Below are 57671 nucleotides of genomic sequence, written 5' to 3'. Positions count from 1 at the left end.
TTCATCTTTATCCTGCATTGAACGGTGATCTGAGCCGGGTGAAACAAATGCGTGAAACTTTCAAGTCCCAAAAATTAAGACTTGCAGGGCTAAAACAATATGTCGACGGTGTCGTTACTGGATATACAGCTTATATGCTTGATCCCTACGTTGATAAACCGGAAACAAAGGGACATACCGCCTTTCCGCCGGAAACGATTAAATCTTGGGTTGCGGAAGCAGACAAGGAGGGTTTTCAAATTCGCTTTCATGCGATTGGCGATGGAGCGGTTCGGTTAGGATTAGATGCATTTGAGGAGGCGCAAATAATAAACGGAAAATGGGATTCCCGCCATGCATTAGAGCACGTCGAAGTCATTAATCCAAATGATATTCCACGTTTTAAAGAACTTGGAGTAATTGCATCCACACAACCTTCGCATCTTGCTTTGATGCCAAGAACGAGTCATACCTCTCGTGTGAAGGAGGAAAAATTCCCTTATCTCTATACTTGTAAATCATTGCAGGATGCTGGTGCAACCCTGGCTTTTGGAACGGACTTTCCGATCGCACCATTAAGCCCTATCCTACAAATTTTCCATGCTGTAACAAGGGTCGATTTCACAGGGAGAGATATTTGGAATGGGCAAGAAGGGATTCGGATTGCCGAGGCACTCCGTGCATACACAATGGGGGCGGCCTACAGTGTACATAGAGAGACGGAGCTAGGAACATTGGAACCAGGGAAACTTGCTGATATCGTTGTCCTCGACCAAGACCTTTTTACTGTTCCACTTAAGAGGATACCTGAAACAAAAGTAAAAATGACCATCATGGACGGTGAAATTATCTACACTAATCTAATTAAAATTTATTCATAAAAATAATCAATTTTCAAATTTAGAAAGCTAGTGAAAAAGGGACTGAAATAAATAAAGAGGGTGGTTAATCATGGAGGAAAGTGTTAAACTGCAACGCTCACTTACTTTACTGCCGGTTGTACTTTTTGGGTTTTCGTTTATGGCACTCGGCACAGTATTTAGTACCTATGGGATCGCAGCCCAGATGTCGCACGGCATGGTTGCGGGGTCTTATGTAATTTCCTTATGTGTCATGCTTTTTACAGCTTATAGTTATGGACAAATGGCAAAAGAATTTCCTTATTCAGGATCAGCCTACACATTTTGTCAGAAATCTATCAATTCATATATCGGATTCTTGGTTGGTTGGTCGATATTATTAGACTACTTATTTATCCCAATGGTCAACTATTTACTTTTTGGTATATTTTTCTCAGCTGCATTTCCGGAAATCCCTAGTCATTTTTGGATTCTAGCAATGTTAATACTTGTTACGGGTGTAAATGTTATAGGCCTAAAATTGGCCAATGCTATAAATGTCATTGCCACAGTCGTAGTTATTTGTTTTATTATCATTTTTTGCGTTTTATCAGTTAAGTCAATTCTAAAAGGTGAAGGGACGGGATTACTTTTTACAAGCGCCCCTTTTTATAATCCTAATGAACATTTTTCTTTTTTAATAGCTGGTGCCTCACTACTTTGTTTTTCGTTCCTGGGTTTTGATTCAGTTACGACATTTTCCGAAGAAATCGTCAATCCAACAAAGAATATACCTAGGGCTGTGTTTATCATTACTCTAGTTGGAGGTCTGATATTTATTATCGTCTCTTATCTAGCTCAAAACGTTTGGCCTGCCTACCAATCCTTTAAAGATCCAGATTCCGCTTCTTCCGAGATTATCAAATTAGTAGGAGGAAGCTTCCTTACTGGGGCTTTCCTTGTACTTTTTGGTGTTGGTGTTTTTGTTTCAGCTATGACTTCGCAGGCAAGTGCAGCCCGGGTTTTATATGCAATGGGTCGTGATGGTCAATTACCGAGAAGATTTTTTGGTCATTTGAATGTAAAATTGAAAACACCTGTTAATAACATTTTAATGATTAGTCTATTTTCACTATTTGCATTGGTCTTAAGCCTAAACTTGGTAGCTTCTTTTATTAACTTCGGCGCCTTTCTTGCTTTCACATGTGTGAATATCTCTGTAATTGCGCATTACTTTTTCCGTAGAAAAAAGCAATCCTTCCAGGGCACGTTATTATACCTTGTTATGCCATTAGTCGGTGCTGTCCTAGATATTTGGCTGCTAGTAAACCTTGATATCCATTCGAAAATTCTAGGGAGTATATGGCTGGCTGCCGGAGTAGTCTACTTAATTTTCCTAACTAAAGGCTTTAAAAACAGACCGCCAGAAATGAAAGTGACCGCTTAGGAGAACTATTTGTGACTATGCCCTAATCTCCAACTAATGGGTGGATCCCGATTTTTAAAGTTAATGGATATGAAAAAATAATAAACAAAAAGCCGTTTTTGCTTAGGAGAAAACGGCTTTTTGTTTCCATAAAAATGCTGACAATATAAATTAACTTCTTCCATTAGAACCAATCGAAATATTTCATTTTCCCCAATCGCATTAATATATTAATCTAACGTTTGCGGTTATTATGGGTAAACCCTCTTCCAAGCACCTCGTACACATCATTAACACTCACAAATGCATATGGATCCATTCCCTCCACCAATAATTTTAGTCGCCCTATTTCATTTCTGTTAACCACACAATAAAGCACTTCCTTACTCTCTCCTGTGTATCCTCCTTTACCGTTAAGTAATGTAACACCCCTTTCCATTTCCATTGTGATTTTCTTCGCAATTTCTATGTTTGTATTCGATATAATCATTACGGCCTTGGCTTTATACGCTGCCTCCTGGACATAATCAATGACTTTTGCTCCGATAAAAACAGCCACAAGGGTATACATAGCACGGGTCAAATCCAGATAAATAAGCGATATGGCAACGACAATTAAATCAGAAAAAAACAGCGTACGTCCAATACTCCATCCCATGTGTTTTTTCAAGAGATAGGCGATGATGTCAATTCCATCTGTGGCTCCGCCAAAACGAAATACAATTCCTAATCCAATACCGACCGAAACGCCAGCATAAAGAGAAGCGAGCAATGAATCATGTAATGGCAAAGAGAAATTTTCAAAAACACTAAGAAAAATAGATAACGATACAGTTCCCACTACCGTATAAATAAAGGCAGTTCTCCCCAGAGTCTTCCAGCCAAGAAACATAAGCGGAATGTTTATCAATAAATTGACTAACCCCGGATCCCAATTAAAAATAAATTTCAGTAATATGGTTATTCCTGTAATACCGCCTTCTGTTAAACCGTTACTTATGTTAAAACAATCAACGCCAAAACCCATAATGGCAGAACCTATGATAATAGCTATGATAGGTTTTATTTCAAGTTTCATTTAACTCAACCCCTCAATGACTAAAGCTTCATATTGATTTGATTAAAACAATAATGCATGTTTTATGCCAAATGGTATTACTGGTTTTTAGGGTTATTTAACTAACAGTGGTATTTAATTTTGCATAAACTATCTATATTTGAATAGTTAGTTAACAATGGTTTAAATACAAAAGAGGATCCTACAGTAACGGAATCCTCTTTTGTATATCTATGTTACATTTCAATTAAAGACTTTGAATGACCATAAACCACTGTACCATCAACAACTGTTAGCCGTACTTTCGTATCAGGTATTTCCTCCAACGGTATTTCAAAAATGTTTCTTTCCAAGACGACAATATCAGCAAGTTTCCCTACTTCCAATGTCCCTAATTCATGTTCTCGGAATGTGCCGTAAGCAGGTCCGGCGGTATAGGCTTTTAAAGCTTCGGCAAGCGTAATCCGTTCATGTGGATGCCACACTGTTGTTCCACTGCTATCGATTCTCGTTACTGCACGATAGATTTGTAGAAGCGGATTCAGGATGTCTACTGGGAAATCGGTTCCAAATGCCAAGTTTGCACCGGTTTCCTTTAATGTATGGATTGGGAATACATACTTTTCCCGTTCCATACCAATTCGGTCGGTATAAACACCCCGTTCCGACATTGCAAAGTGATCCGGCTGCATTGAAGCAGTAACACCCAGCTCCTTAAAACGAGGGATATCATTCGGATGTATTACCTCTACATGCTCGATGGAATGACGTGAATCCCGTTTGCCGTTGACTTTTTGCGCTTCCTGATAAGCATCTAAAGCTAGACGGATGGCTCCATCACCAATCGCATGAAAACGAATACTGAAGCCTTCCTTATCTGCATCCGCCACCCATTTTTTAATCGTCTCAGCAGGGAAAGTCGTCTCACCACGTGAATCCGGTTGATCTGCATAAGGTTCTAATAAATAGGCCGTACGGGCAGTAATAACGCCATCAATAAATTGTTTCAGTCCGGACACACGGAGTTTATCCGATTGATACGTATCTCTCAATTGTTTGGCGCGCTCTATATCGCCATTTAATACTGGCCATAAATGAATGCGTGTTGTTAAGTCCCCTTTATCTTCAAATTCTTTGAAAAGGCCATAATCATTAATAATATTCATTGACTCCGATGCAAATAAGTCATGGACAGCCGTTACTCCTAAACTAGCTGCATGAGTAAGGAAATTTGTTAATAGAGCATTCTTTTCTTCTCTCGTAAAATCATAGGCATGGCGGATGACCGCATCCGTTGCTCCTTCATAGAGGAGGCCATTTGGTTCTCCATCGTCGTCCTTCCCAATCCTGCCGAAAGAAGGGGATTCCGTATGTCGATTAATATTTGCGATCTCTAATGCCTTTGTGTTCACCCAAGCATAATGCATTTCGGCATGAAACATAAGCGCTGGACGATCAGGGAGAATCCGATCCAATGAATGACGGGTCGGTAATTTTTGCGTATCCCAATAACCTGCATCCCATGTAAATCCGATTACCCATGGATTTTCCGGATTAGCATCAGCGAATTCTCGAATCATTTCCAGTGCTTCCTCTTCCGAACGGGCCGCGAACAGATCGACACCATTAAGGGCAACGGCCCCCTGCATAAGATGAAGATGGAAATCATGGAATCCTGGCATGATTAGTTGGTCGTTATATTGATGGATTTTCGTATTCTCACCCGTGAAGTGTTTCATTTCTTCCTCGGAACCGACCGCAATTATTTTTTTGCCTTTAATGGCAATAGATGCGGGTTCAGGCTGGTCGGTAAGACCCGTAAAAACGGCATTACTTGAAATAATCATATCAGCTACTTGTTGAATCATAATCAATCGATCCTTTCATTAATATAGATAAATGCCTCTTTAATGAGCTTCTTCTAAGCCAAGCTCGGGAGGCAGTTGCCTAAACATTTTTGTTAAGTTTAATAGATAGATAAATCCGATGATAAGCCATGTTCCACCTAATAATAGGGAATGTTTGTCCAGCTTTGTAATCAACAGTCCAATAAGCGCCGTCCCAATAAGCGGGATTATCAAATATTGAATCGTCCCTTTAAAAGACCTTTGTTTCTTCCGTATAAAATAGTGAGCAATCACCGATAGATTCACAAAGAAAAAGGCGAACAGCGCTCCAAAATTAATAAGCGATATAGCAGTCGTTAAATTTAAAAAAAGTGCACTTAACGCAATCACACCAATGATCAAAATATTGAATACCGGGGTGCGGTATTTTGGAGAAAGATAGCCAAAGATTTTTTTCGGCAATACATCCTCCCTTCCCATTGCATACAGAATACGAGAGGCGCTCGTACCGGAAGCAACTGCTGAAGCAAAGGCGGCTGTGAGCCCGATTGCATTAAAGACACTCGTAAAAATGTTCCCGCCGACGTACATCGCAATGTCGATATAGGCGGATTCAGGATTTTTAAAAGACTGAAACGCTGGATAAATGAGTTGCAAAACATACGTACCTGAGATAAACATGAACCCGCCAATAAGCGTGATGATATAAATCGCTCTCGGCAATGTTTTCCTAGGTTCCTTAGTCTCTTCTGACAACGTAGTAACGGCATCAAAGCCTAAAAAAGAAAAACATAAAATAGGAATAATAGATAGTAGCGTTGGTACTTTAATGTGAGAATCATAGAAGGGAACGGTTGAAAATAGTGTCCCTGCTCCTCTTCCTGCAAAAATCCCTTTAATTGACAAAACCAGAAACAGTACAAACGAAAAAACTTGTAAGAGAAGCAAGATGGTATTAAAATTCGCTGCTAATTTAATACCTAGGATGTTGACAATCGTAATAATCACAATAAATGAAATGATCCAAACAAACATTGGAACGGATGGGAACATTGCATGCAGTGCGATTGCATTGAGAAGGGAACTGATCATCGGGCTAAACACATAATCAAGGATGATGGTCCAACCAACGAGAAACCCTAAATGAGGGCTTATCGATTTTTGCGCAAACGTATAAGCTGCCCCTGCATTTGGAAACGCTTTCACTAATTCCGCATAGCTATAAGCTGTAAATAACATGACAATTAGCGCCATCGCATATGCGGTGGGGAGCATCCCATTAGTACTTGTTACAGCTACCCCATATGTTGAAAACATAGTCGTTGGAGCCATAAAGGTTAAACCAAAGAACACAACAAATTTTAATGATAGAGAACGCTTTAGAGTTGGCGAGCTTGTTTGGTTCATAGATCAATCCTCCTTATTTGCCTATTAATTGTCCTTACTTCTTAGTGAAATAAACTACTATTTTAAAATCCCCCCAACAAATAAAGACCTTTTGCCTCTATGATGGAAATCATCACCCCATTCAGAATTGTATGAAAATATCATAAAGTCTTGTCTAACCCCAGAGTCAACTAGTCCAATAAAAAAAACAGCCTTGAAATGAAAAAATCAATTCGAAGGCTGTTTTCAATTTATCTTTTTTGAATAGGAATTTGGATTTCATAATAGGCCTCATCATATTGATCCGTCAAAGAGATATCAACTTGCATAATTTGAACAGCATCACCGATTGGAATGTAGCCATGGCTATCGCAATAATGAAGCAACTTTTTGAGTTGGGGCAACATTTTCTCCCGTTCAATTCCACCATAGTAGGAACATATATATTGCCCTTTCTCTAATTTTTGTGTTGGCTGTTTAGGCTCCTCGTCCTGTACAAGTATAAATAATTGAGATTGATAGGCACTTAGGTTATCGGGAAACTCAGAGTTTAGGCGGATTTCATCAAAGTACTCTTTTTTAATAAAATCACCAAATTTATTGCTTGCCAACACTGGTATATCTCCACCAACCATATTTTCAAGTTCTAAGAGTCCAAAATAAAGATTTTCCTTATCCTCCCAGCCTATTGGCCTGTCCAGCTGAATGTATTCTCTTTCTTCAAATTGTTTTATCACAATATCCGAATTCTGATAACTATTTGTGAAATGTTCAATATTATTTAACCGGGTCATCAAGATTTTATGGATATTTTGTAATTCTTTTATTTTTTCCTGTATATTGTTCATTGATTTTTGAAGAAATTGAACGGACTTTTTTACATTACGATCCGTCAAAAATTGCTTGATTTCCTCTAAAGAAAAACCAATTTTCCTTAATTCCTTTATTGTTCCGAGAACCTCATACTGATAAATGGAATAATACCGATAGCCAGTATTAGAATCAGTGTAATACGGCTTTAGCAATCCAATTTTATCGTAGTGACGTAATGTATCCACCGTTACATTTCGCAGCTTCGCCATTTCTCCAATACTTAGCTTATTTTCCATGACCTTTTCTCCTTCAACTCAACTAACGGTAGTTAATTAATAACTATAAGTTTATTATACTATTTGAAAAATTCGGTATACAATCTAAGTTTTTATCAAGCAGGGATAAAAATTTTTGGGGATCGGGCACATTACTTAAAATCGCTTATTTATACTTACAAACACACAATGATTAATGTATAATTACTTAAGGAGACTTAAAAGGGAGGCGCGGTTCGTTGTTCCAAGAGGAAAGATTATTGTCAATCATGGATTTTCTAAAAGAAAATAACAGGATTTCGGTTGATCAAATTTGTTCATTGTTCGATGTTTCTAGGGATACAGCTAGAAGGGATCTTGTCAGGCTTGAGGAAGAAAAAGCGATTGTTCGTACTCGTGGCGGTGCGATTCTTCCATCTGTCCATGATGAAGTCAAAAACTATTCAAAACGTCTTCAAATCGTTTCAGAAGAAAAAAAGAAAATCGGAAAAATGGCTGCCTCATTAATTTATCCTAACGACAAAGTAATCTTAGATGCCTCCACAACCGTTCAAGCTTGTGCAGAACAGATTGAAAACATCGATTGTACCATCATCACCAATTCAATCAATCAGGCAGAAGTATTATCATCCAAGCCACAAGTAAATATTCAGCTTTTAGGAGGCACACTGCAAAAAGAACATCGATTTCTTTATGGCTCATCTGTAGTAGAAAAACTTTCTGAATACCATGTTGATAAAGTTTATATCGGAGTTGTTGGTATCTCGGAAAACGGATTAACGATCGCCCATGAGGAGGACGGTGTCGTAAAAAGAAAAATGATTCAGCAAGCAAAACAGGTCATTGTGCTAGCAGACCATACGAAGCTAGGCATTACAGATTTTTTTCGATTCGCTGACTTACAAGATATTGATCTATTGATTACCGATAAAAACCCTGCGAAAGAGTTTAGGGAATTATTAAGTAAAAACAATGTAGAAATCTTAACAGCGGATTTTGAAGAAGGAGATGTTTAAAGTGGTAAAACTAATTGCCGTGGATTTGGATGGCACTTTACTAAATGAAGAAAACCGTATAAGCCAAAGGAATCTGGAAGCAATTAAATTTGCCCAATCCAATGGTGTTGAAGTAGTCATCGCCACAGGGCGTGCTCATTTTGATGTTCAAGAGATTTTTAAAGATACTGGGTTGAAAACTTGGATCATTGCTGCAAATGGGGCCACCATTCATCAACCGAATGGAGAATTGCTCCACTCCAAGGCAATCAATCTTGAGGATGCCCTTACCATTTTGAGCTGGCTGGAGAATGAGAACTTCTATTATGAGGTATTCACTAATCATTCAATTTTTACCCCGCAGAATGGACGGGAACTTTTAGCCATTGAAATGGATAGATTGAAAAGTGCGAACCCTGATGTAAGCATCGAAAAGCTGAAATATGCGGCTAAGAAACAGTACAGTCAAACGGGCTTCTCTTTTATTAAATCGTACCAAGACCTGATTGGTATGAAAGAGGATATTTATAACATTCTTGCATTTTCCTTTCATGAAGAGAAGCTGAAAAAAGGAAGCAGCCAATTTGAGTATTTAGAGGATATAACGATTGTAAGCTCTGCAAAACACAATTTTGAATTTGAACATAAGAATGCTTCCAAAGGAATTGCCTTAGAAATTCTAGCTAACAAGTTAGGAATCCCTTTAACTGATACTGCCGCTGTAGGGGACAGCTTTAACGATTTATCCATGATGCGGGCAGCTGGAAAAAGTATTGCTATGGGGAATGCCCTTGAAGAAATAAAGGATTTATGTGACGAAGTTACCCTTCCAAATGTCGAAGATGGGGTTGCGCATTTGATCTATTCATTAATCCCAGTTACCGCAGACTAAATAACCAGTTACTTAGACTCTCATTGGCGTAACGCATTTGCGGCGTGACAATGATGGTTTGAGCATATATTTTTTGAGTGCCCCGAAAAGGGTTAGCCGTTTTTGGAGGCTCTAAACTGTAAAACAATGCAATTCGCAACTGAATTGCATTGTTTTTTTGAGGTGTAAATTTATATGAATTGTTGCTTTTTAGGCTATAATCCCAATTTCAAACAAATATCGAGTAATTACAAATAATCAGGCTTATATGCATACATTGCTTTAAGCCTGATTCAAGAAAAGTTACGATTTTTGCAAATTCTTCAATTGTGCCATACCGTTCCTTTATTTCATATACTCATCCAACAGCTTGTTAATTGACTGATTAATCTCCCCAATATTCACGTTTCCTACTTTCGCATTATTCAATTCATATTTTATTTTTAATTGAATGATGCGACTGACGCTGTCATTGATTCTTTGTTCGGAAATTTCCCCTTTTTGAACAGCAGTCTTTAAGGAAGAAATGGTTTCGACTATTTTGTTATAATCGTGGGCTACTAAAATAATGTCGCTGCCAGCCTTGACTGATTCAACCGCAGCCCTGCCAATGGTGAAATGATTTGTGACTGCCTGCATCGTCATATCATCTGTAATTACAACGCCTTTGAAATTAAGTTGTTTCCTTAGAATCTCAGTCATAATCTTTTTAGACATGGAAGCCGGAAATTGGTCATCCAGTTTTGGTAATAGGATGTGGGCCACCATTACAACATCGGCCCCGTTATTGATGGCACGTACGAACGGGATTAACTCAAGTTTTTTTAGTTGCGTTAGAGTTTTATTGACAATGGGAAGTTCAAGATGTGAATCAATATCTGTATCTCCATGTCCGGGAAAATGCTTAATCGTTGGAATAATATGCTGCGACTGAATGCCTTTCATGGTTTGAATCCCAAGTTTACTTACAATTTCCGGGTTGGTTCCGAATGACCTATCCCCTATTACTGGGTTGTTAGGATTACTGTTGATATCCAGAACAGGAGCAAAATCAAGATTGAATCCAAATCCTTTTAATTCTCTGCCTAAAATGGTACCAATTTTATATGAAAACTGAGTATTATTGATTGCTCCAATTACCTTATTTGTTGGAAAGTTAATAAGTCCTCCTGGCAGCCTAGAAACGCTACCGCCTTCCTGGTCAACACTTAACAAAAGTGGCATAGGATTAGGAACATTATCAGACTTAATTTGATTTAACAGCTGAACCGTTTGTTGAGAGTTTACTAAATTATTAGAGTAAAAAATCAATCCGCCAACTTTGTATTGGGATATTAAATTTTTGGTATGGGCATCAACTGTCGTTCCAGATATACCCCCGATGATCATCTGCCCAATTTTTTCATCCAAACTCATACCAGATATGATTTCTGAGACACTATTTTGATGAGAAGACTGATTTGGATCATCCGATTGATTTTGATTATCAGTCTGTCTTGGATGATCAGATGACTTCGGATCGTCAGATTGACTTGGTTTAACCGATTGTTTTTTAATTTGGGTATAAACAGAAATATGATCCACTTTTGGATTCGGCTCCTGATCTGCTAGTTTTGGTAAAATCCACTTTAAATCGTATACGGGGGTAACATGATAAACTAGAATAATTTGGTCATGGGTACTATCTTTATAGTACCGAACCTCATCTGGTTCACCGCCTGCTTTCTTAATCTCATTTAAAGAAATGGTTTGTAATTCCGAATCATAAGACCTGATATCATTAACTATTTCACCATGGTAACCAACTACAACATGCTGCTTTTCATACCCTTCGTAGATACCAATTGCCGTTTCCGTTGTTTGGGTAGGTTCACCCCATTTATTATTGACTTCCTTTATTTCAGTCTTACCGGAAATGAACGGGGAGTTTGCTACTTTTCCTTCCTTAGACAATGAAAAGGTTTCTTTTACTAATGCATCTAATCTTGAGGTATTGTCTTGAACCGATTCGGAGGGTTTCTGACTAGGTGGAGGTGATGTTATCGTTGGATTTTTGACTGTCTGCTTCGCACTTCTATCTCCTCCGAAAACAAAAATTACAACAGCTAGAATAAGAGCTAGAGAAATAACCGACAAAATCAGCAGTTTCCACAGGAAATTTCTTGGTTTCGTCATAAAATATTCCTCTCTTCCTTAATATAGACAAGAGAAAGAGTATTTCTTATGCTTAAATTCAACTGCTGAACCTTGCTCCATCTTGCCCGGATTGTTGACTATCTTCCCATTTATATGCACCTATTTTAGAATCATGTTTACCATGGAGTAAACTGCTGCCGTTTCCCCCTTTTATAGATCCCCTCTTAAATTTTAGATTGGCTTTATTTTTTCAATAACAAATACATAAAATAAGGCGCACCAATTAAAGCCACCATGATCCCGGCCGGAATTCCGTCGGGGTCAAGGATATTTCGTCCGATGGTATCAGCTAGGAGTAAGAGCCAGCCGCCTAACAGAATAGCAATCGGGATAAATAATTGGTTCCTCGGACCGACTATAGCTTTAGCAATATGAGGTGCCATCAAACCAATAAAAGCGATTCCTCCGGTAACCGATACCGCAGCGGCAGCTAAAGCAACTGCGATACTCAGAAAAACAATCCGCTCTTTTTCAAGCGTGATCCCCACGCCAATCGCAACCGGTTCACTGAGACCCAAGATATTCAAGCGATTGGATTTATACAAGGTTAATGGAATGAGAATCACAAGCCAAGGCAGGATTGCCCAGATAAACGGCCAATCAGTCCCCCAAATATTCCCCGCTAACCACCTCGCAATAAAATCCACTTTCGTCCGTTCCGCAGAGGAAATCAAAATAATCATCAAACCTGAAAGAGCCATTGAAAATCCGACACCGACAAGCACCAACCGGACTGGCTGTAGACCTGTACCCCGTTTATAAGAAAAGATATAGATCAAAGCTGCTGTCAGAAAAGCTCCAATAAAAGCGACTAGCGGAAGAACATACACAAATGAACCAACATCAATTTGAAAAAACAGAAAGAATACGGCAATCGCAACACCAGCGCCCTGGTTAATCCCGATGATTCCCGGTTCTGCTAAATCATTGCGGGTAATTCCCTGCAAAATAGAACCGGATAAAGCAAGCGCCATCCCGGCTAATAGCGTAATCAGTATCCGCGGCAAGCGAATCGAGAATAAAACAAATTCCTCTTTAAAAGTCCCCTGCCCTATGATCGTAGGAATCAGACGATCATATGATACCGAGGAATAGCCAATTCCGATTGAAATGATAATCGTCAGCAAAATCAGAGCGAGTAATCCCACCATCAGGATTCGCTGTTTTTTAAGTAATAATGGATGAATCATGAGAACTTGTTCCCTCCTTTATGCACAATCATAAGAAAGAAGGGTAAACCGATGAGTGCCACAATTGCTGCAACCGGTGTTTCAAAAGGAGCATTAATCGTACGCCCCAATGTATCGGCAAAAAGCATAAAGGTCGCCCCTAAAATAGCTGAAAATGGGATAATCAATCGATAATCTGTTCCAACGATTGCACGAACAATATGTGGAACCATTAATCCAATAAAGGCCATATTTCCAACAAGGGCTACTGATGCACCAGCAAGCAAGATAATGACAAGAAACAGAACGAATTTAATATAGACCGTTTTTTGTCCTAATCCCACAGCTACTTCCTCACTTAAACTGAGAATCGTCAGCTGTCTGGAGAGAAAAAGCGAAAGTAAAACTCCCAAGACAATAAAAGGAACAATAACCCGAAGCTGATGCCAGGTGGTACCAATCATTCCACCTGCTGTCCACATCGAAACATCCTTTGAAATTTTAAAGTATATGCCAACACCCTCAGAAATCGCGTAAAGAAAAGCTGAGACCGCTGTACCCGCCAAAACAATCCGGAGCGGTGAAAAACCGCCCTTTTTCATGACACCGATTCCAAATACCAGAATGGAACCTATTGCGGCACCAATAAAACAGGCGACCATGATTCCAAAATAATTGGTGGACGGAATGAGGGCAATGGTGATCGCCAGCGCTGCATTTGCCCCTGCTGTTAACCCCAGCATGCCTGGATCCGCAAGCGGATTTCTTGTTAATCCTTGCATAATCGCTCCGGAAACGGATAGCGCCATTCCCACAAAGATAGCGGCAATTTCGCGCGGCAGGCGAATCTCACGTATTAGGGAAATCTCTTGACTCTTCACGGTTGATGTTAGTGCGAACCACACATCTTTGATCGTGGTATCTGCCGCCCCCAACATAATGGAAACGATAAACATCGCGAAAAATACCAACAGGAATAAGCTTAACTTGTATATAAAAGGAATCGATTTTGTCATCACAATCTCTCATCTTTCAGAAAGAGGAATTCTACAAACAGAATCCTTCTTTTAAAAATTAGTTTCCTAGAAAGTCCTTTTTAAACGTTTCTAGCTGATAATCTAATGTTAATGGGTCATTGAAATAGAATTCTTTTGCATTCACTTCAAAAACATGATTGTTTTTGACAGCCGGAATTTCTTTGTACGTATCAGTCTCCTGGAACGAGTTGTCGGTATCTGAATTCTTACTCAAGATAAGATAATCTCCGGCATACTCAGGAAGTGCTTCCTGTGATAAGGCATAGTATCCATCTTTTTCAACCATCTTTTTCACTTTTTCTGGCATGTTTAACTTCATAGCTTGATATAAAATTTCAGTGCCGCGTCCCCAGTGATCGCCAAAAACATAAAGCTGCTTATCAAAGTTCTCTACAACAGAAACGGTTGCGTTTGAACCAATTTTAGCCCGAATTTCTTCACCGGCTTTTTCTGCCCGCTGCTTGAAGTCATCCACCCAAGCCTGTGCTTCTTTTTGTTTATTTAATAGTTTACCTATTTCAACATGTTGCGTTAGATAATCTACCTTTCCGTAGGTAAAAGTAACAACAGGTGCGATTTTTTTCAATTTATCTACGTTTTTCATCGTTGACAATCCAATAATTAAATCCGGGTGTAATTCAATAATCTTTTCCAAGTTTTCATCGGATACTTCTTCGACATTTTTCAGCTTACTCTCGAAACGCGGGTTCATTTTTGACCAAGAATCCACTCCGACAGGCGGAACACCTAACGCCATGACATTCCCGGCAAAAGAGGAAAGGACGACAACACGTTTCGGATGTGCCGGAACTTCAACAGGTCCATTTTCTGATTGGTATGTAATCGTGTCTTTCTCTTTTGAATTCGAGTTAGTTGTTGTTTTAGTAGAGTTACTGCAGGCACTAATAATTAGCACTAAGATTAAAATAAAGGGAATCATCAGCTTTTTCATTTTTCTTTTCTCCTTTTAGTAAATTGTACGTGATGCACATTGGTTTATTGGTTCTTGGATCCTTCCCAATTTCTGCATCAATGTTGAACACCTTTCTTAAAACGAGAGAAGTAAGAACCTCTTCACTCTTCCCCGCCTTCACGACTTGCCCGTCCTTTAACGCAATCAAGTAATCAGCAAAACGAGCTGCTTGGTTCAAATCATGAAGCACCATGACAATCGTCCGGTCCTGTTCCTGATTTAGTTTTTGCAAGAGTTCTAGAACCTCTAACTGGTGAGCCATATCCAGATAGGTGGTTGGTTCATCGAGGAAGATGATTTCCGTTTCTTGGGCAAGGGCCATCGCAATCCAAACACGCTGCCGCTGGCCGCCTGATAATGCATCGACAGGCCGATACTTAAAGTCTACAGTCCCAGTCACCTCAAGGGCCCAGTCAATGACTTCCATATCCTTTTTGGTTAAACGGCCAAAACCTTTTTGATAAGGAAAACGTCCATAGGAAACGAGTTCACCGACGGTTAATCCGCTGGCACTTTCCTGCGTTTGCGGCAGTATCGCCATTTTTTTAGCAAGGATCTTCGTGTTCTCCTGCGAGATATTTTTCCCATCAAGGATTACGGTTCCAGACTGATGAGGAATAATTCGGGATATGGCTTTTAACAGAGTTGACTTTCCGCAACCGTTGGAACCGATGATTGTAGTGATTTTTCTATCAGGAATTTGAACACTGAGATCTTTCACTATGACACGGTCTCCGTACCCTATTGTGATTTCATTGGTATAAAGGCGAACCATTTTTGGTAACCTCCTTTTAAAAAATATAATTGATAATGATTATCATTTTCACAACTCCACTTTAATGGCAATTAAATCCTGTGTCAATCATTTTTTAAAATTGCTAAATTCATAGATTCCTCTTTCGCCCCTCCCTAAAATGTTCTCTATTGCCAATTAAGTAAAAATTGTGTATGTTTAATTGAGAATGATAATCAATCACAACTATTTGCTGGGAGTGTGAGGAAATGAATCAGCAAGAATTATTTGATGTAACCGTGATTGGCGGCGGACCGGCAGGACTCTACTCTGCCTTTTACAGTGGATTACGCGAAATGAAAACAAAGATCATCGAATTCCAACCGCAGTTAGGCGGTAAATTACATATCTACCCTGAAAAGATTGTTTGGGATGTGGGCGGCTTAACACCTGTCCCCGGGGAAACCTTACGGAAACAGCTTGTCCAGCAAGGATTAACCTTTAACCCTAAAGTCGTTTTAAATGAAAAAGTGGAGTCCATCAGCCGGGACGAAGCGGGGATTTTCTTTTTAATAACTGCCTCAGGGAAAATGCATTTTTCAAAAACTGTCATCGTGGCCGTTGGCAGCGGAATCTTAAAGCCTCAAAAGCTGGAAATTGAAGGTGCTGAAAGATTTGAAGTTTCAAATTTGAATTATACCGTGAAGTCGTTAAACCATTTTAAAAATAAAACAGTCATCATTTCCGGCGGCGGCAATACGGCGATTGATTGGGCCAATGAGTTGGTGCCAATTGCCAAACAAGTTTATCTAACCTATCGGAAGGACAGCTTATCTGGTCATGAAGCGCAGGTTTCCCAGTTATTAAACAGTTCTGCACACTGTTTCTTCAATACCTCGATTACGAAATTAGTTGCTTCCTCCCAGCATGATGTGATTGAGCAGGTTTGCTTGACCCATCAGGAAACGGGTGAAAGCTTTTCTTTAGAGATTGATGAGGTAATCATCAATCATGGCTATGAACAAGATGTGGCACTATTAGATCATAGTGAATTGCCTATTGAACGGACTGAACAATTTTATATTGCCGGGAATGCGACATGTGAGTCATCTATTGAGGGAATTTATGCAGCTGGAGATATTCTGATGTACGAGGGGAAAGTTAATTTAATTGCGGGTGCTTTCCAAGATGCGGCCAATGCCGTTAATAAAGCAAAGCAATTTATTCAGCCGGACGCCCCTAAAGCGGCGATGGTTTCTTCGCATAATGAAGTTTTTCAGGAGCGGAATCGGGAATTCGTTAAACAAATGATGAAGTAAATTCCAGTAGATTTCACCCATATTCCTTCTCTCTACTTCATGTTTTTTTAAAGAAGGATTAACAGGTTTATAACATCTATGACATATTCTATTAACAATATTTCTATATAGTATAGGTAGTGGGGGTAGCATGAGTGGCTACCATGGTATTTGGCGTAGGAGGAGCCGATACAAGTGAGCGGGTCAATATATTGGATTTAATAGCTAAATTAAAAGCCGACAAAATTTAATATGAAGAGAAAAGAGAAATTATTGGGGACATATATCATGATAATCGCTTGATTTTGTCCCCAATTCAAGTTTATTGAAGACAGTTTTCACGTTTACTCTCCTGATTTTGTTTCCTACCGGAATTTTGGCGACACTTTTCACTTTTACTCAACTGCTTTTGTCTCCTATCACCTTGTTGGAGTCATTTTACCTAAATTCTCTCCTGATTTTGTCCCCTATCATACCTGACACTTACCTTCATTTCCCCTTTCATTATGATATACTTTAGAAAGTGTATTTTCCTGAAAGGAGTAAATAAATGGAATTAACAAATTCTACTACTCAGACGAAATCGTCTTATCTTTTTTTCCTCGTTACCGGGATTATCCTTGTCGCCTTTAATTTGCGGCCGGCCATTACCTCTGTTGGACCATTAATTGGAATGATCCAGAAAGATGTCGGACTTGCCCATTGGAGCGCAGGCCTGTTAATGAGTTTACCGCTCGTCATTTTTGCCGTCATGTCCCCGATTGTTCCGAAATTAGCCAATCGATTTTCAAATGAAAAAACTCTTCTCATTGGTTTGATTTCCCTTTTAATCGGGATTAGTATTCGGGTGATCCCCGTGACATTTTTTCTCTTTGCCGGAACTCTTTTGGCCGGGATGGGTATTGCGATTGGAAATGTGCTTTTGCCAGCTGTTGCAAAGGATAAGTTCCCGCAAAAATTTGGTCTGATGACAAGTGTTTATTCTACTTCCATGGGATTTGTTGCATCATTAGCATCCGGAGTAAGTGTCCCATTAGCAACGGGATTAAACCTTGGCTGGCAGGGAGCCTTAATTGTTTGGGGAATTCCAGCTATTGTAGCCATCTTGCTTTGGAGCTTTCTTGTCAAATTTAATCAAGGAAGTCAGAATACCGTCAGAAAAGTAACTCCCAGTTCAAATAGAATCTGGCGTTCAAAACTTGCCTGGCAAATCGCCATTTTTATGGGGTTTCAATCCTTTTTATTTTATGTAACGATTTCTTGGCTGCCTGAAATCCTACACAGTCACGGTATCAGCGTTGAAACAGCAGGTTGGCTCCTTTCCTTCACCCAACTCGTGGGATTACCGGCCAGTTTCTTCGTCCCTGTTATGGCAGGGCGGTTTCGTTCACAAGTTGGTATTTCCTTCGGGTTAGGTATGAGTGCTTTAGTCGGCTTTACAGGATTACTCTTTGGCTCATCCTATCCGATTTTAATCATCAGTATCATTTTAATCGGAGTTGCCTTGGGAGGAAGCTTTCCATTAGCCCTTAGCTATATCGGCCTTCGTGCCCGTAGTGCTGCCCAAGCTGCCGATTTATCGGGAATGGCTCAATCAACCGGTTATATTCTTGCCGCAATCGGACCGTTATTTATTGGGTTTTTATATGACCAAACCCATATGTGGACCATCCCACTCATCACTCTCATTATTGTTTCTGTCATTCAGATGACATTTGGAATGCTATCCGGCCGGAATCGGTATGTGTAATGGCTAAAACTTATTATAAGTAATTTTATAGCTAAAGTGCAAAAGGTATCTCCAATTCGTTTTTCTGGGGATACCTTTTAATAATTATAAGCTGAGATCGTCCCCTCACCTTATTCTTCCTTATAAAATCGCTCACCGGTTTCCGGATTAAAGTAAACAACTAATCTTTTATTTGTAGTTGGATCGATTGAGACCTCATTCGTACGGACGAAGCCCTTAGGCACTTGTTGTCCATGCTTCGTTTTAAAGCGGCGGTCCCAGATCAACCAGGAACCGATGATTAAAATAATAAGAATGACGAGTTGGATACCGTAATAACCCAAAATCCATTTCATCGTCTATTCCTTTTCCGCAATAACAGCTGTTCCATATGCAACGATTTCACTCATATTTTGACCGATTTCACCAGAGTCGAAGCGCATCATAATAATTGCATTCGCCCCCATTGCCTGCGCGTTTTTCACCATACGATCGATTGCTTGTTTTCTAGCATCTTCGAGCATCTCTGTATACTGATTAATTTCTCCACCCACTAGCCCCTTAAGAGAAGCCATGATATCCTTACCAATTCCTCTCGCCCTTACGGTTAATCCAAATACCGGTCCAATCACTTCTGTAATTTTATGATTCGCAATATTCTCGGTAGTTACGATGTTCATATAAATCTGCCCCCTTTTAAAATTGGTCCTACAAGTTTATTTTACTTTGCTAAGAATAGAAAATGCCATCACTTTTACGATATCCTGGAAAATTTGTCCTAAAACAAGGGGAGTCACCCTAATATTTATAGGCAAATGGCTCGTTGGAAATTGATAATTATTTCTCTATATTAAAAGTTAGGAAGATGTATTCTTCTTAGTGGAGAAGTTTTATGGATAATGAGACAAATTCATTTGATGCAATCCTTGCTACGGTAATCGATAAGCCAGAAATGCGCTTTCACTTTTATCAAGCATTTTTAGAGTTCGAACTAATTGTTCTAGGTAGAACTGCAGATATCGAACCTAACCAGGATGACGATGGACCTTCACTTTTTCTAAAATATATAGAAATAGAGAATGAACTCGTCCTCCCTGTCTATTCAACTAACATTCATAGGAGTGATTTTAATGGAAGATTGGGAATACGATGAATTATTTGAGGCAATTAATGAGGACTATAATGATTTTTTAATCCTGAATAGAGGACATGAATATGCAATAGCTAGAACATTTATTGAATATATAAATCTTGGGAGAATAGAAGATTTTATAGTTGATACAGCTATTGGAGAAATTTTAATCACACATGATAAAGTTTTTATTGGTTATGTTGAAGGTATAACAAAGAGATTAAGCAAATTTAACAGGACTAGATTTTGAGTTATTTTTAGTTTTTAGATTTAAATTTAATATAATATTATCTATTCCGTTTTATGGAATGGATTTAGCCTAACCACTCCTCTACAGTCAACTATGTGGTGTCACGAGTAATAAAAAGAACTAATATGTAGCGGTGACCACAATTTCAACTTTTACTTAACTTTTTAGGATGATAGTTGTTTAAAGAAAAAAATAAAAGGCTAACTATTAAATTAGCCTTTCTAATTTTTAAATGAATATAATCAGTATGTTTATCCTACATATTTTGTACTCGAGACAGAAACAGATGAATCGCTTTCAACTTCATCATCATCAATAATTGCTTTTGGTAAACATGCGGTGGTTCCCCAGTAATAGGCCACAAGGGAAATGATTGCGGTAATGATAAGATCCCAAGGTTGTTGAAGAGTACCATTTCCTCCAAATACCCCTAAACCAGAAACAACCATCATACATGCATAATAGAATATAAGCCATAAAGAAGATTTAATTTGCTGTGCAAAACTTACTAAATTAGTTGGAACCCATTTTTTGAAGAATAAATAGACAACAAACATTAGAATCTGGGAACCAAACAGCCAGGAAATAGTACTCCAGCCTGACCAGTAAACAATCAGCGACGCAATCATAAATGACAGCGGCCCAAGAATACTCATTCCTTTTAAGTAGAATGGACGTTTCAGGTCAGGAGCATTATTACGGAAAGCTCCTGCACAAATTGGCGCTATGGCATAACTGAAAACAAGTGCAGCAGAAACGACACTGATCAAAGTATCCCATGATGGGAATGGCAATGTCCAGAAAATCGACAAGACAAAAGATAACCAAACAGCTGGACGAGGAATCCCCGACTTTTCATCAACCTTTGTAAAAATTTTAAATAATGTTCCACCGCGTGCCCAACCGTAAATAGTACGAGGAGTGGTAGACATATAAATATTTGCCGTTCCACTAGGAGAAATGATGGCATCGGAAACAATGAAAACACCCAGCCACCAAAGCCCTAGAACAGTAGCAATATCTTTGAATGGTAGGCTGAATGCTTTATCAATGCCAGACCACCCATTTTTCAACATATCCGTTGGAATACTGCCAAGGAATGCGACTTGCAATAAAACGTATACTATAGTTGATAAAACGACGGACAAAATTAATGCAATCGGTATTGTGCGTTGTGGGTTTTTGGCCTCACTGGCAACAGCCACGATTGGGGTTAAACCTAAATAGGCAAAGATAACGCCCCCGATAGAAATTGCACCTTGAATTCCTTGAAATCCTGACGGTGCAAATCCGGCAACCGAAAAGTTGGCTGATTTGAAATGTGTTAACAAAACAATGATTGTAAGGGTAGGGACAAGGAATTTAAAGATTGTGATAATCATATTTGACTTCGCAAATGTTTTAACACTCCAATAGTTTAAGAGGAAAAAGATACATAATAAGGCAAACTGAAAAAGCCATCCTGTAATGGTTGGTGAACTTGATCCTGCTTTCGTTAAACTTGGGAACCAGGCTGCAGCATATTGGCGCCCGGCTTCAACTTCAATCGCAATCAAACTTGAGTATGCAATAACCGTGATCGAACCAATTAGATACCCGATTAATGGTCCATGGGAATAAGCCGGATAGCGAACAATTCCTCCGGCACGGGGAATTGCTGCACCAAGTTCACAGTAAACCAAACCTAGTAAAAGAATGGCAATTCCGCCAATAATCCAAGAAAGTATTCCTCCAGGGCCGGCAAGTGCACCTACATGGCTCGCGGAAAAAAGCCAACCTGATCCAAATATCGCCCCAAAACCAATAAATGTAAGATCCGACAAAGAAAGCTGTTTCTTAAATTTACCTTTGCTTGACACCAACTTCACTCTCCCATAATTATTACTTTTAATGATTATTCCCTTTAATCAGAATGATGTTTGTCAAGAACGATTGTTTGGCATAATGGTTACAAACAAACGCTTCTTGAGAGGTTTTTAAAATGACCAAATACCAACAAATGAGCCTGATTTCTTTTCTAAAAACATCTTTCAACTGAAAGCTTGCCATGATCATTTATTTTTATTGAAGCGAGCATGGTTATTGTTGTCAGAAATGTGGTTATGATGCTTATTTCGAGACAAAGACACGTAAACATACACTTTTTCAGTGAAAAAAATGTCGTTATCAAGCTACTTTTACAGTGGGAACGATAATGGAAAAAATAAGATCTGATTTAACCATGTTGTTCCAAGACATTTATTTCATTTCTCATGATGGTTTAACCGTTAGAACAACCTTGGATGTCGAAAACCTTAGCTGCGTGGTCATTTCCCCCATATGTAAACACTAAAATCCTGCTTCCTTTCTTTTTTTGCAAATTTTGAACATAAACCATCTTAGCCACGGACAGCCCTGTTCCATATGATCTTTCCGCAGACATTTGAAATAACTACAATTTAAGTCTACTAAGTTCCCAATTTATTTTATATTTACCCAAACACTCTTCACTTCTGTATAGTTATTGAGTGCATAAGAACCCATTTCTCGTCCAATTCCGGATTGTTTGTAACCCCCAAATGCTGCGGCAGGATCCTCTAAATTATAGTCATTGATCCAAACGGTTCCCGCTTTTAATTTATTTGATACCTTTAGCGCAGTTTTGATGTCCTTTGTCCAAACACCTGCTGCAAGTCCATATGGAGTGTTGTTTGCTTTTTCAATCACCTCATCAACGGTATCAAACGGCAAAACGACTACCACTGGTCCAAAAATTTCTTCCTTGGCAATGATCATGTCATCGGTAACATCAGCGAAAACAGTTGGCTGTACAAAATATCCTTTATTAAAAGCTTTTTCGCCGCCGGCTGCTGCCCTTGCACCTTCTGCTTTGCCTTTTTCAATGTAACTAAGTACGCGTTCAAGCTGCCTTTTCGAAACGAGTGGCCCCATTTCTGATTCTTGATCCATACCTGCGCCAAGTTTTACATCATTAGCCCTTTTGGCGAGCTCTTCGACTACACTATTATAGTGTTTTCTATGGACATACACACGGGATCCCGCACTACAGTTTTGTCCATGGTTATACATGATTCCATTGAAGGCCCCAGTAATAGCTTCTTCAAGGTCGGCATCCTCTAAAATAATATTAGGTGACTTCCCGCCTAGCTCTAAGGTGATATTTTTAATGGTGTCAGCAGCCTGCTTCATAATATATTTACCTGTAACCGTTGAACCGGTAAAGGCAACTTTGTCGACATCTTCATGATTCACTATGGCAGCTCCTGCTGTTTGGCCGAATCCAGGAACAATATTCACTACCCCATCAGGGAAACCGGCTTCTTGTACTAGATTGGCTAAATATAAGGCTGATAATGGCGTCTGTTCTGCAGGTTTTAATACAATCGTACATCCTGTTGCAAGTGCTGCGCCCATTTTCCAGGATGCCATTGTAAGCGGATAGTTCCAGGGAATAATTTGGCCGACCACCCCAATGGGTTCATGTCTGGTATAGTTTAAATAGTCTTTAGAGATTGGAACTGTTTGTCCAAGGATTTTGGTCGCCCAACCGGCATAGTAGCGGAATTGTTCTACCGTTGCCGGAATATCGTCCGAGAGTGCCACCTGGTAAGGCTTGCCGTTATCAAGTGCTTCCACCTGGGCAAGCTCTTCTCGATTTTCTTCTATTAAATCTGCTAATTTATAGATTAACCTTGCTCTTTCTGCCGCACTGAGGTCTGGCCATGGGCCTGCTTCAAATGCTTTCCTCGCGGATTTTACTGCTAAATTAATATCTTCTTCCCGAGCCTCACTCACTACAGCAAGTACTTCTTCAGTCGCCGGATTCAATGTTTCAAAAGTTTTTCCAGTTACCGATGGTACAAATTTTCCATTTATAAATAATTCAATTTTTCCTCCTAAAAATTCTTTTACCTTTGGTTTTAGTTCAATTAAAGTGGTTTGCATTAATTGTTTCCCCCTTAAACTTTTTAGGATGCCTATTGTTAAACATGCACAGCAAGACTTAAGTTTGCTAGGATATCTTTCAGCTTTTGATCTTCTTCAGGAGTTAATCCTAAGCGTGGGTGGCGTGCTGGTCCTCCTGCTTGTCCAAGAAGATCCATTACCCGCTTACAAATTTGCACATATTTTCCTGACTCTTCAAGATAAGTACATAGCGGTAAAATTTGATCGTTATTGGCCCATGCTTTTTCTACTTCTCCACTTTGGAAATGATTAAACATATCAGTCACAAGTTTTGGCACGATATTTCCAGCAACTGCAATCCACCCCGTTGCCCCGACAAGGTAAGATTCCATGACTAATTCTTCAGAACCACAGAAGACCTCAAAATCACCTTTTCCTTGTCTTGCCAAGTCTCGTGCCTTAGCAATTTCACCGCTTGATTCTTTAATATGGGTGACATTCTCACAATCTCTTCCGATCCGGAGCATTAACTCTGTGCTCATGTTAACACCGGAAGTAAACGGATTATTATAAAGCATAATAGGAATATTCACAGCATTTGATACTTCTTTAAAGTGGAAATAGATTTCTTCTTCCTTTGGTTTACTATAATAAGGATTAATGATTAGTGCACAATCAGCACCATGTGCTTCAGCCTGTTTTGTGTACTCAATCGTTTCTTTTGTTGTTTCGGCAGATGTTCCAACAATCACAGGAACGCGTCCATTTACTTCTTTCATAACGACCTCTACCATTTGATATCTTTCTTCTTTTGTTAAGCTTACGAATTCACCTGTACTACCATTGATGACAAGACCGGCGACACCTTGATTAATAAAGTAGTTTACATTATTTTTTACACCGGCCCAATCAATTTCCTGTGCCTGAGTCATTGGGGTAATTAATACGGGAAAAGCTCCTTTAATTGTTGTCACGGTAAAATCCTCCTCAAAATTATTTAATGAACTATTTTAATAGAAACCCTGCTGCTAGCGGATCAGTAGGATCTAATAAAAATGTTTGCATGCCAGTAATAAAACCACGGCTAGTAAAGGTGAATTCAAAACTATCCACGCTTTGGTCGGTAACCTGTGCCTTTAATTTGCTGCCGAAAATGCTTTCGTTTACTAAAGGCTGATTTAAATTAAAGGACTTTTTAGATAGTAAATTTGTATATATCGCAATAGTTGACCCAAATCCAGGAGAACGAACAATAAATCCGTCATCTCGGAAGGTAATCGATTTGACTATGCCATCTTGAATATTCGAATCATCTACGATTACGGCACAATCGACTGAAAATTCAGAATGCAGATACCGAAAAATATTTTGCCCCCACCTTTTTAGGTCAGACAATACTTCAGGTTCAATCCCCATATCACAATCATCTTGTTTAAACACTGCATAAAATTGATCAGCTTGAACGAATGAAAAATTGATATTTAAAGATGGTATAGTGAGGTCGGATTCAATTACTCTGCTTGGATCACTCTTTACTTCCACCGAAACGACCTCATGCTCTTCCACAAGGGCTGTTACCGGAATGATACCATTTAACGTTTCAAGCTTATATTGATTGGATGGCCTTGCTTTTAATTGCCCACATTCAAGTAGTGCGGTGATGACTGCAATGATACCACCGTAATGGAGCGGGACTGTTCCTTGATGATTAAAAAATACTACACCAGCATCAGCCTCTTGATTGATAGGCGGAACGACGAGACATCCATTTAAACCGGCAAATCCTCGAGGTTCATTCAATAAAAGATTTATTTCCTCAGCAAATGCTCGTGGAAATCGTTCATATAAATCTCCTAAATTTCGATAGCTAATAAAGGGGATATCTTTAATAATCCGAAAAGCTTCTCCCGCTACATGTACATCGATAGTTGAGTACGATTTTTGAATTTTCATTGCACTTCCTCCATTTCATGTTCCTCCATAGGTGGAATGAGCAAAAATCCCTCTTTTAATGGATCCTCATCGTGATAGAAGAAACGGTGCATTCCCATCAACCAAGCTGATCCAGTGATTCTTGTCAGCACTGCCTCTACGCCTTCCTCATTAGTAGTGCCAAGAACACGGCCGCGAAATAAGGATCCAACTATACTTTCATGAACAAAATCTTCACCAATCTCAATTTGTTTTTTAGCGTAAAGAACAGATAATTTTGCTGAAGTACCCGTTCCACATGGGGAACGGTCGATTCCCCCAGGAGGAACAATTACCGTATTTTTTACATCTGCTTCTTCATGTGTAGGTTCACTAAAGAATTCAACATGAGTTAAGCCTTGAATAAATGGATGCTTTGGATGGACAATATCTGTTTTTTCATTGATTGCATTTCTAATTGTAATGGCTTTATCAATAATCACAGAAGCGTTCTCAGGTATTAATTCCAAACCGACAGATTTTGCATCAATAATGGCGTAAAAGTTTCCTCCATAGGCGATGTCCGCATTTACATGTCCTATTCCTTCAACATCGATAGATACATTTTTTAATAGAAAAGCAGGTACATTACAAAAAGATACTTCTTTCGCTTTTCCGCTTTCGACGACAATTTCTACATCAACAAGCCCAGCTGGCGTATCTAGTTTTAATGAGGTTATCGGTTCTTGAATGGGGATTAATCCCGATTCTACTAAAGCCGTGCAGACTCCAATTGTGTCATGGCCGCACATCGGCAAATAGCCGCCTGTTTCAATGTAAATGACTCCGATATCCGCATCGGGATGGCATGGATCAGTAATTAAAGCACCAGACATCACATCGTGGCCGCGAGGTTCGTTCATGAGTAATTTTCTGATCCAATCATATTCCCTTTTCATATGGAGCATTTTTTCTGACATGGTATTTCCCTCTAACTTTGGAAGGCCACTAATTACCGTCCTCGTCGGATTCCCGCCTGTATGTGTATCAATCGTCGTAAATACCTTATTTGCCCTCACCTTGTTAACACCCTTTCTTTAAAACGATCATAACGAAGCGGCTCAATAGGAATGGAAGTTTCTTTTTCATTTATCAATTCTTCTATCAATTTTCCAGTAACGGCCGCAAGACTGATTCCGTCCCCCTCATGACCGGCAGCAATATAATAATTTGGAACATCTTTCACCTTGGATATGATTGGCAGATGATCTTCCGTCCAAGGTCTTAAACCTGCGTAAGAGCGAATCACCATCATATCTGCCATTTTTGGATAAAAACGAATTGCCCTGTTTGCAATGCTCTTTATAATTTCGTTATTTACCTTTATATTGAAGCCGACAAATTCCCTGCTCGAACCAATTAAGAAGTTTTGGCTTTCTGTAGGTTCAAATACAAGTGCTACACCATATTTTTCAGTTATGGGATCTACCTTACGTTCTCCACCGAATTTCGAGATAAGGTAACCAAATTCCATGACTTTACGGCGACCAACAAACTGTTGTCTTGAAGCAACAATAATATGACCCTTTCTTGGCTGAATTGGAATCGAAAGGTCCAGCATCTCTCCGATGTACGGTGCCCAAACACCGGCAGCATTGACAACGTGCTTGGCCGTAAATACCCCGTTGGATGTTTGGATGATAAACGAACCGTTTTCCTTTTTCATCTCCTTCACTTCAGTTTGTTTATAAGCCTTTGCCCCCTGCTTTTTTGCTGCTTCAAGTAATGCAAAGGAAAGAAGATAAGGGTTTACGGTAGAATCTGTAGCGCATTCCAATCCGCCTAATAAATCATCTGCGAAGAAAGAAGACTCTTGACGAATATCTTCGCGGTCCAGCATCCTGAATGGCAGTCCGGCTGCTTTTTGGCGGTTCACCCATTGCTCAGCCGCTGACATCTCTTCTTCTGACTCACAAACGAGAATGCTGCCAGGTGCTCGATACTCAAAAGTGTGTTCAAGCTCTTTACTCAAATCATCCACTAACCTCTGACTGAGCAAAGACATTTGACTATCAAAGCCAGGGTCTTTGTCTATGGCCAAAATATTCCCATCACATCTTGAAGAGGTACCGCTTACAAATTCCCCTTTTTCAAGAATCGTTACATCTCTTCCATACTTAGATGCGTAATAGGCAATCGCACAACCAATGATTCCACCGCCTATTACTAGAACGTCACAATTTTTCACATAAGTTTCTCCCTTCATTGAAAAGGTCTCGTTCTTAATTATGCAAATAATGTGCCAACAAGTTTCGACGGGAATTTGCCTGATTTGTAAAATTATTTAAAATTTTTATTCAATTCATGTATAATTATTTTTACAGTGTTAATTTTTTTATACATATATTTTGGAGGTTATCATGGTTTTTGACTTACCCATTTTAAATTGTAGGATGTTTGGCAGTACAACCAAATTAAAGTACGTATTGAAGGAAAATGGAGAATTTTTTTATAAACCATCGAATCAAACAAATGAACAACCGTGTCAAACTCTTTTTGAAGACGCCTCCATTGACGAACTGTTTAAAGCTTTTAAACGGTATACAGTTGTTGTGATCCTAAATCATGACAAGCAGCCTGTTAATTGTATTACGTCATGGCAAATGATTGATTTTCTTCATCAGTCTTATAAACAATTAATGGCCTTTTATGAAACAGTCATTCAAACCTCGGATGTTTCCATTACAGTAATTGATAAGGACGAACGTGTTCGAACGTGGACAAGAGGTGCTGAGGAAATTTTTTCTGTTAAAAAACAAGAGATTCTCGGCAATCCAATAACGAATTATTTTGACCGCAATAAATTGGAAATCTTGCAAACCCTACATGAAGGGAGAAGAATCCAGGGACAACATCACCAGCCGAGGTCTGATTTATTTGTTCTTATCAACACAAACCCGGTTTACTACAACAACAGGATTATTGGAGCAGTTTGTTCAGAAACAGATATCACGAATCAAGTGGTTTTAAATGAAAAGTTATTTAACATGACCAGTGAAGTACAACGACTAGAGCAAGAAGTTGCAATGTATCGAGACCCAGATGATCCTTTTCTTTCAATTAAAGGAAGAAGTTCTGCACTGCAAAATACTATTCAACTGGCAAAAAAGGTTTGTTCCGTAAAATCTACCGTTCTAATATTGGGAGAAAGCGGTGTTGGGAAGGAAGTGTTTGCCAAAGCTATCCATAAAGCTAGTGAAGATGCAAAGGCCCCATTTATCTCTATTAACTGTGGTGCGATACCAGCTTCCCTATTTGAAAGTGAATTATTTGGATATGAACGTGGAGCATTCTCTGGTGCTGACCATCGTGGGAAAAAGGGAAAAATTGAACTGGCAAAAGGCGGCACCCTCTTCCTCGATGAGGTTGGTGAAATGCCGCTTGAAATGCAGGTGAAAATGCTAAGAGTGCTTCAAGAAAGGAAATTTTATCGAATCGGCGGTGAAAAGGAAATTGATGTTGATTTCCGAGTTATTGCAGCAACTAATCGTGATTTGCAGGAATTAATGAAAGAAGGTCAATTCCGTGAAGATTTATACTATCGTTTAAATGTTGTAAGCCTTTCGATCCCCCCATTACGGGAACGACATGAAGATATAATTGAATTGACCCATTATTTTTTACAGGATTTTGCGCAACGTTATCGTCGACCAATTTATGAATTGTCAGCTGATGTCATTCAAGAGATGTTCCAATACGACTGGCCTGGAAATATTCGTGAACTTCGAAATGTGGCAGAACGTCTTGTTGTTTTTGCAACAGATGGAGTTATTAAGAAGGAATATCTTCCTTTCATTACAAATCATGAAAGGATTCATAATGCGGAGAAACCTTACAATAATCTTATCGATAATGACGATACCATTTTATCGTTACAGGAAGAAATGGAACAGCATGAGAAAAAGGTGCTTGAAAAAGCTTTAAGGATTGTCAATGGGAATAAATTAGAATGTGCTAGACGGCTTGGGATTACAAGGGCTACGTTATACAATCGGCTAAAACGTCTTGGAATGGAGTAGTTCCCCCTTTATCTTGGTACGATTTTTGCATGGTATTTACATGTAGAAACCAAGGGGAGGAAAAGAAAAATGGTCAATAACGAGAATCTGATTATTTGTCGTTGTGAAGAAGTAACCTACGGTGAACTTCTGTCTACAGCAAATGAACATAAATGTACAGCAAGGGAATTGAAATTAAGAACGCGAGCTGGGATGGGTTTCTGTGGAGGGCGTACATGCAGACTATCCGTTGATCGAATCATTGAAAATGTTGTCCCAAATACATCTCCTGGGGAAATTCCTTTGAAATATCAACCACCGGTACGTGCTGTGACCTTTGGAACGGTAGGTGAACGAAAATGACGAGAATTGTGAACCATCCTGTTTTAGGAAAATTGGAGGATCGTGAAACCGTTCCATTTTTGTTTGATGGAACTACCTATGAAGCATATGAAAACGAAACAATCGCCGCAGCCCTTCTTGCAAACGGGATAAGAACATTACGGGTTCACGAGGAAAGCGGAACACCAAGAGGAATTTACTGTAATATCGGTCATTGCATGGAATGTCGTGTAAAGGTAAATGGACAAGCAAATGTCAGATCCTGCTTAACGGTTGTTGAAAAAGACATGGTGGTTGAGAGTGGTAAGCAACTTCCAAATATCGTCAAAAGGATGGTGGAGCAGCAATGAGAGACGTGATTATTATTGGAGCCGGGCCGGCAGGATTAGCAGGAGCAATTGCCTGTGCTGGTTATGGTCTGAATGTTACCATCCTTGATGAATTTATCAAACCTGGTGGCAGACTCCTTGGTCAGCTCCATCAAGAACCATCCGGTGAATGGTGGAATGGTATCAAAGAAGCGGAACGACTTCATCAAGAAGCGAAAAAATTATCGGTTGAGATTCAATGCGGTGTATCAGTTTATAACTTGGAAAAGGAAGACTTTCTTTGGAATGTTCATACAAATGCAGGAACATTCACTGCCACCCATGTACTTGTAGCAACTGGTGCGGCGGAGTATCCAATTCCTGTGCCAGGATGGACATTACCAGGGGTTATGTCCATCGGGGCTGCACAGGTAATGACAAATGTTCATCGCGTAGAGGTTGGTAAAAAAGGGCTTATTATCGGAGCAAATATTTTAGCATTTGCGATTTTAAATGAATTACAACTGGCTGGTATAAAAGTTGACCGGATTGTCCTCCCCGAAAAAAGTCCAATCAGCCAAAAATCAGGTGAGCCAGAAGAGGTTCTAAAATCGCTCTTGAATGCCGCGCACCTTGCCCCTTCCCCTTTGCTACGATTTGGCAGTAAATTTATGAAATATGAGTCGATTCGTAAATTGGGGCTGCAATTTTATCCTAAAGGTGGAGTAAAGATAAACGGTACCCCATTACAGCTCCGGAAAGCGGCAGTTGAAATTATTGGTAAGGATCAAGTGGAAGGAGTACGAGTTGCAGATGTAGATGCGACTGGTGCGGTTATTCCTGGTTCAGAAACGATTTACGAGGCAGACTTTGTGTGTATCGCCGGCGGTTTATACCCGTTAGCAGAGCTTACTGCTGTTGCCGGATGTCCTTTTCATTATGTTCCGGAACTGGGAGGACATGTGCCAGTTCATTCTGAATTGATGGAGACGCCTCTTGCAGGGCTTTTTGTAGCAGGGAATATCACGGGAATTGAAAGCGGAAAAATCGCCATGGCTCAGGGAACGGTAGCAGGTTTGGCAATTGCAAAACGGGCTGGAAAAGGTTCTGGTAAGATTGAACAGCATTTGGAGAAAGCTATTCAAAATGTTCATACTGTTAGACAACAAGCAGCAATCCAATTTAACCCAGAAATTGAGAATGGCAGACAGAAGTTGAAAGAAATTTGGGAGAACCAATATGAGATAAATAATGGCTCACCGGGAAAAGAACAGATTGGATAAAAAAATTAACCAGCAGACATTCTCTCTGCTGGTTTTCTTTTGATATTATCAAAAAATGATTATTAATTTTCTTTCCTACCTTAAACATGGATATAAATTTCTAGAGAAACCAAGTCAGTACCTAATTTAAACAACTAAATTATTACTTAACAATAGGGCTTTTACAGCACTTTTAAGAACGTCTTACCTTAAAAAGAATATTTAATTGAGCAAGTTTTCACTTGAGAGTAAAAATCCAATGCTGCCTGTCCCTGTTCTCTTGTATGCGAGCTGGAAGATTTCATCCCACCAAAAGGTGCTTGATACTCTACTCCTGCAGTCTCTTGATTTACTCGCACCATACCGATTTCAGCTTCTTCTAAAAAGCGCATGGCTTTTTCCATGTCATTTGTAAAGATAGAGGCACTCAATCCGTATTCTGATTGATTACAAAGACGGACTGCTTCTTCGAAATTTTCTACTTCCACCACCACAGCGAGAGGTCCGAAAATCTCCTCTGTAAACAGCCTGTGAGAAGCATCCACTTTACCTACAACTAGAGGGCGAATATAGTATCCTTCGTTTAATTGTTCTATATTTCCTTCTGCGACGACCTCACCTTCATTACGAGCCAAAGCAACGTAATCAGAGATTGTATCGAATTGTGATTTTGAAGCAACCGGTCCTAAATAAGCATCGGCTTGCAACGCATCTTTAACAATTAAATTAGATACTGCCGCACGTAATTGATTTATAAAATCAATGTAAATATCCTTTTCTACAATAATTCTGCTGGTTGCAGTACATTTTTGCCCAGCCGAACGAAAGGCTCCACTTAAGATCATTGGAATAGCTTTTTCAAGGTCAGCGTCCTTTAGTACGATGGCTGCATTTTTGCCGCCCATCTCTGTTTGATACTTAATATTTCGTTTGGCACATGCTGATGCAATCTGCATTCCAGTAGAAGTGGAACCTGTGAAGCTTACTGCATCAATATCTCCCTCATCCAGAAGTGTGTCCCCTATAGATCGGCCCCTGGCAATAACCAAATTCAGGGCGCCCGCAGGCAGCCCGGCACCTTCAAATACCTCCATCAAGAGGCCGGCTGTAAAAACAGCATTATCTGCTGGTTTCCATACAATAGAATTCCCGCAAATAAGAGCAGGAGCTATCTTCCAAATAGGAATCGCAACCGGGAAATTCCAAGGAGTGATTAATGCTACAACTCCCAACGGCACCCGTTTGGAGTATTGAAGAACATGCTGATCGCTTGCTGGAACTAATTGACCATCAGGGCGTACTCCTTCTGCAGCATAATAACGTAATAGATTAACTCCACGCATCACTTCACCAATCATTTCGCTAATTGGCTTTCCCATTTCACGACTAGCCAAATTGGCCACTGTTTCTTTTGCTTTTTCAAGATTATCTGCCATTTTATATAAACAAGCCGCTCTTTCCACTCCTGTCTTCTGCTTCCAGGTTTTAAAACCTTCTCTGGCTGCAGAAACGGCCGCAGTTATTTGTTCATGCGTGGAATAATGGATATCGCCAATTTTTTCATTAATATTTGATGGACTATACACACTTCTACCCTTTTCATTTAATTCATGCCATTGTCCACCTATATAGTTTTTTGTAATTAAATCCGTTTGAGTAATCATTACTATCACACCTTTCCTTAAAATATAAGGGAGGAAATTAATCCCTCCCTTTCTGCATTATTAAATAAATGTTTTATTGAACCAATTGTTGAGCAGCTCGGTCGAATGCTTTTTTGACAGCTTCATAACTTTCATCAGTTAGAGGAAGGCGAGGAGGGCGAGTTGGACCCATAGGTTTGCCAACGAGCTCCATCATATATTTAATGGATTGAACCAATTGTGGATTAGCGTCAAATTCAAACAGTGGAAGAAAACGTCTGTAAAGCTCTGTAGCTTCTTTTACTTTTCCTTCTCTAGCCAATCTGAACAATTCAACACCTTCTCTAGGGAAAGCATTTGGAACGCCAGCAATCCATCCTGTAGCGCCACACAAAGGCCCTTCCATCGCTAGGTTGTCCACTCCGATCAATACTTCCAAGTCCGTTTCTTCAAGGATCTTGTGAACGCGTCTAATGTCTCCAGAAAACTCTTTAACAGCTACCACATTTTCGAATTGAGCAATTTCATTTAATAAATCGGGAGTTAAATCCGTTGGATAATCCAATGGATTGTTGTAAGCAATAATTGGGAGCCCAACACTGGAAAGGGCCTCATAATGAGCCACAACCTCATTTCTTAATGGACGATAATTAATTGGTGGCAATGCCATGAGAGCATCTGCCCCGCAGTCTTTCGCATGCTGTGCCCAAGAAACTGCTTGCTTTGTAGAAGGAGCTCCTGTGCCAACTGTTACAGGTACACGTTTATTAGCTGCTTTTACTACAGTTTCAACAACTTTTGCCCTCTCCTCAGCTGTAAGAGTTGCATATTCTCCTAAAGAGCCAACCGGTACTAGGCCATCTACCCCTTCCTCAATTAGCCAGTTGCATAGTTCCTCCAGTTTTTGATAATCAACCTCATAATCATTTGTGAATGGTGTTACAATCGCCACATGGACTCCAGGAAATCTAATCATTTGTAGTGCTCCTCTCAATATTTTTAGATGGATTGTCATCTCTTTTAGTTAATGCAAAAAGCGTGCCAAGTTACTGAATAGTAAAAAAAAAGAGACTTCATTAGGAATCCCTTAGTCATTCTATATATTGATTAATAAGCAAAAAAAATAGTTTTTTTTCATTCTAATTTCTTTCAAAAAGTTCCAAAATCGTAAATTTTTTTAAAAAAGAAAGGAGGAATGTAAATAAAATTTTACAGTGTCAATTTTCCTATACACTATTTTGTAAAATATCTTTAATACTCGATAAAATCTACTAGAATTTCATACTTTTAAATTTGTAAACATGGACTAATTTTTTCAAAGTAAAATAGAAGATACAAATATAATCTAATGAAGCTCTTATGATAATTTATAAATAATCGGTTCTATAAAATAAATCCGTGATTACAAGTTTAGGTAGTGTCAAAAGTTCTCGTTTGCGATTTGTTCATTGCATCATCGCACATTCGACATTGAACAGCATTGGCCATTTGTGGATATGTTATGCCTGGTGTGGCATCCAATCACTGACTGCACTTATATATTTTAGTATTAATATTGGGTTAAGGAGCAGTTAATGTAAAAAGAGATCAAGTTATATCCATCCGTTTACCTTCGGATACCCATCACTTGTATTTAAGTATTTGGAAAATCTTAAGAAACTGGAGAAACGTAATTTTTCAAAGAAGATTGCTAAGCTATTGATTAAAGGAATTAATTCGAGTGATCCAGACGGAGTTATGATTCCTGTCACTAAGAAATAAAAAAAGGAACAAAAAGAATGATTAAAACATGAGCAGCCCATTGCATTATTAAGAAATCAACTGTAGAAAAACTTGTAAAGCAGAGGATTTATTATTTTTGTTCCAAGCAGCCGAAATATTTAAGTTGGATATATTGTTTTTAAGAGGTAAAATCCCTATTTCCTTTTTATCAAAAAATTTTATTGATGAGGGTAATAATGCTACTCCCATTTCATATGAAACTAGGATATAAATGTAAAATACTGTTTTGCTTCTAACTTCCAATTTAAGAATGGTATTATAAATAACTGAAAAATGATTTGGGAGGGCTAGTATGAAAAAACTAGTAATAGTAGTCGCAGCTATTATTGAAAATGAACTAGGTGAAATCTTGTGTGCACTCCGATCTCCTAAGATGTCGACCCCCAATATGTGGGAGTTCCCAGGCGGGAAAGTGGAGGCAAACGAAGACATCCATTCTGCATTAAAAAGAGAAATTGACGAGGAATTGGATTGCAAGATTGTAACATCGAAAGAGATCTTTAATGACAGCACCCATGAATATGAAACAGTTATCGTAAATTTGCTATCGATTAAGTGCAAAGTTGTGGATGGCATCCTTACACCAAAAGAGCACTCCAAACTCATTTGGTTAAAAAGAGAAAATTTAGATTCATTGAAATGGGCACCTGCTGATATTCCCGCAGTACAGCAATTAATTCATGAAAAATAGTCTTCTTGTCATCGAAGACTATTTTTCATAATAAAGGCTCTTTAACTAAACGTTTAATTAGTATATGTTAATTCGGGAAAAAGCTTTATTCTATTGGACAAGCCGCTTTTAACCAAACGATTGATTAGTATATACTAATTGTTTCTAATCCTCCGCGGTCGGATCACTAGTTCCCCGCCACAATTAGGGCAAATATTGCTCATCTCATTCGTACACTCTGGACAGAAAGTACATTCATAACTACAGATATAAGCTTCCCCTTCCTGATGAACTGGTTGATTGCATTTTTCACATACACTCCGCATTTCTAACACCATCACAAATCCCCCCTATTTTACTAAATTTAAAAACCTTGGCCACGAAATATTCCGCCCGGTAACCACAACCGCTATCTTACGCCCCTTTATTTCTGCCCCTAATTGTTTCAATGCTGCAATCCCCGCTGCACCCGAGGGTTCCACAATGTATTGATGCTGCAACATTGATTTCATCGCTTCAATGATTTCTTCATCGGTTACAGTTAGAATTCGATCAATATGTTCATAGATAATCGGAAACGTTAGCGTCTCCGGTTCAATTGGCCCGCTCAATCCCTCTGCAATTGAAGGCTGCAAATCAACTGGACAGACTTCGCCATTTTGATGCCAGACAGCAAATGTTGGGCTGTTCTTGGTTTGAACACCCCACACCTTAATATTGGGATTTATTGATTTAAGAGCAATACACAAACCAGCTGTGAGTCCCCCGCCACCTAAACAAGTAATGACGGTGTCAACATCGGTTAAGTCTTCTAAAATCTCTAAACCAATCGTTCCCCCTGCTTCAATCATGCTCCGATTATTATAAGCAGACACGAAAGTATAGCCAGTTTCTTTAGCAGCCTTTAAGGCCGACACCCTCGCTTCCTCAATCGAATCAAAGTAAGTTATCGTGGCCCCGTAACTTTCCAATGCTTTTACTTTACTCTCATCTGCATCAAACGGTAAATAAATGCATGCAGGAACGTTCAATTTATGAGCAGCATAGGCCAAGCCGATTCCATGATTGCCGGCAGAAGGTGCAATCACTCCGAGTTCACGTTGGTTTTTTTCTAAATTTAATAGCTTATTGAAAGCTCCTCTTGCCTTGAAACTACCGGTTATCTGAAAGTTTTCCAGTTTTAAATAAATATCGGTATCATATAAACAGCTATGCTCCCCGTTGTATTCCAGTGGCGTATGGCGGATATAAGGCTTAATCAGACCATGTGCCTGGATGACATGCTGTAATGTTATTAAGTCAGAATTCATAACAATCAACTCCCTTATCAACATTCTACTCGCATAGACGCATCAGAAGATAATACTATTAAGTTATATAGTCATAACCTTTTGTTATGACTTTAGTTTTCAGTTCAATAATGGAATGTTTTGTAATACACTATGACTACCAATACTTTTCAAGGATTTGATCCGAATGTTCAAACTTATTCAACTTCATTATTTCGTTACCACAGTTGAAGCGGGAAGTGTGACTCAAGCTGCTAAAAACCTCTTTATCTCTCAGCCAGCTCTCTCAAAACAATTATCCTTACTTGAAAAAGAACTTAATTGTGAACTAATTCAGCGGAAAACCTCGGGAATCGAGCTAACGAAAGCAGGAAAATATTTTTATGACAAAGCAGTTGTCATCCTAAGAGAATCAGAAAGTTTGGCCAAATCTATGGAGGCTTTCTCCAGTAAAAAAACAATTATGATTGGGGCGCTTCCTAGTATCGGAAGCTATTTTTTGCCAAGTGTAATCAGTAAAATCGGTTCATCCTTTAAGGTAGATTTAACAATAAAAGACACCACTCAGGAATTAATCGACCTATTGGATTCTGACTCTATTGATTTTGCCTATGTACAGGACACTAGAAAACTTAAAGGTAATATAAAATGTAAAGAACTATTCTGGGAGTCATACGATGCTATAGTACCTGGATTACAGGCTAGTGAATCAACAATCACTCTAGACGAATTTCTACAGCACAACTTAATTCTTCATAAACATCCGTGTGATATCCGCGTGTACATTGAGAAATATTGCAGGGATCAAAGCCTGGATTTCAATGTATCAATTGATCTTGAAGCCAATGAATCGATTATCCCTTTTGTCAGTAAAGGTATTGGCTCATCAGTCTTGCCTAGAATGGTAACCAGCCAAGTTCAAGATCATTCTACTAAAATCCTTCTTCTTGAAGGGGAAAAACTACAGAGGCGTGTGGATTTTTTATATAAACCGATGTTGAAAGAGATTGCTTTGAAGCTGATTGCTTACTCGCTTGAGTCTTCTAGCATTTAACTGAATAAATACAAGAACTAATTGTTATTCTTAATCAAGCTCACGCTATAATTTACATTAATGTCCAGTTCTTAAATTGGTCCATGAAAACTAGTCTTCTTACATCGAAGACTAGTTTTTTTATATTTTTTAACTAAACGTTTAATTAGTATATGCTATTGCGGGTAAAAGCTTTATTCTACTGGATTAGCCGCTTTTAACCAAACGTTTGATTAGTATAGACTAATTCTTTCTATTCCTCCGTGGTCGAATCACTAGTTCCCCCCAATTTGAACAAATATTGCCTAAACATCAATAATAAAGAAATAGGATTTTCTTTCAGATACAAAAAAGAAACCCCAACATTGTAGGGTTCATCTTGTTATAAAATATTTTTATTTGCCCTTGGCACAAGATAAGAAGGCATTTCTTCCTTCAATCGCCAAACAAAATTCATCGGCTTGCTGCCGGAATGGCTGACATGGTCAGCAGTTCCAAGGAAAACAAATGGTGCTGTATAACCATTTTCCTTTTTATACTCTCTGACAAACAGTGCTATTTTATGATTATTCTTTTTATGGTTAATATAGCGTTCAGCTATTTTACTTCCCTCCGCCACACGACTTTGCGTTTGCCAATGAAAAAGATGTTCATTAATCGCATAATCGTCATACAAAGTAGATGGTGAAAAATCCTTCTCTGATTTATTTAACGTTATGAAAAAGATATCAAGCTTCTTACTTTCAAAGTGTTTTACTCCCTCACGAAATGCTGGGCTAGTGCTCTCATTGTAATACCCAAGAGCCGCTAGAATCTGAGAAGTGTTATAACTACAATGAACACCTAATGGACAATAAAAATTAAAGTCATTCTCAAATTCCATTGTTTCTAAGGACTGATAAAGGAACTGCAAGATTTCCTTAATCTCATCACGAAACTCTGGCTGCGCCAAAATTCTAGCTACCCCTTCCTCAAGGGTAATAAAGCCTTCATTGGCAGGGTGAGAATTATAAAATGAATAATAGAAGATTGCCAACATCAATTGCTCTTCCTCATTCTGAACCGTTCGTAAATCAATATATTTCACTAAAAATTGCAGCAACTTTTTTGAGTTTAAATGAAATAAATTAGGCAAACGCTTCTTCACTACTTTTTCATCAGCGAATTCAAAATTGGGTGCTACACCTGCTTCTACCATCATCCGGCTATAACTACGGTCGCCATTTTTTCCATAAAAATCATAAATCGAAAGGTGATAATACTTTAAAAAGCTCGCCAGCGTTAGAGACATACCCGTGTCTTCCTCAAAATATTTCATCTTGGCAATCAAGTTTCCACGAGTAATGGCACTGGATTTAATGTTTCTTAATATATAATCCTTCGCCTGCTTTTCTAATTGAACAAAGCAGCCTTTTGGCAAATGAAAGAACCCATTTTCTAGGTAGTGTTGTACCGAATGCTTTGTTTTTCCAATCAAGGCCCGAAACTTTTCTTCAAAATTATAGTTTTTATGAGCTTGCCCAACATAATCTAGTACTGTCAGGCATTCTTTCCCTTCCGCTAATCGAAGTCCCCTTCCCAACTGCTGCAGGAACACTGTCAAACTTTCTGTCGGACGTAGAAATAAAATGGTATTCGCTTCAGGGATGTCGATCCCTTCATTATAAAGATCGACCACAAAAATAAATTTAACTACACCTTGTATAAGCTTGTACTGTGCTTCTCTTCTCGTCTTTCCATCGACATTCCCATAAAGTGCTACAGAAGGAATACCAACCTTATTAAAGAAATCCGCCATATACTTTGCATGTTCGATTGAGACGCAAAACCCTAACCCTTTAACTTGGTCAATGTCGGTAACGTATTTATAAATACTTTTTACAATCTGGCTGCTTCGGTGAACGTTCGAAGTATAGACATTCTCCAATTCTCTAATTTCATACCCTTTACGGCTCCATTTCAATTTGGACAAATCAACCGTATCACTGATACAAAAATACTGAAACGGACTCAATAGCTTTCTATTAATGGCTTCCGTTAACCGCATTTCAGCAGAAATTGTATCATCAAAATAAGTTAATATATCCTTTCCGTCCATCCGCTCAGGTGTTGCAGTCAGTCCAAGAAGAATACTCGGTTGATAGTAGCTTAACAGCCTCTGATAGGATTCAGCTGCAGCGTGATGAAATTCATCCACGATGATAAAATCATAAAAATCACTTGTTGTGACTTCATATAGTTTTTTACTATTAAAGCTTTGAATGCTTACGAATAAATGTTCTAGTGACTCTGGTTTATGGGTGCCGACCAACATATCGCCAAAATTTGAATCCTTCAAAATCACTCGGAAGGTTTCAAGACTCTGTTTTAAGATTTCCTCACGATGCGCAACAAACAACAATTTGGCAGACCTATTTTTGTTCTTAAATCGTTTATAGTCAAATGCAGAAATAACGGTCTTCCCCACACCCGTTGCAGCAACAAGAAGGTTCTTCATTCGACCAAACACTTCACGTTCTACTTGAATCTTTTCAAGTATTTCTTTTTGATAGAAATAAGGTTGAATATCGAAGATGAAATGATGCTCATTCTCGTTTTGGTTTTTACTTTTTGATAGAGCATTCTTTAAAAGCTCCTGATCATTCTCACTATCCGGTCTGAACATTCTAAACTCATTGTCATTCCAATAGCTCTCAAATGTAGCTTCAAATTTTTTTACAATATCAAATGAATCCTTTTCAGTAACCTTAATATTCCACTCTAAACCAGAGGTTAAAGCTGGATTTGAGAGATTTGAGGAACCGATATAAGCAGTACTAAATCCTGTTTCTCTTTTAAAAAGATAGGCCTTCGCGTGAAGTCTGGTCCGCTCCACATCATAGGAAATCTTAATTTCTGTATTAGGCAATTGGCTAAGTTCCTTTATCGCCTTATAATCCGTCGCCTCCATATAAGAGGTAGTAATTACTCTAAGCTTGTTGTCTGGATTTTCGGTAAAAGTTCGCAGTTCCTCAATAATACAACGCAGCCCGCTCCATTTAATAAAGGAAACAAGCATATCTATTTTGTCGGACGTGAGGATTTCCTTTTTCAACTCACCTAGCATATTAGGTTCATAATTCGAGCCTGTAAAAAGTGAACTTTGTGAAAGCGGGGTGACTGGCCGAACAATTTCACCCTTTTGAATGCTGCGGATTGAATTGATTCGAGAATAGATAGAGGTAAGAACCTCTCCTTCCTCCTCAATTCTAAGCTGTCGGAATTCCTCCTCATCAAGCCGATCACTTAATGTTGTGATAATTTCATTACAGGTCTTAATTTGATTAACTAATGCTTGTTGGTCATTACTTTCATTGTCGCGGACAAACTTAAGGGCTTTCCTTGTTACTAAGGATATGTAAGAAGATAAAAGTCTTCTGGCCTCTTCAACGTCGATAGATTCTTTGCCAATGTCGTAGGTGGTGATATCTAGCCCGTTAAGATCATTCTTTAGTTTTTGTGTAATAATTTCTTCGTAGATTCCTTGTTTGAGCATGGTGATACTCCTTGTATTTCCCATTTCTAATACTATTATTTAACATTTTCTTTGTTATCTATAATAAACCCTTTTTTAAAAAGTAAGATATTTAAATTTCACCGTGAAAGATTAGAATATAATTTCCACTTTTTAGTTTAGTTGTTTTTTTATAAAGGGCTGTCTTCGCAGAAAAGGCACTTATGTTAATATTAAAGATATTATATTCTCTATTGTTTGGGTTATCATCTCTTTAAAGGAGGAGGAACTCCCATGTACGTTCACCGGGACTTTCCTGAATTTTCGTGGTCTAATTCTAGGCATAAAACATTCCTGGAATGTGTGCGAAAGTATTATCACCAATACTACGAATCTCATAACGGCTGGTTATATGAAGCACCCGATGAAAATAAAGCAGCATACCGGCTTAAAAATATCAAAAACATCCCCATCCTGTTGGGGGACCTAATCCACAAAGCGATTGACTGGCAGCTCAAGAAGTTTCTCAATGACAAAAGCCTGTTTACTGAAGATGAGATGATTACTTTAATCACTCGAAGTCTCAATAAGGCTTACCTTGATTCCACCAAACATCGACAGCATTGGTTTAACAAGCCGAAGCAATACCAAATGCTTCATGAAATCTACTATGGAGACGGGCTTAGCAAGGATGCCATTGCTTCTGCGAAAATGAAGCTGGACCTATGTATAAAGAACTTTTTTACAAGCAGAACCTACCAAGATATTCTGACAAAACTAGAGATGCATGTCCTGCATTCAGAGGATTTTCAAACGTTTGAGGTTAATGGTGTCGACGTGTTTGTGGTACTCGACTTTGTTTACAAAGATGTGAGTCAGGAAAAGTGGATTGTCGTCGATTGGAAAACGGGGAAAGAGTCGGAGGATGACCGTAAACAGCTCGCCTTTTATGCCCTTTTTCTATCAAAACAACACAATATTCCAATTGAAGATATCATCCTTCGCAATGAATATTTGCTATCAGGCAAACACCAGGAATATAAATTAACCGAGTTCGAAATTGAGTCCGCTCAAGCCTTAATGAATGACAGTATCTATTATATGTTGAAATACCTTGAGGACCCCGTGAAAAATAAGCCGGTGAATATTGAACAGTTTGAGATGAATCCTTCGAGAAAGTGTCAAAGCTGTAATTTCAAGGAGAAATGTTTGTCGGTTCATGATTCACTGAATGGTTAAAAATCCTAAACCAAAATGGAAATATTTCCTCCATGGTTTAGGCTTTTTTATTAGGGGCAAGTGCTAATTCGGAATAATGATCTCTAGTTTCCCTTCCTGATTGACAATTTCAACCGCCTCGTCAGCAAACAAATAAGGAGTATCAAACCTGTCCTGCTTTTTGATATCCAAGTAACTATTATTAGTAGTCAGAACGGGAAAAACCGCGTTCGTTTTCTTGAATAGATTTTGAGTAACTTCTATTTCCGCCATTAAAATAATTTGTTTATTGGAAACAGAGAAAAATAGTTTTCCACTCTCTCTTTCATTCTCATCCATAATTTTGATCTGTTGAAGGATGGAAATCAGACAAGTTACAAAATCGTTTATATGCTCATTTTCTAGGGCTGGTAATTGATACTCTGCCAATGCTTTATTCAATCCGGTTTTGATTTCTTTAAAGGAAAACACATCCTCAATTCGGATCGCGGCTTTTGTTTTTCCTAGATTTTCAAACTTCTTTCTTGTTTCAACAAGGTACTCCTTAATATAGCCTGTATACTGCTCTCGCTGCACCGCCAAATCGGCCAGCTCCTGAATCCAGCAAATCTCTTTACTGCGATTTCGGATTAACAGCAAAAAAGCAAATACATCCTTTTCATCAAACGTATGATTAACTAACTTTTCATAATAATAGTTCAATAACAATTGTTCTTTCTTATCCATTGGTTTGCTCCTAGAAGAATTATTTCTATCCTATTGTAAACTTATCCTTTTAATAGGACAAACCTTCTAATGGACTAGTTTAGTATAGAAAAACGGAGAAAAGTCTGCGAACAATCGCAAAAGCCCAAATGCTCAAAAGGGATAAATAGCTAAGAATTTTTTTCAATCAATGGGATTGTTAGACTGTGATTGAATATTATCTAAATAAGTTAGAGATATCGCGGGGTGAATGCATGAAAGTTCGTTCCATTCGTTTTAGTACTGTGTTATTGATCATAGGGGGGTATTTTTTAAATCCAGCAGGATGGATAGAAGCTAAACAAATGATCGGTTAGTTTTCCCTTGGAGGATTCCTCATTTAAGGAATCCCCCTAGGAAGTAGATCCCATGGAACCTATCCTTTACTGCACCGGCTCCAAAACATCGGTCTTCTGATGGGTTGATGCCGCTTTTTTTGTTACTAAACTAACAATTAATAAAACGGTAATATTAATAAATAAGGCGATTATTCCATCGTTCAAGTCTTTAATGGCTTGGGGAAGATGCGGGAATAGCTCGGCAATTTTTATATTCCCTAAATCCATAAAGGACACCAACACACCACCAATGATAATCCCGGCAAAGGCACCCTGTTTCGTCACAAAATTCTTTTTCATCAAGCTGGCAAAAAAGGCAGGGGCAAGTTGAGTAATAAAATTGTAAGCGATGATGGCGATACTAAAAAGGCTATTTCCACCTTTAAAAGTCAAATAAATAGCTGCAAGTGAGATAAACGGAACGAGATATTTTACTAGTTTTGCAATCTGATTGTCCGTTGTGGCTGGAGAGAATACCTGATAAATATTTTTAGCAAACAAAGTTGAAATCGTCATTAATAGTAAGGAACTTGGTACTAAAGCCGCTAACACACCGGCTCCGCCAATCAGCCCAACAAACCATGGGTCGAATGCCTGTTTGGAAAACTTGAGTAAGATTAAATCAGCTGCACTTCCCTCTAATCCTGGTGTTTGTAAAATGGCTGCAAATCCTACAAAAAAGGCAAACAACAGAATCAATTGGTAAATGGGCATGAGGGCTGCATTTTTTCGCAAAGCCTTTTCGCTGGAGGCTGCAAAAACGGGAGAAAAGCCATGCGGCCACATATAGAATCCGATGGAACTTAAGATGACGGTCGATATATACCACGATACGCTCATCCCCTGTTCAGGAAGTATAGGGAAATTTGGTTTCGCTTGATTGATCGCCTCGAACATCGGATGAATACCACCGTAATAATGTATAGGGAAATAAACTCCTAAAAATACCACAATACCTAGAATCAAAATATCCTTCAAAATCGATGTCAGAGCGGAACCGTGAATACCAGAAATCATCACAAAAATGGTTACCCCAAGGGCTCCGACCCAAATGGCAGCCTTAGAAGAGATGACCCCATAAGAAGTTGCCGTCACGATATAGCCTAAGCCTTTGAATTGAAGTACTAAGTAGCAAGTACATGCCACAATCCCAATCACAGCAACAAGAACTCCAAGGTAAGGACTCTGATATTTTTTTACAAAAAAATCAGATTGAGAAACTAATTTGTGTTGCTTTGCATACCTCCAAATCGCGGGAAATACAAAATAGGAAATGACCGTAGCCAGGCAGCCGTATGTGACGATACTAAAAATCGAACCCCCATCCCGATAAGCAGAACCGCTTGCTCCTAAAAAGGTAAAGGTCGTATACATTTCACCAGCTGACAAAAGGAAAATCAACAGGGTTCCCATTCCGCGGCCCCCCACCGACCATTGTTCCAAGTTCATTTCTTTCCCTTTTTTTGCCCAAATCCCTATAGCAACAGAAACGACGAAAAATGACAAGATGAATAGCACGGCAATATTCATTTTGAATTCTCCTCCCGGTTAGCTGGATCTAAAATATAGATAATTCCAAGGATTCCTGTGGTTAAAAAAGACCAGAGTACAATCCAAAAGTGAAAAAACGGCATTCCGATCACATAAGGAGTCATTCTATTTGTAAATAAAGCCCCTGCAACAAGGCCAAGAAATGGAATAACGGCTAGCCAATAGATGGATTTCATTCCCTCATCCCCCTAATCGTTTTGATTTAATAGTTTCAAAGTTCCGTGGACCAATAACTTCGTTCCATCCGCTAAAGCTTGTTCGTCAATTGTAAATTTGGGATGATGGTGTGGATAGATAATCCCTTTTTCTTCATTACCCGCACCAATTGAAACATAGGATCCTGGTACTACTTTTTGAAAGGCTGAAAAATCTTCACTTGCCATCATTGGCTTGACCAACTCCCGGCAATCTTCTCCAAAAACTTCACAAACCGTTTCGTCTATTACTCTCGTAACTTCCTCATCATTTATAACAGAGGCGTAACCGAACTGATAATTAAATTGATAGGTGGCTCCATGTGCTTCCGTAATCCCCTTTACAATGCGTTCAATAAAGTTCGGTATCTTCTTCTGCAAGTCCGGGTTAAAACATCGGACGGACCCTCCAATCGTTACCGTACTTGGAATTACATTTATCGCACTTCCCGCATGGAACTGGGTTACTGAAATCACGGAAGTTTCCTGAGCATCCTGATACCTTGAAACAATATGCTGGAGATTCGTTACCACCTGAGCTCCAATTGCAATCGGATCAATCGTTTGATCGGGTTGTGAGGCATGTCCTCCCTTACCTAAAACGGTAATTTTAAACGTATCCGCTCCGGCCATCATCGGCCCATAACTCAAACCAATTTTCCCAAGTGGAAGAGTAGAAACCAGATGGGCCCCAAGGATTGATTCTACTCCTTCGAGGACACCTGCGTTCACCATTTCTTGGGCACCGCCTGGCGGCTGCTCCTCGGCATGTTGGAATAAAAAGCGAACCTCCCCCCTTATTTGCCCCTTTAACTTTGTCAGAATCTTTGCAGCGCCTAAAAGCATCGCTGTATGCCCATCATGACCGCAAGCATGCATGACACCTAAATTCCGTGAAACAAAGTTAAAATCATTCTCCTCCTCAATTGGAAGCGCATCCATATCCGCCCGCAGTGCGATTACCTTTCCAGGCTGCTGCCCCTTCAACCGGGCCATAATACTTGTTTTTGTCGGACGTGAAATTTCCAGATCACCAAAAGTCTTTAATGTTTCATAAACATATTGGGCTGTTTTTACTTCCTGAAAGGATAGCTCCGGATACATATGTAAATATCTTCGCCAGCCAATCACTTCCTCTTTAACCTCTTCGATTAAATCATTAATCGTTATTGTTTGGGACACGCCCATCAACCTCCTTTTTATTTTTGGATAGTTTAAGGAAAAAATTCCTTAAATGAAGTATATAGGTTTGCAAATTAAGTTTCAATAGTTTTTTGAATTTTATGAATGCAATAATCTTTAGGTATTCTGAAAAAAGCCAAAATAAATAGCACCCAAAACGATGGATGCTTATAACAAACGATATATTTTACTCGGTCTTCCACGAGTAGCATAGGCCTCCTGGCCAACATATTTTGCCAACTCCACTTCACACATATCGGTTACAATACGGCGCACATTACGCTCTGTCATCTCAAGATGTGCCGCTAAATCTTTGGTTGTAAAATCATTCCAACCCATTTTTTGAATGAGAGAAACGATTTTTTTATACGTTTTAACGCTGATATTTCCCTTTTTTAATTTTTCAATAAGGATTTCATTTTGGGAACGGATTTCATATTGTAATTCATTGTTTTGGCCGGGTGATTCGATAATCTTTCCATCATCTTGAACCATAACAATTTCGCGCTTCTTCATTTCCTTAGAATGTTGTATGGCACGAAACGCATTGATTTCCGCAGCATAGGCAGTCTCGCCGAAACCTATTCCTACTGCAACAGTCGTTTCTGCCTCAAATGCCAATTTTTGAACAGTTTCTTCAAGTGAGGCAATTTCACGTTCAATTGCGCCGCGGGAGCTAAAAATCATGTATCGGCCGTTCCCCTTCTCAGAAAAAGACCCATTTATTTTTTCGCCCAGTTGAATCAACATTTCTTTTAGTCTGAGCTCTAAGTACTGTAAATGGTAAGGGGTTTTCATTTCCTCTGCTACTCTGTTAAAATATTCAACCTCAATGATTTCAACGCCAATTTGTCTATCTTTAAAATAGGAGGTCTTTACTTTTTCCAAAAGGATTCGAAGCGTTTGCCGAATTTCCATCAATGTCATCGACATTCGGTAGGCAGGAATTCCCTTCTCTCTTAATGCCTCGCAAACGGATGGGAAACAAGTTAAAACTCCTTCAATTTTTCCTTGATTCCATAACTCTAGGTGAAATTGCAACAATTCATTCGTATTAACATCTAACTCAAATGCTTTTGTATAGACCGTTGTTTTTTTTATTTTAAGTTGTGATAAAGCTTCCTCGCTTATATTGTTTGTCGTCATCGTATCTATGCTAAGTTTTTTAATCAATCTCCCTAGTTCATCACTCAACTCTAAAAAGGCTTTAAAAAAGCCTGATTCCGTAGCGGGAACATGGACCATGATCATATCTGTACCCAATGTCCTTTTCCCAATTTCATAGGGGAGTGGACCAGAAAAAAGCCATGCATGCACACGGGAGTGATGTTCTTTTACAATGTTCTCTACTTCATCGATATCTATATAGGGGAAAGAGATGATCTCTAATTCCTGTTTATATTCTTCTGCCAAATCTAAAATCTGTTTTATCGAAGCTTCAAGGCCGACTAATCCGATTTTAAACATTCCGTATTCCGACTTCCTTTATAAATCTGTAATTTTCGTTGCACCATTACTGAGAATTGATAACAAAAAAGTACCTGTCCTAACATTATATCAGTTAGAGGCAGGTACTATAAATCAACATTTATTTATATTTGGCTACATTAATAAGGAGATCTCGCACCCAAGTATCTTGTTTTCCAATAGGATACTGTCATGTCGGAGATAACAACACCTTGGTCTGCCGCACTAATGAATTTATTGTTGCCTAAGTAGATTCCAACATGTGATGGACCTGCTTTGTAGGTTTCAAAAAAGACTAGGTCCCCTACGCTTGGCGAACCAACTGGTGTGGTTGCACTCCATTGTGTGCTGGTAGTTCTAGGTATTGAAATTCCTACATGATCGAATACATATTTTGTGAAACCGCTGCAATCAAAACCACTAGGAGTATTTCCACCCCAGCGGTATGGTGTGCCTATGTATTTTTGAGCTTCAGCAATTACTTCTTGGACCTTTGATGCGGAATTAACAGCAGGTTTTTGAGTAGCCTCTGCTTGTGGTTTCGCTGCTGGTTTTTGAGTCACATTTGTTTCTGGCTTCTCAGCAGGTTTTTGGACCGCATTTGTTTCCGGCTTTTCAACTGGTTTTTGGACCGCTGTTGATGTCGAGGGTGCTGCTGGTTTTACAGACTCTTTTGAATAAGTGTTTCCTTCAGATTTTTGAGTCTCAGTTAAGCTGGACTTCACGGCCGGTTTTTGAGCCACCTTTGTCTCCGAAGGCGTGGCAGGTTTTACCGCAGTTTTTGCTTCGGATTTAGCCACTACACTTTTAATGATCTCTACTCGCTTCACAGCTGCTTTCGCTTTGGATTTGGTAACTTTTCTAGTCGGAACTTCAGAAACTTTATACGAAGCAGATGTTGATTGTGCACCAGTCACACTTAATGTTTGTCCTACATGAATGCGGTCTGATGTTAAGTGGTTGATATTTTTTAGCTGTACAACAGATAGATTAAAACGAGCTCCAATCTCAGATAGCGTGTCCCCTTTTTTAACCACATATTTTTGGTTAACAGAGAGGGTCGGAGCAGAAACTTGAGTACTAGTATTTGAATTTGGTATTTTTAATTGCTGGCCAATACGAATCAAATCTGATGATAAGCCATTCAAGCTTTTCAGCTCACTAACAGTCGTACCATTTGCTCTTGCTAGTTTCCATAGACTATCACCAGGTTTTACGGTGTAGGTAAGGGATAATTTTTGATTTACATATATTTTATCACTTGAAAGGTTGTTCCATTCTTTTAAGTGATTGATTGAAACATTTTGTAAATGAGAGATTTTCCAAAGACTATCACCAGGATGAACCGTGTATGTAGGTTCTTGTGCATTGGCAGTGGCTCCAAATGCAGTTAGTACAAGCCCGGCCGTTGCAGCTGCTGTTACTAGATTTTTTTTCAACTAAAGCACTCCTTACTTTCATTATTAATACATAGCTATAATAATGAAAAGTACAATCATGCACATCCACACAAAGTGGTAATACAGTAAATTTATTGAATATGTGGTCGTGTAAACGCTTTCTATTACAAACTATAGAAATAGCGGTAAATATTATAACATCGGGGTTTTACCGCTATTTTTTCCCATCTACAACTTGATCTAAGTAACACATTTGTAAACAATTTTTAATCTGTTAGAATATTTTTTCATGAATACTATTAGCCTAGTAAGAAATTCTGTTGTTGACGATATATAGACATTTTGACCTGTTTTGGATGAAACTGTCACCTAGCCGTTTATTAGTGTTGTTATTGACCTATATTTAGTTTTTGAATCAGCTTTAGCACTAACGGGCTGGTCCCATCTGGTAATTCTCGTATCGGAAAGAATCCAGCAGCAAGCGATTCCACCCCATCCACTTTGATGTTACTGCTTTTAATATTATTTGAAGTATATACAATTGTAACTGGATAGAATTCATCGCCATTTTCCAGCTTTCTGAAATACTGCTTTCCTGAAAAAACGTCTACCAGCTCGAGCTGGCCAATTTCAACTCCTGTTTCTTCAAAGACTTCCCTTCTTCCCGCCTCTTCAGCAGACTCCCCTAATTCGAGGAGACCGCCTGGAAGCGCCCAGATTCTCTCCGGCCGTTTTTGTAAAAGAATTTCTCCTTGTTCATTGATCACACCCACTACTGCGCCTACTAAAATAAGCGGACGGGTTCCGATGACTTTGCGCAAATCTTCAATATAGCCCATATACGTCCTCCAAAAATGATTTTATTTCTATCATATCATTTTTCCATTATTACTAATTACTAGTGCAAGCCCTTTCAGTCTCGTGTATAATGGCTAACTAGAGTAATAGACGACGTAATTTTTGGAGTAGACTTGTATGAACCAGCAAAGGGGATATACGCATTTTTTTACAAATAAATATTGGGTCATCGTGGTTGCCGTGTTTTGCTCAGTTCTATGGGGGAGTGCCTTTCCGGTTTTAAAACTAAGTTATGATGAGCTTGGCATGGCAGAAGACGATTTATCGGCAAAAGTTGTTTTTGCGGGAATCCGTTTCATGATGTCGTCATTACTGCTACTATTTTTCATGCTCTGCGTTGATCGTAAGGCGCTCAAAGTAAACTGGCGGCAATGGCCTGCCATTATTGGTTTAGGGCTGTTTACAACGAGTTTAAGCTATTTCTTTTTTTATAATGGATTAGCCCATACATCGGGGATGAAGGCATCGATTTTAAACTCCAGCGGTGTATTTTTCGTTGTTTTTCTGGCACATTTTGTTTATAAGGATGACCGCTTAGATTGGCGGAAGGTTTTTGGTTTGATTACTGGTTTTGGGGGTATTGTGCTGTCCAATTGGGGACAGGATGCCTCACTGGATTTTTCGTTTTATGGAGAAGGATTTATGCTGCTTTCTGGATTAGCCAGTACTTTCGGTACCTTTTTATCCAAGCGCCTTTCTGCAAATCTTCATCCGTTTGCCTTAACTGGGTGGCAAATGTTCACTGGTTCGCTGATCATGCTCGTGGTGGGAACCCCAAATCTTAAACCACATGCTTTTGACTTTACGGTGAATGCGTGGGTGCTATTGGGGTATGCAGTCTTTTTATCCGCAGCGGCCTTCGCCTTGTGGACCTCTTTGCTCAAGTATAATAAAGCGGGAGAAGTTTCCCTTTATAAGTTCGTTGTACCCGTTTCCGGGACCATTTTATCCGCGATGTTTCTACCGGGTGAACATATAACGGTTAATACAATTGTGGCTCTTCTACTTGTAGCTGTGGGTTTAATGGCTGTGAATCAGAAAGGGAAAAAGGGCTTGTTTGGTTTTAAAAGATGGCGGCGGACTGAGGAGCAACTTTACAAATAAAAAAGAGCTTGGGGCAAGCTCTTTTTTATTTTTCAAATGATAATTCTTTAATTTTTATAATCCAATCCTTGAAGCTTGCGAATTCATTCGAATCAAATCCGAAGTATTTCTTGATGATTTGGACAGATTCGCTCTCTTGATGATGAAACACTCCATCTGAATAGATTAATTTAAAAAGTTCAACTAAGACGATATTTTTGGAACGTTCCGATTTGAATATCTTGAGTATATCCTCGATGGCAAGGCCCTTTAATTGATAATCCTCGAGTTCCATTTCCTTTTTATATTTAGTTAAAATAGTTTCTTCAAATATAGATCGATTCCCGTCAATCGCGGCAATTAAGTTAGCTAATTCAAGAAATGCTTCTCTCTCTTCTGAGTGAAGTTCTGAAAGGAACAATACATACATCTCCTTATTTTCTTTGTTTCTTTATACGAATATTAACATATTTAGTTTAAATTTTATAGAAAATAGGTAACTTGTACTTTTTTCAAAGGATTATTGAAGCATAGCGAGGGTTTCACAAATTTCCATAGGTTCTAAATTACCCATACTGAAAATACAATAGTTTTGGTCTTATTCCCAATAGGAGGGCTTACGATGAAAATTCAAAGACTTGGCCATGCTATGTATATTTTTAAAAGTAAGGAAGGGAAAAACTACCTGATTGATCCTTTCTTTGATTTAAATCCCGGGTTTCCGCCGGATATGGATACCGCTGCGTTCTATCAATCTTTTGACTGTGTTTTTCTAACCCACGGTCATTTCGATCATACGAGTGGGCTGGCTAAGATTATTGAACATAAACCTGAGATGATGATTGTTGCGCAATATGAGCTGGCTCTGATTCTTCTACAGCAAGGGATTAAAAATGTGCTGCCGATCAATTTAGGGGGCTCCGTTTCCTTTGATGATGTGATTGTTACGATGGTTCAGGCGAAACATACTTCTTCCTATCGAGAAACAGAAGGCCCCCCTGTGTATGCAGGAGAAGCCGCCGGTTATATTTTTGATTTTAAGAATGATTATACTGTTTACCACTCAGGGGATACTGCCTTGATGTCCGATATGAAGTTAATTCAGGATGTGTATCAGCCTGAAATTGCAGTATTGTCCTCTTCTGGGCATTTTACAATGGGTCCGAGAGAAGCAGCCTATGCGATAAAACATTTGTTAGACGTTCATTACGTCATACCGAGCCATACCTTCCCAACTAACGAAACCGCGGCATCACCTGAAGCCTTAACCCAATTACTCAATGCATTTCCTGTAGTCGATTTCATGGTCGACAAAGACAAAGAACTAGAAAAACTATTAAAAGACTACCCAAAAACAGCCGTCATCCCCCTCGGTTACGGAGAAGAAGTCACATTTGAGAAATAAAAAAGACGTGCTTTATATTCGACAAAATTCGGGCGGTGACAGGCACCGCCCGGATTTTGTCGAATACATCCACGCCCCCCAATAAATACCTAATAGCTTTTGATTGCCAGTATGATAGAATTTAGGAAAAGTTGATTGGGAAAGCGGAGGGTGAGCGGGGATGGGTAAAGATAGGATTTTGTCGATTTTGGAGAGGGAGTTAGTGGTTGCTCTTGGCTGTACGGAGCCAGTTGCGATTGCATTGGCTGCGGCAACGGCAAAAAGCTATGCGAAGGGCAATATTCAAAAGATTCATCTGTATGCGAGCGGGAATATTATAAAGAATGCCAAATCGGTTGGAATTCCAGGGATGTCGGCTAAAGGTCTTGATTTTGCTGCAGCACTTGGAGCAGCAGCAGGAGACCCTGATAAGAAGCTGGAGGTTCTTCATGGTCTAACGGCAGAAGATGAGCTGCTTGCATTAAAGCTGATTGAAGCGGGAAAAGTCACAACCGGACAGGCAGATACACCGAAACGACTTTATATAGAAGTAGTTTTACAAACAGATCAGCAGACTGCAAAAGTGGTTATATCTGATAATCACAGTAATATCACCCTAATCGAGGTAGATGGAAAAACGGTTTTCCTTGGCGGCTGTGAAAACATCGGGATTCAAACCGATGAGGAAGCATTAGAAGAGCTTACCATTGATGAAGTCTATGATTGGCTTCTTACTGTTGACCCTCATGACCTAGATCTTGTAATAAAGAGTATCGAACTAAATCGGAAGATTGGGATTGAAGGACTCTCCGGAGAGTACGGGCTTAATGTTGGACGAACCATTAAGGAAAATGTAATAAAAGGATATCTATCTGATGATTTAGCGACTGCCGCTATGTCACTTGCTGCTGCAGGGTCTGATGCAAGGATGGCAGGTTCCACCCTTCCGGTAATGGCCAATACGGGGAGTGGAAATCAAGGGATTGCGGTAACCCTTCCAGTGGTTGCGGTTGCAGAGAAGCTGAAGGTTTCGGAGAAAAAAATGATTCGTGCGGTTGCCCTTAGTCATCTGGTTACGATTCATATCAAATCCAAGTTTGGCCGCTTGTCCGCCTTATGCGGCGTAACGGCTGCCGGGATGGGAGCAAGCGCAGCGATTGTTTACCTGCTTGATGGCGGCCTTCCCCAAATTAAAGCAGCAATCCAAAATACGATTGGCAATGTTTCGGGGATGATCTGTGACGGGGCGAAAGCAGGCTGTGCGATGAAAGTCTCAACCTGTTCCAATGTCGCCGTTCAATCCGCCCTACTGGCACTAAATAACCAAGCAATCCAATCAACCGACGGCTTCATTCACGACGACGTAGAAAAAAGCATCGAAAGCTTCTGCAAACTCGGAAACGAAGGAACCCGACAAACCGACCAACTCATCCTGCAACTCATGCTCGAGAAATAAATTGATCATAAATAACCCTTTTTTTGTATGGTCTCATTCCACAAAAATCGGGTGGTGACAGGCACCACCCGATTTTTGTCGAATCACCTATTTTGGGTAGGGACAGGGCGTTTTTATTTTTATACAAGCTCATAATGTTATAATTCATAATATTTTGAATATATATAAATATGTTTTAAAACATTCTCACCGGAAAGGGGCATATGAAACTATGGATATTTGCATTTCTTGTGGAATGGAATTGTCAATTTTGGAAAGGACTCGAGCTGAGTGCTGGGATTGCAGGGATACGACAACGGAAGCTTATACAGAAGAGGAATAATGATTGCTGTTATAGATAAAAATGTTAGAGAAAGCTGCCTGATCATCTCTCAAAGGGCAGCTTTTTCACCTTGCTGGAGAAAAGTTGTTTTTTACGATGAACAGTTTGGAAATATTGAAACTAAATGAGAATATAATCGTATAAACCTATGTATAGTACAAGTTATAGAATTTCATAAAATTTATTATAGATGGGAGAATTAAAATTGGGCTTAACCATTTTTCAATTTGGACAGACTCTTTTTGAGGCATACTATTGGCTGATCTTAATATCTATTTTTGGTTCCTGGTTTCCGGCTTTTCACTCCTCCAAGATCGGCGGATGGATTAGCAAACTAGTTGAACCATATTTAAGCATTTTCAGGCGGTTTATCCCCCCTCTTGGTCCGATTGATATTTCGCCTATCGTCGCACTCTTTGTTTTTAATTATTTAAGTGGATTTGCCTTGGAAGGCCTCCGCCGTTCGTTGAATTTTATTGGGGTATAGGAATCTAGAGAAGACAGTAAGCAGGACGGCTACTGTCTTCTATTTATTACATATTCCTGCCGTTCGCAAACGCGCTGAGATCTTGATTATATTTTTCCACTGACTCCCAAAAGGGAGAATGCCCGGCATAAGCATAAAGGGAAAGAATTGAGTTTGGTATGATCTGAGCGTTTTCAATAGACTGGGCCGGATAAATTATTTTATCCTTTACACCATGGGTAAGAAGGACCGGCTTTTGAATGGTTGGGAGCAGGTCATCATAAGATTCGGATCGTGTGATAATCGCTTCACGAACATAGGGAGGAACCATTGTGTTATATCCTAGTATGAAGTAAAAATCGTTCAATGTTGGGTTTTGCGCAAACAGGAGCGTTACAAATTGCTTGAGGGCATTCGTACTTTCAAGGGCTTTTTTGGATATAAGCCCAGGAATGACGGCTTGCAAGGCGGGAGTATAATAGGTGCCTCCAGAACCAGAGATTCCCGAAGAAGTTCCAACATTCACTAGGTTAATACCAGAAATATCCCCTTCCCCATAAATTTGAAGATAATCCAAAACAACCTTTCCACCGTAGGACCAGCCAACCAGCAATGGCTTTTTTAGATTTAAGGCATGAATAACCGACTGGATGTCATCCGCCCAGTTTTGTTGATTGTGATACCCTTCCTTTGGCTTTTCAGAAAAACCGTGACCGCGTAAATCCAAGGCAATTAGGCGAAATTGCTCTAACTCCTTGGATTGAAACTGATGAATCCAACTAAGATGGTTTTGCGAAACATCATGAACAAAAAGGATTGGCTTCCCGTGCGGATTTCCACTCTCCACCACAAATAACGACGTTCCAGATCCCCCTTTAATAAAAAAAGATTTCATTTAACACCTCTCCAATAAAAGATACGTTATTATACTGGAGGAGTTGTCCAAATGTGACAAAATTCGGGCGGTGCCAGGCACCACCCGAATTTTGTAGAATTTATATAGTGGCGCCATGCCCCTAACTTCTTATTTATATTCCCTTCGAATAATGGCGATGTTTTCTTCGTGACAGGTTTTTGTGAAGTTTGATGGGAAAGGCATTTCTTTTTCCAATGCAGCTATTGCCTCTGTGTCCTCTTTTTTAACAGCAGTAATTAATTTCTCTAGGTAATCTTGTGATAATTGAATTCTGCGCTTAATTTCCCCTCGACTTGTCGTCGCCTGCCCATGTCCCGGGACCATAACAGAAACTTTATGCTTCTCAAGAATCTGCTCTGCTTTTTGAAGTGTTGCTTCGTATGCCTTTGCACTGTCGTAGATAAACGGCAGCTCGAAATCAGATAGATAATCACCAGCAATCCAAATGCCTTCCGGCTCGATGACCGTAAACAATCCATCATGCGTATGGCCCGGTGACAGGTAGAAGGTAATCGTGGTATCGCCAATCACTAACTTCTGACCGTCTTCTTCGATGACAATATCGACTTCCTCCGGAAAAACAATTGGATAAGGTGCTTTAATGTAATTTTCATTATAAAATTGCTGGATTAAGTACACTTTTTGTTCCTTATTTGGGTGGTCCCTCAGTCCCTTGCTTGCGATTACCTTGGCATTCGGGAAGGCTTTGTAGCCAATGACATGGTCAAAATCACCGTGCGTAAAGAGAAGGTATAGTTCCTTTTCCCCTTTAATCCCGTTTACATGTTGCTTTATTTCCTCTATTTCGTGAGGAAGCCAGTTTGGGTCCACAACAAGAACAAAATCCTTTGAATGTACCACCGTACAGGTTGTTTGAAATAATGCACTTTGAAACACCGTTATGTATTCATTTTGAAATTGGATCATGGCGTCTCCCTCTTTTTTAAAAATTTTATCATTTATTTCCCCAATTATATCAAATCAACCAGGTTACATATTAAGGATTGCATAAGACCAGCACTAATTAAATATGATAACAGTAAGGAATCCTAAATAAAGGAGCTGTTAGCGAATGGCCATCTTCAATAAAATCGCCTTATTTTTTGTTGTCTTATATTCCTTCATCATCATTATAAATACTTATTTAGGAGAAACTGAACGGGTTCAATCTAACGTTATATACCTTCTTATGAACGGATTTGCTTACATTGTAACGGCAATGGAAGTGGAAAAAGAAAAGCTGCTATTAGAAGGATTGGAAGCTTGATTTTAAACTTCACCACAAATAAAAAGATACCGAGACACTTTGAACTGCACCCCAATTGTTAGACACAAATAACAATTGGAGGTGCAGTTTTTAATTATGACCAAATATAGTTTAGAAACTAAA

General features: G+C 39.2%; 51 protein-coding genes and 1 pseudogene (1 of these 52 running past the window's edge). 20 read left to right on the top strand and 32 right to left on the bottom strand.

Annotation, left to right across the window (positions count from 1 at the left end; genetic code table 11):
• Nucleotides 1–860, top strand: the 3' portion of a protein-coding gene (locus tag ACFQZ9_RS21310) for an amidohydrolase (RefSeq protein WP_498945275.1). Its footprint begins 763 nt before the window's first position; only the last 860 of its 1623 coding nucleotides appear in the window; its start codon lies off the left edge, out of view; its stop codon occupies nucleotides 858–860.
• 70 nt (nucleotides 861–930) lie between these two features.
• Entirely contained in the window at nucleotides 931–2265 is a 1335-nt protein-coding gene (locus ACFQZ9_RS21305) for an APC family permease (RefSeq protein ID WP_498945274.1), read from the top strand.
• A gap of 214 nt (nucleotides 2266–2479) precedes the next feature.
• Here ACFQZ9_RS21305 and ACFQZ9_RS21300 read toward each other — a convergent pair whose 3' ends face one another.
• From ACFQZ9_RS21300 to ACFQZ9_RS21285, 4 genes are all read right to left on the bottom strand, one after another.
• A complete protein-coding gene (locus tag ACFQZ9_RS21300; protein WP_498945272.1) occupies nucleotides 2480–3322 on the bottom strand; it encodes a YitT family protein in 843 nt (280 codons plus the stop codon).
• Nucleotides 3323–3537: 215 nt separating this feature from the next.
• Nucleotides 3538–5169, bottom strand: a complete 1632-nt coding sequence (locus tag ACFQZ9_RS21295) for an amidohydrolase (protein ID WP_498945271.1) — start codon at nucleotides 5167–5169, stop codon at nucleotides 3538–3540.
• Between the two features lie 39 nt (nucleotides 5170–5208).
• The gene (locus tag ACFQZ9_RS21290; RefSeq protein WP_498945269.1) at nucleotides 5209–6555 is read right to left on the bottom strand and encodes an APC family permease; all 1347 of its coding nucleotides are present in this window, start codon (nucleotides 6553–6555) and stop codon (nucleotides 5209–5211) included.
• Nucleotides 6556–6785: 230 nt separating this feature from the next.
• The gene (locus ACFQZ9_RS21285) at nucleotides 6786–7643 is read right to left on the bottom strand and encodes a MerR family transcriptional regulator (RefSeq protein WP_498945268.1); all 858 of its coding nucleotides are present in this window, start codon (nucleotides 7641–7643) and stop codon (nucleotides 6786–6788) included.
• Nucleotides 7644–7861: 218 nt separating this feature from the next.
• Here ACFQZ9_RS21285 and ACFQZ9_RS21280 point away from each other — a divergent pair, with 218 nt between their 5' ends.
• Nucleotides 7862–8638: a DeoR/GlpR family DNA-binding transcription regulator gene (locus ACFQZ9_RS21280; protein ID WP_498945267.1), complete on the top strand. Its 777-nt coding sequence runs from the start codon at nucleotides 7862–7864 to the stop codon at nucleotides 8636–8638.
• Nucleotides 8631–9509, top strand: coding sequence for a Cof-type HAD-IIB family hydrolase (locus ACFQZ9_RS21275; RefSeq protein WP_498945266.1), 879 nt, complete (start codon nucleotides 8631–8633; stop codon nucleotides 9507–9509). Before ACFQZ9_RS21280 ends, ACFQZ9_RS21275 begins: the two co-directional genes overlap by 8 nt.
• Before the next feature lie 324 nt (nucleotides 9510–9833).
• Here ACFQZ9_RS21275 and nagZ read toward each other — a convergent pair whose 3' ends face one another.
• The 5 genes from nagZ to ACFQZ9_RS21250 all read right to left on the bottom strand — a co-directional run bounded on the left by nagZ (nucleotide 9834) and on the right by ACFQZ9_RS21250 (nucleotide 15638).
• Nucleotides 9834–11663 (bottom strand): beta-N-acetylhexosaminidase, encoded by a 1830-nt coding sequence (gene nagZ, locus ACFQZ9_RS21270; RefSeq protein WP_498945265.1) that lies wholly within the window; start codon nucleotides 11661–11663, stop codon nucleotides 9834–9836.
• A 203-nt stretch (nucleotides 11664–11866) separates the two neighbouring features.
• Complete coding sequence (locus tag ACFQZ9_RS21265) at nucleotides 11867–12874, bottom strand: FecCD family ABC transporter permease (RefSeq protein WP_498945264.1); 1008 nt, start codon at nucleotides 12872–12874, stop codon at nucleotides 11867–11869.
• Nucleotides 12871–13869 carry a FecCD family ABC transporter permease gene (locus tag ACFQZ9_RS21260; RefSeq protein WP_498945263.1) on the bottom strand — a complete coding sequence of 333 codons (999 nt, stop codon included), beginning with the start codon at nucleotides 13867–13869 and terminating at the stop codon, nucleotides 12871–12873. The genes ACFQZ9_RS21265 and ACFQZ9_RS21260 overlap by 4 nt, the downstream gene beginning before the upstream one ends.
• Before the next feature lie 58 nt (nucleotides 13870–13927).
• Nucleotides 13928–14842 (bottom strand): iron-hydroxamate ABC transporter substrate-binding protein, encoded by a 915-nt coding sequence (locus tag ACFQZ9_RS21255; RefSeq protein ID WP_498945262.1) that lies wholly within the window; start codon nucleotides 14840–14842, stop codon nucleotides 13928–13930.
• Complete coding sequence (locus tag ACFQZ9_RS21250) at nucleotides 14793–15638, bottom strand: ABC transporter ATP-binding protein (protein ID WP_498945261.1); 846 nt, start codon at nucleotides 15636–15638, stop codon at nucleotides 14793–14795. Before ACFQZ9_RS21250 ends, ACFQZ9_RS21255 begins: the two co-directional genes overlap by 50 nt.
• 227 nt (nucleotides 15639–15865) lie before the next feature.
• Between ACFQZ9_RS21250 and ACFQZ9_RS21245 the strand changes: the two genes are divergently transcribed.
• Complete coding sequence (locus tag ACFQZ9_RS21245; RefSeq protein ID WP_498945260.1) at nucleotides 15866–16915, top strand: NAD(P)/FAD-dependent oxidoreductase; 1050 nt, start codon at nucleotides 15866–15868, stop codon at nucleotides 16913–16915.
• Between the two features lie 529 nt (nucleotides 16916–17444).
• The gene (locus tag ACFQZ9_RS21240; RefSeq protein ID WP_498945258.1) at nucleotides 17445–18644 is read left to right on the top strand and encodes a CynX/NimT family MFS transporter; all 1200 of its coding nucleotides are present in this window, start codon (nucleotides 17445–17447) and stop codon (nucleotides 18642–18644) included.
• A 110-nt stretch (nucleotides 18645–18754) separates the two neighbouring features.
• Here ACFQZ9_RS21240 and ACFQZ9_RS21235 read toward each other — a convergent pair whose 3' ends face one another.
• Together ACFQZ9_RS21235 and ACFQZ9_RS21230 are read right to left on the bottom strand one after the other, a co-directional pair.
• Nucleotides 18755–18979 (bottom strand): hypothetical protein, encoded by a 225-nt coding sequence (locus tag ACFQZ9_RS21235; RefSeq protein WP_429741703.1) that lies wholly within the window; start codon nucleotides 18977–18979, stop codon nucleotides 18755–18757.
• A gap of 3 nt (nucleotides 18980–18982) precedes the next feature.
• A complete protein-coding gene (locus ACFQZ9_RS21230; RefSeq protein WP_429741705.1) occupies nucleotides 18983–19303 on the bottom strand; it encodes a YbjQ family protein in 321 nt (106 codons plus the stop codon).
• A 212-nt stretch (nucleotides 19304–19515) separates the two neighbouring features.
• On the opposite strand from ACFQZ9_RS21230, the gene ACFQZ9_RS21225 reads away from it, so the two are divergent.
• A complete protein-coding gene (locus ACFQZ9_RS21225; RefSeq protein ID WP_498945257.1) occupies nucleotides 19516–19776 on the top strand; it encodes a hypothetical protein in 261 nt (86 codons plus the stop codon).
• A pseudogene (locus tag ACFQZ9_RS21220) lies at nucleotides 19754–19990 on the top strand (Imm3 family immunity protein); the annotation flags it as partial. The gene ACFQZ9_RS21225 and the pseudogene ACFQZ9_RS21220, both read left to right, overlap by 23 nt.
• Nucleotides 19991–20256: 266 nt before the next feature.
• On the opposite strand, the gene ACFQZ9_RS21215 reads toward ACFQZ9_RS21220, so the two are convergent.
• The 6 genes from ACFQZ9_RS21215 to ACFQZ9_RS21190 form a co-directional block, all read right to left on the bottom strand.
• Nucleotides 20257–21864: an APC family permease gene (locus ACFQZ9_RS21215; RefSeq protein WP_498945256.1), complete on the bottom strand. Its 1608-nt coding sequence runs from the start codon at nucleotides 21862–21864 to the stop codon at nucleotides 20257–20259.
• Between the two features lie 601 nt (nucleotides 21865–22465).
• Nucleotides 22466–23950, bottom strand: coding sequence for an aldehyde dehydrogenase family protein (locus ACFQZ9_RS21210; RefSeq protein ID WP_498945255.1), 1485 nt, complete (start codon nucleotides 23948–23950; stop codon nucleotides 22466–22468).
• 38 nt (nucleotides 23951–23988) lie between these two features.
• Entirely contained in the window at nucleotides 23989–24885 is an 897-nt protein-coding gene (dapA, locus tag ACFQZ9_RS21205) for a 4-hydroxy-tetrahydrodipicolinate synthase (RefSeq protein WP_498945254.1), read from the bottom strand.
• Between the two features lie 31 nt (nucleotides 24886–24916).
• Complete coding sequence (locus tag ACFQZ9_RS21200; RefSeq protein WP_498945253.1) at nucleotides 24917–25864, bottom strand: proline racemase family protein; 948 nt, start codon at nucleotides 25862–25864, stop codon at nucleotides 24917–24919.
• Nucleotides 25861–26901 carry a proline racemase family protein gene (locus tag ACFQZ9_RS21195; RefSeq protein WP_498945252.1) on the bottom strand — a complete coding sequence of 347 codons (1041 nt, stop codon included), beginning with the start codon at nucleotides 26899–26901 and terminating at the stop codon, nucleotides 25861–25863. Before ACFQZ9_RS21195 ends, ACFQZ9_RS21200 begins: the two co-directional genes overlap by 4 nt.
• A complete protein-coding gene (locus tag ACFQZ9_RS21190; RefSeq protein WP_498945251.1) occupies nucleotides 26898–28070 on the bottom strand; it encodes an NAD(P)/FAD-dependent oxidoreductase in 1173 nt (390 codons plus the stop codon). Before ACFQZ9_RS21190 ends, ACFQZ9_RS21195 begins: the two co-directional genes overlap by 4 nt.
• A gap of 172 nt (nucleotides 28071–28242) precedes the next feature.
• On the opposite strand from ACFQZ9_RS21190, the gene ACFQZ9_RS21185 reads away from it, so the two are divergent.
• The 4 genes from ACFQZ9_RS21185 (at nucleotide 28243) to ACFQZ9_RS21170 (ending at nucleotide 31813) form a co-directional block, all read left to right on the top strand.
• On the top strand, nucleotides 28243–29901 hold the full coding sequence (locus ACFQZ9_RS21185) for a sigma-54 interaction domain-containing protein (protein ID WP_498945250.1): 1659 nt from the start codon (nucleotides 28243–28245) through the stop codon (nucleotides 29899–29901).
• Between the two features lie 69 nt (nucleotides 29902–29970).
• Nucleotides 29971–30243, top strand: coding sequence for a bacterioferritin-associated ferredoxin (locus tag ACFQZ9_RS21180; RefSeq protein ID WP_498945249.1), 273 nt, complete (start codon nucleotides 29971–29973; stop codon nucleotides 30241–30243).
• Nucleotides 30240–30572 carry a (2Fe-2S)-binding protein gene (locus ACFQZ9_RS21175; RefSeq protein WP_498945248.1) on the top strand — a complete coding sequence of 111 codons (333 nt, stop codon included), beginning with the start codon at nucleotides 30240–30242 and terminating at the stop codon, nucleotides 30570–30572. Before ACFQZ9_RS21180 ends, ACFQZ9_RS21175 begins: the two co-directional genes overlap by 4 nt.
• Nucleotides 30569–31813 (top strand): NAD(P)/FAD-dependent oxidoreductase, encoded by a 1245-nt coding sequence (locus ACFQZ9_RS21170; RefSeq protein WP_498945247.1) that lies wholly within the window; start codon nucleotides 30569–30571, stop codon nucleotides 31811–31813. Before ACFQZ9_RS21175 ends, ACFQZ9_RS21170 begins: the two co-directional genes overlap by 4 nt.
• A gap of 188 nt (nucleotides 31814–32001) precedes the next feature.
• Here ACFQZ9_RS21170 and ACFQZ9_RS21165 read toward each other — a convergent pair whose 3' ends face one another.
• Complete coding sequence (locus tag ACFQZ9_RS21165) at nucleotides 32002–33456, bottom strand: aldehyde dehydrogenase family protein (RefSeq protein ID WP_498945246.1); 1455 nt, start codon at nucleotides 33454–33456, stop codon at nucleotides 32002–32004.
• Nucleotides 33457–33529: 73 nt separating this feature from the next.
• On the bottom strand, nucleotides 33530–34411 hold the full coding sequence (gene dapA, locus ACFQZ9_RS21160) for a 4-hydroxy-tetrahydrodipicolinate synthase (protein WP_308914474.1): 882 nt from the start codon (nucleotides 34409–34411) through the stop codon (nucleotides 33530–33532).
• A gap of 1098 nt (nucleotides 34412–35509) precedes the next feature.
• Here dapA (ACFQZ9_RS21160) and ACFQZ9_RS21155 point away from each other — a divergent pair.
• Nucleotides 35510–35908: a (deoxy)nucleoside triphosphate pyrophosphohydrolase gene (locus ACFQZ9_RS21155; RefSeq protein ID WP_498945245.1), complete on the top strand. Its 399-nt coding sequence runs from the start codon at nucleotides 35510–35512 to the stop codon at nucleotides 35906–35908.
• Between the two features lie 134 nt (nucleotides 35909–36042).
• Here ACFQZ9_RS21155 and ACFQZ9_RS21150 read toward each other — a convergent pair whose 3' ends face one another.
• Both ACFQZ9_RS21150 and ACFQZ9_RS21145 read right to left on the bottom strand, forming a co-directional pair.
• Nucleotides 36043–36225, bottom strand: coding sequence for a DUF1272 domain-containing protein (locus tag ACFQZ9_RS21150; RefSeq protein WP_498945244.1), 183 nt, complete (start codon nucleotides 36223–36225; stop codon nucleotides 36043–36045).
• Between the two features lie 12 nt (nucleotides 36226–36237).
• Nucleotides 36238–37197: a threonine ammonia-lyase gene (locus ACFQZ9_RS21145; protein ID WP_498945243.1), complete on the bottom strand. Its 960-nt coding sequence runs from the start codon at nucleotides 37195–37197 to the stop codon at nucleotides 36238–36240.
• A 166-nt stretch (nucleotides 37198–37363) separates the two neighbouring features.
• On the opposite strand from ACFQZ9_RS21145, the gene ACFQZ9_RS21140 reads away from it, so the two are divergent.
• Nucleotides 37364–38230: a LysR family transcriptional regulator gene (locus ACFQZ9_RS21140; protein WP_498945242.1), complete on the top strand. Its 867-nt coding sequence runs from the start codon at nucleotides 37364–37366 to the stop codon at nucleotides 38228–38230.
• A 361-nt stretch (nucleotides 38231–38591) separates the two neighbouring features.
• Here the strand turns inward: ACFQZ9_RS21140 and ACFQZ9_RS21135 are convergent, their stop codons facing one another.
• The gene (locus tag ACFQZ9_RS21135) at nucleotides 38592–41744 is read right to left on the bottom strand and encodes a DEAD/DEAH box helicase (RefSeq protein WP_498945241.1); all 3153 of its coding nucleotides are present in this window, start codon (nucleotides 41742–41744) and stop codon (nucleotides 38592–38594) included.
• 252 nt (nucleotides 41745–41996) lie between these two features.
• On the opposite strand from ACFQZ9_RS21135, the gene ACFQZ9_RS21130 reads away from it, so the two are divergent.
• Nucleotides 41997–42941 (top strand): PD-(D/E)XK nuclease family protein, encoded by a 945-nt coding sequence (locus ACFQZ9_RS21130; protein ID WP_198313522.1) that lies wholly within the window; start codon nucleotides 41997–41999, stop codon nucleotides 42939–42941.
• A 63-nt stretch (nucleotides 42942–43004) separates the two neighbouring features.
• Here ACFQZ9_RS21130 and ACFQZ9_RS21125 read toward each other — a convergent pair whose 3' ends face one another.
• From ACFQZ9_RS21125 to ACFQZ9_RS21095, 7 genes are all read right to left on the bottom strand, one after another.
• Nucleotides 43005–43646, bottom strand: coding sequence for a hypothetical protein (locus tag ACFQZ9_RS21125; RefSeq protein WP_498945240.1), 642 nt, complete (start codon nucleotides 43644–43646; stop codon nucleotides 43005–43007).
• Nucleotides 43647–44047: 401 nt separating this feature from the next.
• Nucleotides 44048–45532, bottom strand: a complete 1485-nt coding sequence (locus ACFQZ9_RS21120) for a sodium:solute symporter family protein (RefSeq protein ID WP_498945239.1) — start codon at nucleotides 45530–45532, stop codon at nucleotides 44048–44050.
• The gene (locus ACFQZ9_RS21115) at nucleotides 45529–45729 is read right to left on the bottom strand and encodes a DUF3311 domain-containing protein (RefSeq protein ID WP_498945238.1); all 201 of its coding nucleotides are present in this window, start codon (nucleotides 45727–45729) and stop codon (nucleotides 45529–45531) included. Before ACFQZ9_RS21115 ends, ACFQZ9_RS21120 begins: the two co-directional genes overlap by 4 nt.
• Before the next feature lie 12 nt (nucleotides 45730–45741).
• Entirely contained in the window at nucleotides 45742–46929 is a 1188-nt protein-coding gene (locus tag ACFQZ9_RS21110) for a M20 family metallopeptidase (protein WP_498945237.1), read from the bottom strand.
• 168 nt (nucleotides 46930–47097) lie between these two features.
• On the bottom strand, nucleotides 47098–48396 hold the full coding sequence (locus ACFQZ9_RS21105) for a hypothetical protein (RefSeq protein ID WP_498945236.1): 1299 nt from the start codon (nucleotides 48394–48396) through the stop codon (nucleotides 47098–47100).
• Nucleotides 48397–48536: 140 nt separating this feature from the next.
• Entirely contained in the window at nucleotides 48537–49835 is a 1299-nt protein-coding gene (locus tag ACFQZ9_RS21100; RefSeq protein ID WP_498945235.1) for a C40 family peptidase, read from the bottom strand.
• A gap of 350 nt (nucleotides 49836–50185) precedes the next feature.
• Complete coding sequence (locus tag ACFQZ9_RS21095) at nucleotides 50186–50635, bottom strand: NUDIX hydrolase (RefSeq protein WP_498945234.1); 450 nt, start codon at nucleotides 50633–50635, stop codon at nucleotides 50186–50188.
• A 136-nt stretch (nucleotides 50636–50771) separates the two neighbouring features.
• Between ACFQZ9_RS21095 and ACFQZ9_RS21090 the strand changes: the two genes are divergently transcribed.
• Nucleotides 50772–51758, top strand: coding sequence for a DMT family transporter (locus ACFQZ9_RS21090; RefSeq protein ID WP_498945233.1), 987 nt, complete (start codon nucleotides 50772–50774; stop codon nucleotides 51756–51758).
• A gap of 25 nt (nucleotides 51759–51783) precedes the next feature.
• On the opposite strand, the gene ACFQZ9_RS21085 is transcribed toward ACFQZ9_RS21090, so the two are convergent.
• Nucleotides 51784–52158: a hypothetical protein gene (locus ACFQZ9_RS21085; protein ID WP_198313514.1), complete on the bottom strand. Its 375-nt coding sequence runs from the start codon at nucleotides 52156–52158 to the stop codon at nucleotides 51784–51786.
• A gap of 201 nt (nucleotides 52159–52359) precedes the next feature.
• Between ACFQZ9_RS21085 and ACFQZ9_RS21080 the strand changes: the two genes are divergently transcribed.
• The 3 genes from ACFQZ9_RS21080 to ACFQZ9_RS21070 all read left to right on the top strand — a co-directional run bounded on the left by ACFQZ9_RS21080 (nucleotide 52360) and on the right by ACFQZ9_RS21070 (nucleotide 55386).
• Entirely contained in the window at nucleotides 52360–53142 is a 783-nt protein-coding gene (locus ACFQZ9_RS21080) for a metal-dependent hydrolase (protein ID WP_498945232.1), read from the top strand.
• A 160-nt stretch (nucleotides 53143–53302) separates the two neighbouring features.
• Complete coding sequence (locus ACFQZ9_RS21075) at nucleotides 53303–54577, top strand: L-cysteine desulfidase family protein (protein WP_498945231.1); 1275 nt, start codon at nucleotides 53303–53305, stop codon at nucleotides 54575–54577.
• Between the two features lie 527 nt (nucleotides 54578–55104).
• Nucleotides 55105–55386, top strand: coding sequence for a YggT family protein (locus ACFQZ9_RS21070; protein ID WP_232490266.1), 282 nt, complete (start codon nucleotides 55105–55107; stop codon nucleotides 55384–55386).
• Between the two features lie 46 nt (nucleotides 55387–55432).
• Here ACFQZ9_RS21070 and ACFQZ9_RS21065 read toward each other — a convergent pair whose 3' ends face one another.
• Nucleotides 55433–56260 carry an alpha/beta fold hydrolase gene (locus ACFQZ9_RS21065; protein ID WP_198313510.1) on the bottom strand — a complete coding sequence of 276 codons (828 nt, stop codon included), beginning with the start codon at nucleotides 56258–56260 and terminating at the stop codon, nucleotides 55433–55435.
• 129 nt (nucleotides 56261–56389) lie between these two features.
• Nucleotides 56390–57208: an MBL fold metallo-hydrolase gene (locus tag ACFQZ9_RS21060; protein WP_498945230.1), complete on the bottom strand. Its 819-nt coding sequence runs from the start codon at nucleotides 57206–57208 to the stop codon at nucleotides 56390–56392.
• Nucleotides 57209–57353: 145 nt separating this feature from the next.
• Here ACFQZ9_RS21060 and ACFQZ9_RS21055 point away from each other — a divergent pair, with 145 nt between their 5' ends.
• Nucleotides 57354–57548, top strand: coding sequence for a hypothetical protein (locus ACFQZ9_RS21055; RefSeq protein WP_498945229.1), 195 nt, complete (start codon nucleotides 57354–57356; stop codon nucleotides 57546–57548).
• The last annotated feature ends 123 nt before the right edge of the window (nucleotides 57549–57671 follow it).

It is taken from the genome of Neobacillus sp. GCM10027624 (assembly GCF_042675345.1).
Lineage (GTDB): Bacteria > Bacillota > Bacilli > Bacillales > Cytobacillaceae > Neobacillus > Neobacillus cucumis_D.
Note: the sequence above shows the minus strand (reverse complement) of the source record. Positions and strands in the feature narration are given on the sequence as shown.

Excerpts from the sequence above, each read along its gene's own strand:
- ACFQZ9_RS21305 (WP_498945274.1), top strand. The coding sequence starts at position 931 with ATGGAGGAAAGTGTTAAACTGCAACGCTCACTTACTTTACTGCCGGTT.
- ACFQZ9_RS21300 (WP_498945272.1), bottom strand. The coding sequence starts at position 3,322 with ATGAAACTTGAAATAAAACCTATCATAGCTATTATCATAGGTTCTGCC.
- ACFQZ9_RS21295 (WP_498945271.1), bottom strand. The coding sequence starts at position 5,169 with ATGATTCAACAAGTAGCTGATATGATTATTTCAAGTAATGCCGTTTTT.
- ACFQZ9_RS21290 (WP_498945269.1), bottom strand. The coding sequence starts at position 6,555 with ATGAACCAAACAAGCTCGCCAACTCTAAAGCGTTCTCTATCATTAAAA.
- ACFQZ9_RS21285 (WP_498945268.1), bottom strand. The coding sequence starts at position 7,643 with ATGGAAAATAAGCTAAGTATTGGAGAAATGGCGAAGCTGCGAAATGTA.
- ACFQZ9_RS21275 (WP_498945266.1), top strand. The coding sequence starts at position 8,631 with ATGTTTAAAGTGGTAAAACTAATTGCCGTGGATTTGGATGGCACTTTA.
- nagZ (WP_498945265.1), bottom strand. The coding sequence starts at position 11,663 with ATGACGAAACCAAGAAATTTCCTGTGGAAACTGCTGATTTTGTCGGTT.
- ACFQZ9_RS21265 (WP_498945264.1), bottom strand. The coding sequence starts at position 12,874 with ATGATTCATCCATTATTACTTAAAAAACAGCGAATCCTGATGGTGGGA.
- ACFQZ9_RS21260 (WP_498945263.1), bottom strand. The coding sequence starts at position 13,869 with ATGACAAAATCGATTCCTTTTATATACAAGTTAAGCTTATTCCTGTTG.
- ACFQZ9_RS21255 (WP_498945262.1), bottom strand. The coding sequence starts at position 14,842 with ATGAAAAAGCTGATGATTCCCTTTATTTTAATCTTAGTGCTAATTATT.
- ACFQZ9_RS21250 (WP_498945261.1), bottom strand. The coding sequence starts at position 15,638 with ATGGTTCGCCTTTATACCAATGAAATCACAATAGGGTACGGAGACCGT.
- ACFQZ9_RS21245 (WP_498945260.1), top strand. The coding sequence starts at position 15,866 with ATGAATCAGCAAGAATTATTTGATGTAACCGTGATTGGCGGCGGACCG.
- ACFQZ9_RS21240 (WP_498945258.1), top strand. The coding sequence starts at position 17,445 with ATGGAATTAACAAATTCTACTACTCAGACGAAATCGTCTTATCTTTTT.
- ACFQZ9_RS21235 (WP_429741703.1), bottom strand. The coding sequence starts at position 18,979 with ATGAAATGGATTTTGGGTTATTACGGTATCCAACTCGTCATTCTTATT.
- ACFQZ9_RS21230 (WP_429741705.1), bottom strand. The coding sequence starts at position 19,303 with ATGAACATCGTAACTACCGAGAATATTGCGAATCATAAAATTACAGAA.
- ACFQZ9_RS21225 (WP_498945257.1), top strand. The coding sequence starts at position 19,516 with ATGGATAATGAGACAAATTCATTTGATGCAATCCTTGCTACGGTAATC.
- ACFQZ9_RS21210 (WP_498945255.1), bottom strand. The coding sequence starts at position 23,950 with ATGCAAACCACTTTAATTGAACTAAAACCAAAGGTAAAAGAATTTTTA.
- ACFQZ9_RS21200 (WP_498945253.1), bottom strand. The coding sequence starts at position 25,864 with ATGAAAATTCAAAAATCGTACTCAACTATCGATGTACATGTAGCGGGA.
- ACFQZ9_RS21185 (WP_498945250.1), top strand. The coding sequence starts at position 28,243 with ATGGTTTTTGACTTACCCATTTTAAATTGTAGGATGTTTGGCAGTACA.
- ACFQZ9_RS21180 (WP_498945249.1), top strand. The coding sequence starts at position 29,971 with ATGGTCAATAACGAGAATCTGATTATTTGTCGTTGTGAAGAAGTAACC.
- ACFQZ9_RS21175 (WP_498945248.1), top strand. The coding sequence starts at position 30,240 with ATGACGAGAATTGTGAACCATCCTGTTTTAGGAAAATTGGAGGATCGT.
- ACFQZ9_RS21170 (WP_498945247.1), top strand. The coding sequence starts at position 30,569 with ATGAGAGACGTGATTATTATTGGAGCCGGGCCGGCAGGATTAGCAGGA.
- ACFQZ9_RS21165 (WP_498945246.1), bottom strand. The coding sequence starts at position 33,456 with ATGATTACTCAAACGGATTTAATTACAAAAAACTATATAGGTGGACAA.
- dapA (WP_308914474.1), bottom strand. The coding sequence starts at position 34,411 with ATGATTAGATTTCCTGGAGTCCATGTGGCGATTGTAACACCATTCACA.
- ACFQZ9_RS21155 (WP_498945245.1), top strand. The coding sequence starts at position 35,510 with ATGAAAAAACTAGTAATAGTAGTCGCAGCTATTATTGAAAATGAACTA.
- ACFQZ9_RS21150 (WP_498945244.1), bottom strand. The coding sequence starts at position 36,225 with ATGGTGTTAGAAATGCGGAGTGTATGTGAAAAATGCAATCAACCAGTT.
- ACFQZ9_RS21145 (WP_498945243.1), bottom strand. The coding sequence starts at position 37,197 with ATGAATTCTGACTTAATAACATTACAGCATGTCATCCAGGCACATGGT.
- ACFQZ9_RS21140 (WP_498945242.1), top strand. The coding sequence starts at position 37,364 with ATGTTCAAACTTATTCAACTTCATTATTTCGTTACCACAGTTGAAGCG.
- ACFQZ9_RS21135 (WP_498945241.1), bottom strand. The coding sequence starts at position 41,744 with ATGCTCAAACAAGGAATCTACGAAGAAATTATTACACAAAAACTAAAG.
- ACFQZ9_RS21130 (WP_198313522.1), top strand. The coding sequence starts at position 41,997 with ATGTACGTTCACCGGGACTTTCCTGAATTTTCGTGGTCTAATTCTAGG.
- ACFQZ9_RS21125 (WP_498945240.1), bottom strand. The coding sequence starts at position 43,646 with ATGGATAAGAAAGAACAATTGTTATTGAACTATTATTATGAAAAGTTA.
- ACFQZ9_RS21120 (WP_498945239.1), bottom strand. The coding sequence starts at position 45,532 with ATGAATATTGCCGTGCTATTCATCTTGTCATTTTTCGTCGTTTCTGTT.
- ACFQZ9_RS21115 (WP_498945238.1), bottom strand. The coding sequence starts at position 45,729 with ATGAAATCCATCTATTGGCTAGCCGTTATTCCATTTCTTGGCCTTGTT.
- ACFQZ9_RS21105 (WP_498945236.1), bottom strand. The coding sequence starts at position 48,396 with ATGTTTAAAATCGGATTAGTCGGCCTTGAAGCTTCGATAAAACAGATT.
- ACFQZ9_RS21095 (WP_498945234.1), bottom strand. The coding sequence starts at position 50,635 with ATGGGCTATATTGAAGATTTGCGCAAAGTCATCGGAACCCGTCCGCTT.
- ACFQZ9_RS21090 (WP_498945233.1), top strand. The coding sequence starts at position 50,772 with ATGAACCAGCAAAGGGGATATACGCATTTTTTTACAAATAAATATTGG.
- ACFQZ9_RS21080 (WP_498945232.1), top strand. The coding sequence starts at position 52,360 with ATGAAAATTCAAAGACTTGGCCATGCTATGTATATTTTTAAAAGTAAG.
- ACFQZ9_RS21075 (WP_498945231.1), top strand. The coding sequence starts at position 53,303 with ATGGGTAAAGATAGGATTTTGTCGATTTTGGAGAGGGAGTTAGTGGTT.
- ACFQZ9_RS21065 (WP_198313510.1), bottom strand. The coding sequence starts at position 56,260 with ATGAAATCTTTTTTTATTAAAGGGGGATCTGGAACGTCGTTATTTGTG.
- ACFQZ9_RS21060 (WP_498945230.1), bottom strand. The coding sequence starts at position 57,208 with ATGATCCAATTTCAAAATGAATACATAACGGTGTTTCAAAGTGCATTA.
- ACFQZ9_RS21055 (WP_498945229.1), top strand. The coding sequence starts at position 57,354 with ATGGCCATCTTCAATAAAATCGCCTTATTTTTTGTTGTCTTATATTCC.